The sequence below is a fragment of the Acidovorax sp. 56 genome (assembly GCF_002749705.1).
Classification (GTDB): domain Bacteria; phylum Pseudomonadota; class Gammaproteobacteria; order Burkholderiales; family Burkholderiaceae_C; genus Acidovorax.
This window is the reverse complement of record NZ_PEEV01000001.1, coordinates 114420-172090: the sequence shown is the minus strand read 5'-3', so window position 1 is coordinate 172090 and position 57671 is coordinate 114420. Positions and strand designations below refer to the sequence as shown.

Genomic DNA, 57671 nt, shown 5'->3' with positions numbered 1-57671 from the left:
CCCATCGACTGCAAGGCGCAGCACCAGACACCGCGGCGCCGCAGGACCCCGCCCAGCCTGCCGCCTTTGTGTGGCTGCATTTCAACCTGGCCCACGCGCAAGCCGTGCGCTGGATGCAGCGCCACGCCGACCTGCCTGACGCTTTTTTTGAAGCCCTCAAAGACGGCTCGTACTCCACCCGCATCGAGCGCGATGACGACGCCTTGATGGGCGTGCTCAACGATGCGCACTTTGACTTCGCGTTCGAGCCGTCCGACATTGCCACGCTGTGGATCTGCGTGCTGCCCCACCTGGTCATCACCGCGCGGGCGCACCCGCTGCGATCGGTGGATGCTCTGCGCACGGCGGTGCGCCAGGGGCACACCCCGCGCTCGAGCGTGGCGCTGCTGGAGCAGCTGATGCGCACCCAGGCGGCAGGGCTGGTGGACATCGTGCGCGGCGTGACGCAGCGCATCGACGGCATTGAAGACGAGTTGCTGGCAGGCCGGCTCAACCACAAACGCGCCCGCCTGGGCGTGCTGCGCAGGCTGCTGGTGCGGCTGCAGCGCCTGCTGGCGCCCGAGCCCGCAGCCCTGTTCCGGCTGCTGGCACACCCGCCGCACTGGATGGGGGCTGAAGATGTGCAGGAGCTGCGCGACTCGACCGAAGAGTTCTCGGTCGTGCTGCGCGACATGCAGGGGCTGCAAGAGCGCATCAAGCTGCTGCAGGAGGAGCTGGCCGCCAGCGTGCAAGAGGCCAACAGCCGCAGCCTGTTTGTGCTGACGGTGGTCACAGTGCTGGCGCTGCCCATCAACATCCTCACCGGGCTGCTGGGCATGAACGTGGGGGGCATTCCCCTGGCGGGCAGCGAGCACGGCTTTTGGGTGATCGTGTGCATTCTGGTGGTCTTTACCGCCGTGGCGGGCTGGCTGGCACTCAGGGGCACGCGGGACAACTGAGGCGCTGCCAAGCACGGCAGCAGCGTGCAACTACAATGCCGCCCCTGCCCTGTAGACCCGGCCCCGCGCCCTCACACCATGAACATCGTTGTCAACGAAGAACTCAAAGCCTATATCGACCCCCTGACCCCTGACGAGCACGATGCGCTGGAGCGCAGCATCTTGGCCGAGGGCTGCCGGGACGCCCTGGTGCTGTGGGGCGATGTGCTGGTGGACGGACACAACCGCTACGGCATTTGCCAAAAGCACAGCCTGCCTTTTCAGACGGTGCAAAACACCCACTTCCAGTCGATGGAAGACGTGCACCTGTGGATGATTGACCAGCACCTGGGCCGCCGCAGCGTGTCGGACTTTCAGCGCGGTGTGCTGGCACTGCGCAAGCGCGAAATCGTGGCCGACCGCCGTGCGCGCGCTGCGGCCGCCTTTGTGGCCAGCGCCCCGGCTGAAGAATCCCAAGCCGAGGCGGATCCGTCTACTGATGCAGCCACCGCCACCACCAGCGTAGCCCCTGCCGAAGACCTGAGCAGCCGCGAAGCCATCGCCCGCGCTGCACGCCTGAGCAGCAGCCAGGTGGTGATGATCGAGAAAATCCAGAAGCAGGCAGCGCCCGAGCTGGTGGCCGCCGTCAAGTCCGGCACCATCTCGCTCAATGCCGCTGCCGCTGTGGCCACGCTGCCCGCCGAAGAACAAGTGGCAGCCGCCGTGGCAGGCAAGGACGAACTGAAGCAAGCCGCCAAGCGCGTGCGCGAAGCCAAGCGCAAGACCCGCGAAGAGACGCCTGTAAAGGCCGCCGATGAGGCCGCAGCCCCCAGTGATGCCCCCGCCGCAGATGAACTGCAAACCCTGCGCGCCCGCGTGGCCGAGCTGACCGCAGAGAACGAAGCACTGCGCCAGCAACTGGCCCAACTGCGTGGGTCTGATGCGCCATCCACAGGGGGCGACGGGCAACCGTTTTAAGGCAGCACCCGGTTTTTTGACGCCGGGGTCAGAGGGCTTAGCTCAGCGAGCGCCGCAGCGCGCTGAGCCGGTCTGCCACCATGTCCACATCCAGCCCGTCTTCAGCGTGGGCCAGGTAGGCCTCCAGGTCCACCACGGCTTCTTTGGCGTGGCCCAGCTCGGCGTGGGCCAGGCCCCGGTCGCGCCGCTCACCCCAGGTCTGGGGGGACAGCACGATCAAGCGGTCCAGCACTGCCGTCAGGCGCTGCCAGTCTTGCTGGGCGCGGTGCACTTCCTTCAAGTTGCGCAGCATGCGGGCAATGATGTCGCGCGGTGTGGCGGCCTGCAAATACAGGCCCAGCGGCACGTCGTAGTCGTCCACCAGCCCACTTTGGCGCTTGTAGGGCTCCAGCCGCTCTGACAGGTCTTCGCGGCTGAGCGATTGGCCGTTGGTGGGGTCCATCACCACCTGCCCCTTGGGCAGCAGCACCTTCACCATGAAGTGCCCCGGAAACCCCACCCCGCGCACATGCAGTCCCAACCCTTGTGCCAGCTCCATCCACAGCACCGCCAGGCTGATCGGAATGCCCCGACGCGTGCGCAGCACCGCATTCAGGTAGCTGTTTTCGGGGTCGTAGTAGTTGTTGACGTTGCCCGCAAAGCCCAGGTCCGAAAAAAAGAACTGGTTGAGCATGTGCAGCCGCTGCAGCGCGGGTGCATCGACCGCCAGGCGCCTGCCAATGCGGGCCTGCATCTGGTCCACATCGCCCAGCAGTTGCTGCACGTCCAGCTCGGGGTATTCATCCTGGGCAATGCTGGCGGCCGCTTCGAGCAGGGGGAAGTGCTCATCGCTTTGCACCAGGCACGCGAAATATTCCAATGACGAGGGGACGGTGTAGCTCAGGGACATGGCAGATTTTGAGAACGAGCGGGCCGCAGCGTCAAGGCGCAAAACCCATGGATTCACCCGGCATTTCGGCGGTCCTGGCCTGGCCCTCGCAGCCCCACCGGCCAGGGACCATCAGCGCCGCAGCATTTGCCGCAGCTTGAGGCCTGCAGCCCACAGCGCGCCAAAGTACAAAGCCGCCGCGGCCGCCATTAATCCCGCCAGCAACAGCACCCGCTGGGCACTGTGGGCACGCAAGGCCACCCAGTCGAAATAGTGCGAGCCCCAGGCCAGCAAAATGGCCAGCAAGGCGCTGGCGGCCACCACCTGCAAGGCAAAGCGCGCCCAGCCCGGTTGCGGCTGGTAGCTGCCCTTGCGGATCAAGCCGATCAACAGCCACAAGGCGTTGACCAAGGCGCCCAGGCCAATCGACAGCGCCAGCCCGGCATGGTCGATGAGCGGCACCAGCACGGCGTTCAGAATTTGGGTAATGACCAGCACCGCGATGGCGATCTTGACCGGCGTGCGCACATCCTGGCTGGCGTAGTAGCCCGGCGCCAGCACCTTGATGGCCACCAGCCCCAGCAGGCCCGCGCCATACCCCGCCAGTGCCACGGCAATCTGCCCCACATCGCCATCGGCCAACTTGCCGTAATGGAACAAGGTGGCCACCAGTGGCTTGGAGAATGTGAGCAACGCCACCGCGCAGGGCACAGCCAGCAGCACCACAATGCGCAGCCCCCAGTCCATCATGGCCGAGTATTTGGCAGCATCGCCTGCCGCTTTGGCCGCCGTGAGCTGCGGTGTCAGCACCACCCCCAGCGCCACACCCAGCAGCGCCGTCGGGAACTCCATTAACCGGTCGGCATAAAACAGCCAGGTGACGCTGCCCGGAGTCAGGTACGAGGCGATCTGGGTGTTGATCATCAATGACACCTGCGCCACGCCCACGCCCAGCAAGATGGGCGCCATCAGCGCCAGCACGCGACGCACGCCCGGCTCGGCCCAGGCCGCCCGAATGGCGCCCCACGTCACGCCAATGCGCGGCATGAGCCCCATGCGCAGCAGCACCGGGATCTGCACCCCCAGTTGCAGAATGCCACCCAGCATCACCCCACCGGCCATGGCAAAGATGGGTTCAATGCCACGCGCCTCCAACTGCGGCGCCCCCAACCAGGCGGCGGCAATCATGCAGACGTTGAGCAGCACCGGCGAAGCGGCGGGCACCGCAAAGTGCTTCCAGGTGTTGAGGATACCGGCAGCCAGCGCCACCATGGACATGAAGCCGATGTAGGGGAACATCCAGCGCGTCATCAACACGGCGGCATCAAAGGCCTCAGGGCTTTGGCGCATACCACTGGCCAGCGCCCACACCAGCACGGGCGCGCCCAGCACACCCACCACACAGGTCAGCAGCAGCACCCAGGCCAGCACGGTGGCCACGGCAGCCATCAGCCGGCGGGTAGCTTCTTCGCCCTCTTTGGCCTTGGTGGTGGCCAGCACGGGCACAAAGGCCTGCGCAAACGCGCCCTCGGCAAACAAGCGGCGAAACAGGTTGGGAATGCGGAAGGCGACGTTGAAGGCGTCCGTGAGGGCGCTGGCGCCAAACAGGGACGCCATGAGCAGGTCGCGCGCCAGGCCCGTCACGCGGGAGGCCAGGGTCAGCAGGGATACGGTGGAGGCGGCTTTGAAAAGTGACACCGCCGGGAGTGTATTCGCTGCGCGCAGCCCTGGCCACGCAGCTGGCGCCCTTGTTGCGCTCGCTTACGTCCACCAGGCCAACGCCTATCTGGCGCCCCACCGGATGAGGCAATGGTGAAAGCCCAAGGCGGGGTCTTTGCCCCCCCTGCAGCCAAGCGGCACAACCGGGGCTGGCCCACTGTGGCTCGGGTGGGCTATAATCATCGGCTTTGCTGGCATCATCCTCAGACTCAAGGAACTTAAATCATGGCATCCGCTAAACCAAAGAAAAAGAACCCACGCCTGGCGTCGGGCCGCAAGCGCGTCCGTCAGGACGTCAAGATCAACGCAGCCAACACATCGCTGCGTTCCAAATACCGCACCGCTGTCAAGAACGTCGAAAAGGCTGTTCTGGCTGGCGACAAGGTGAAGGCTGCTGAAGCTTTCGCCAAGGCACAAAGCGTGGTCGATACCGTTGCCGACAAGGGCATCTTCCACAAGAACAAGGCAGCTCGCGATAAGAGCCGCCTGGCAGCCAAGGTGAAAGCCCTGGCACTGGCCGCCTGACCCACTTCAGGCAAACAGCACGGGTAGCCTCCGCTGCCCGCCGTTTGTAACGGGTGCGCTGTCAGCAAACATCAAAACCGCCTTCGGGCGGTTTTTTTGTGCCTGTAATTGAATGCACACCCAGCCAGCGCCACGCCGCAAGCACACGGTCTCACAGCGCCCGGCTTGCGCAGCGTGACCACGCCTGGGCGCAAACCCGCCGCACCCAAGCAACGGGCAAAGCAATTCAAGCCAAGGCGCAAGAAAACGGGGGCGTAAAAAAAGGCCTGTCAGGCCTTCGGGGTGGGGGCATCGGGAAGCAAGCACGCTTCAGCCACCTGCAGGTTGTTGTCCCTGGCAAAGTTGAGCACAAAGTCCCAGGCCATGGGCTCATGGTCGCGCAGGTCGCGGTGCACCACCACGCACTTAACGCCGTTGAGCGTGGTCGGGATGCACCAGGGCGAATAGCTCAGGTGGCTGCCCGGCCGCGAGCCTCCGGGGCGAAACTGGCTCATGACGCCAGCCAACCGCTCGGCCCAGTCGCTGGGCCTGAAGGTTTTCCCGTCATGGGTAATGCCCTGGATGAAGACTTCTTTTGTGGAGGGGGAAACCATCGGGGTCGCTTGGGTAAGTGGCAGCTCACCGCAGTGTTGCTACGGCCCCGCATTCTAACTCTTATATAAGAGCTAACCCGGTATTCCCAGTGGGTCGTCGGGTAACGCATTGCAGTGATGCGCAATTGTCAACAGCCAGCCATGGCTCTCCCCCTAGAATCGTGCTTCGTTTTTCGGGTTGAAGACCCCGTATCTGGTCTCTTACCGACCTATCGCTGGCCACAAGCCCAACCCTTTTTTGCACCGTCTGGAGATCTCTGCATGACCGCTTTCATTGAGGCAGCCTCGCCCCACGTAATGAACACCTATGGCCGCGTACCGATTGCGCTGGCTCGCGGTCAGGGCAGCCGAGTCTGGGACGTGAACGGCAAGGAGTACCTGGACGCGCTGGGCGGCATTGCCGTGAACACGCTGGGCCACAACCACCCCAAGCTGGTGCCTGCGCTGCAAGACCAGATCACCAAGCTCATCCACACCTCCAACTACTACCACTCGCCCCTGCAAGAGGCGCTGGCGGCCAAGCTGGTGGAGCGCTCGGGCATGACCAACGTGTTCTTCTGCAACTCGGGCCTGGAGGCCAACGAGGCCGCCATCAAGATCGCGCGCAAGTACGGCGTGGACAAGGGCATTGCCAAGCCCGAGATCGTGGTCTACGAAAAGGCCTTCCATGGCCGCTCGATCGCCACCATGTCGGCCACCGGCAACCCCAAGATCTACAGCGGCTTTGGCCCGCTGGTCGAAGGTTTTGTGCGCGTGCCGCTCAACGACATCGAAGCCATCAAGAAGACCACCGAAGGCAACCCCAATGTGGTCGCGGTGTTCTTTGAAACCATTCAGGGCGAAGGCGGCGTGAACCCCACCCGCGTGGAATACCTGCAGCAGCTGCGCGCCCTGTGCGACGAGCGCGGCTGGCTCATGATGATTGACGAAGTGCAGTGCGGCATGGGCCGCACCGGCAAGTGGTTTGCCCACCAGTGGGCGGGCATCGTGCCTGACGTGATGCCCCTGGCCAAAGGCCTGGGCTCGGGCGTGCCGATTGGCGCCGTGGTGGCGGGCCCCAAGGCCGCCAACGTGCTGCAGCCCGGCAACCATGGCACCACCTTTGGCGGCAACCAGCTGGCCATGCGTGCGGGCAACGAAACCATCCGCATCATGGAAGAAGACGGCCTGCTGCAAAACGCAGCGACCGTGGGCGCCCACCTGAAGGCAGCGCTGGAGCGCGAACTTGGCAGCCTGAGCGGCGTGAAGGAAATCCGCGGCCAGGGCCTGATGCTGGGCATTGAGCTGAACAAGCCCTGTGGCGCCCTCACCGGCCGCGCGGCCGAAGCGGGCCTGCTGATCAGCGTGACGGCTGACAGCGTCATCCGCCTGGTGCCCTCGCTGATCCTCACCGTGGCCGAGGCCGACGAAATCGTGGCCAAGCTCACCCCTCTGGTCAAAGCCATCCTGGCCGAATAAACCTTGCAGGGCACGCCACGGCGTGCCCTTTTTTGCCCATGAAACACTATCTGCAGTTCACCGACCTCACCGCTGACGAATACGCTTACCTGTTCGAGCGCGCTGCGATCATCAAGAAAAAGTTCAAGTCGTACGAGAAGCACCACCCGCTGGTTGACCGCACGCTGGCCATGATTTTTGAAAAGGCCAGCACCCGCACCCGCGTGAGCTTTGAGGCGGGCATGTACCAGCTGGGCGGCAGCGTGGTGCACCTGACCACTGGCGACAGCCAACTGGGCCGCGCGGAGCCTATTGAAGACAGCGCCAAGGTCATCAGCCGCATGACCGATCTGGTGATGATCCGCACTTACGAGCAGACCAAGCTAGAGCGCTTTGCCGCGCACTCGCGCGTGCCGGTCATCAATGGGCTGACCAACGAATACCACCCCTGCCAGATCCTGGCCGACATCTTCACGTACATCGAACACCGTGGCTCCATCGCGGGCAAGACGGTGGCCTGGGTGGGTGATGGCAACAACATGGCTAACACCTGGCTGCAGGCCGCTGCGCTGCTGGGCTTCAAGGTCAACGTGAGCACCCCTCGCGGCTATGAGATTGATGAAAAATTGGCCTCTGGCGCACACGGAGTAAGCGCGAGCAGCTATCAGTTCTATAGCGACCCACTCGAAGCCTGCAAGGGCGCTGACCTGGTCACCACCGATGTGTGGACCAGCATGGGCTACGAGGCTGAAAACGAGGCCCGCAAAAAGGCCTTTGCCGACTGGTGTGTGGACGCCGAAATGATGGCCGCCGCCCAGCCCGACGCCCTCTTCATGCACTGCCTGCCCGCGCACCGGGGCGAAGAAGTGGAAGCCGACGTGATCGACGGCCCGCAATCGGTGGTGTGGGATGAGGCAGAAAACAGGATGCACGTGCAAAAAGCACTCATGGAGTACCTTTTGCTCGGCCGCGTGGCATGACATGCAACGCGGTGGTGCGACAGCGCCAGCAGACTGTTTCGGTGCAGGCTCATGTCCGCAACGCGGACGTGAAGCAGCCCCAGGCTGCGGGCCGAAGCCAAAACCGGATGCACGTGCAAAAGGCGCTGATGGAGTACCTTTTGCTCGGCCGCATGGCGTAACGCCAAAGCGGGATGTTCCACCGCAGCACCGCTGACACCGACGCGCTGCTGGTGCAATGGGAGGCCCTGGGCACTGCTCTGGGCTGCCCTGCCAACGCGTGGATGAAAGAAGGCCAGCGCCTGCTACGCAGCTGGCAGCGCTGGCCCCGGGCGTACCACAACGCATCGCACCTGCAGGCCTGCCTGGACCACTGGCAGACGGTGCAAAACGAACTGCCCGGCGCGCTAGAGCAGCCCCACGCCGTAGCGCTGGCCCTGTGGTTTCACGACGCGGTGTATTGGCCCTGGAGCGCCCACAACGAGGCACGCAGCGCGCAGTGGGCCTCGCGCTTCCTCAGCGGCCAGCCGTTGCCACCCAGCCTGGTACGCACCGTGCACGAACACATCATGGCCACATGCCACAACCCGGGCGTGCTGCAGGGCGACGCCACTTGGGTGGTGGACATTGACCTGGCCGTGCTGGGTCAAAGCGATGCGGTGTACCGCCAGTTTGAGCGCAACGTGCGCAAGGAATATTTCTTTGTGCGCTGGCCACTCTACGTGGCCGGACGCAGTGCGGTGCTACAGGGCTTTCTGGACCGGCCGCGCAACTACCACAACGAGTGGTTTTTCTACCGCTACGAAGCACAGGCACGCGCCAACATGCGCAACGCTTTGGATGCGTTGCAAGCAGGGCAAATTTACGCGTAGCTGCAACGCTGACGCTGGGAAAGGCCACGCTTTAACGCGGACTCCCAACCGCCGCCACAAGGGCTGCAGATGGCTGCGCCCCATACACAGCGGCCATCAAAACCGCTCGCGGCCCTCGGCAGGGTGTACCGTCACACTGGGCGCGGCAGACGACGAACATCCCCCGCAACTGCTGCAGCCACCTCCGCCGCCACTGCCACACCCAGCGCTTTGCGCCATGGCCGGGTGCACCCGGCCCAGCTTTTTGCGCAGCCCGGCGGGCAGCCAGCGCCACACCATGTAGGCGGCGGCCAGCGCCACGATCAAGCCGGTGATCCATTGTTGCCACATCACGCGCCACCTCCCAGGGCCAAAGCGATTCGGTAGGTCACAAAACTGGCCGCATAGGCCAGGCTGAAGAGGTACACCACCATCAGCAGCGGGTAGCGCCAGCTGTTGGTCTCGCGCCGCACTGCGGCGATGGTGGAGATGCACTGCGGCGCAAACACAAACCACACCAGCAACGACAGCGCCGTGGCCAAAGACCAGCTCTGCGCGATCAGTGGGCCCAGCTGGCTGGCCACCTCTTCACCCGTGACCGACAACGCATACACCGTGCCCAACGCACCCACTGCCACCTCGCGTGCGGCCATGCCGGGCACCAGGGCGATGGCGATCTGCCAGTTGAAACCGATGGGCGCCACCAGCACCTCCAGCAAGCGCCCCAGCTGGCCTGCAAAGCTGTAGGTGATGGCCGCTTCGGTAGCGCCTTCGGGTGGCGCCGGGTAGGTGGACAGGAACCACAGCAGCACCGTGACGGCCAGGATGATGCCGCCCACACGCTTGATGAAAATCATCGCCCGCTCGTACAACCCATGCAGCAGGCTGCGCACGCTGGGCCAGCGGTAGGCAGGCAGCTCCATCAACAGCTGAGGGGGCCGCTGGTCAGACCGCGCCAACTTGGCCACACCGGCCACCGCCATCGCGCTGGCGATACCGCCCACGTAGAGCGCAAACAACACCACGCCCTGCAGGTTGAACAGGCCAGCCACCGTGCGCTCAGGGATGAAGGCACCGATCAGCAGTGCATACACCGGCAACCGGGCCGAGCAGGTCATGAGTGGCGCGATCATGATGGTGACAAGCCGATCGCGCCAGTGGGTGATGGAGCGCGTGGCCATCACGCCCGGCACAGCGCAGGCAAAGCTCGACAACAGCGGGATGAACGAACGGCCCGACAGCCCCACGGTGCCCATCACCCGGTCCAGCAAGAAGGCGGCACGCGGCAGGTAGCCCGAGTCTTCGAGCGCCAGGATGAACAGGAACAGCGTCAGGATTTGCGGCAAGAACACCAGCACGCCCCCGGCCCCGGCCACCACGCCGTCCACCAACAGGCTGCGCAGCGGCCCATCGGCCATGTGCTCCTGGATGAGACCCGAAGTCCACTCGACCCCTGCCTTGATCCAATCGGTAGGCACCGTGGCCCAGGTGAACACGGCCTGGAACATCAAGAACAGCGTGGTCAGCAGCAGCAGCATGCCCCACACAGGGTGCAGCACCACGGCATCAATGCGGTCATCGGCCCGCAGGCTGGTGGCCGGAGCGCGCACCGCCAGCTCCATCAGCCGGTGCACCTGCTGGTGGGTGCGGATGACCTGGGTCTGCGCATCCAGCGCAGAAGCATCCAGCGCCACCGCCTCCTGGGCAGGCACCTGCGGCGCCTTCAGCGCCTGCGCAGCGGGCGAATCGAGCCAGCCCAGCAACTCGCTGGCGCCATCGCCGCGCACGCCCACAGTGGCCAGCACCGGCATGCCCAGCTCGCGCGACAGCACCTCGCGGTCGATCTGAATGCCCTGGCGCTCGGCCATGTCGCTCATGTTCAGCACCAGCACCATGGGCAGGCCCAGGGCCCGCGCCTCCAGCACCAGGCGCAGGTTCAGCCGCAGATGGGTGGCGTCCGTCACGCACACCAGCAGGTCGGGCAAGGCCTCGCCAGGGCGGCGGCCCCGCACGATGTCGCGGGTGATGGCTTCGTCCAGGCTGTGCGCGTGCAGGCTGTAGGCACCGGGCAAATCCAGCACCCGCACCTTGCGGCCACTGGTCGTGTGCAGCACGCCTTCTTTGCGCTCCACCGTCACCCCCGCGTAGTTGGCCACCTTCTGGCGGGCACCGGTCAGCAGGTTGAACAACGCCGTCTTGCCGCAATTGGGATTGCCCAGCAGGGCCACGCGCATCAACTCACCCGCCGGGGTGGCGGCGCCTGCGCCCATGTTCACCGCCGCGCTCATGCCAACACCTGCACTTGCACCATGGCCGCCTCTTGCTGGCGCAGGGCAAACGTGGCCTGCCCCACCCGCACGGCAAGGGGATTGCCCCCCCACGCCCCCCGGGCCAGCACTTGCACGGCCTCACCGGGCACAAAGCCGATCTCCAGCAAGCGCAGCAAGGTGCTGTGCTCACGCCCATCGCGCGCAGGCACCAGCCCCGTCACCAACGCAGGGGTGCGGACTTTGAGCCCGTCCAGGCCCAAAGCAGCAGAAGGGAACGCCGAGGCCGCCGTCGGTGAGGCGGCCTGCGTGCTGGGGTGCAGGGCGGCGGCGGCACCCTCGTGCATTGTTTTCATGGGGGTCAATCTTTACGCAAATGAGTTTGGTTCTCATTTTACAAAATGAGTTCCGCTGGCACTTGATTCAAATCAGAGCGGCCTCGCTGGCCTGACCACCCGGACAAGTCCATCAAAAATGTAGACATCGCTACTTCATTGCAAGGCTTGCGACATAAACCTAAGCTTGCGCCATGCATCGCCCTTCTCACTCATGGTTGGCCTTGGTCGTCAGCCTCCCCTCGGCAAGCGCTACGGTGCGCATGCGGATTTGGCGTGCCGTCAAGGCACTGGGCTGCGCCGCATTGCGCGACGGCGCCTACTTGCTGCCCGCACAGGCAGAGCAAGCTGCACAGCTTCAACCGCTGGCCGACGAGGCTTTGCAAGAAGGGGGACAGGCCTGGCTGCTGCAGGTGCATGCAACCCACATGGCCGAGCAAGCCGCCTACCAAACGTTGTTTGATCGGACGCCCGACTACACCCCCTGGCTGGACGAGTTGACGCAAGCCCGCCAGCTTTTGCCCACGCTGGTGGGCGCCGAGCTTCAGCGCTTGCAGCGCCGACATGCGCGCGCCTATGAGGCGATCCGCAAGATCGACTTCTTTCCGGGCGAAGCCTCCATCCGGGCCGAAGCCCAGTGGCGCGACTTCACCAACGCCGTGGAGGCCTTGCAGTCACCCGGCGAGCCTCAGGCCACAGCGGGCCGTATCGCACGGCGTGACCGCATGCAATACCAGGGGCGGCTCTGGGCGACGCGCCGCCATCTCTGGGTCGATCGCGTGGCCAGCGCCTGGCTCATTCAGCGCTTCATCGACCCCAGCGCGCGCTTTGTGTGGCTGAACGCCATCACAGACTGCCCTGCGGATGCACTGGGCTTTGACTTCGACGGCGCCACGTTTTCGCATGTGGGTGAGCGGGTGACGTTTGAGGTACTGCTGGCGAGCTTTGGCCTGGACGGTGATCGCGGCCTGCTGCGCCTGGGTGCCATGGTGCATGCCCTGGATGTGGGGGGCGCAACCACGCCCGAAGCGGGTGGCTTCGAAGCCGTGCTGGCCGGTGCACGCAAGCGCTGGCCAGACGACGACACCCTGTTGGCCGATGTGGGCGGGGTGCTGGACTCGCTCCATGCGCATTTCTCTACCCACCGCAAACCGTAGCACCTCACCACCTCAGGAATGAACATGAACGATCTCAAGGTAACGGCAGCGCCGGATACCAGCACTGCAAGTGCTCCTGTCTACACGCTGTGGCAACTGGTGCTGTACATGCTGCGCCTGGGCACACTGGGCTTTGGTGGCCCCGTGGCACTGGTCGGCTACATGTACCGCGATCTGGTGGAGCAACGCGGCTGGATTTCGGATGCCGACTACAAGGAAGGCATGGCCCTGGCCCAGCTCATGCCAGGCCCTTTGGCTGCGCAGTTGGCCATCTACCTCGGCTATGTGCATTTCCGCCTGTGGGGCGCCACGCTGGTCGGCCTGGCGTTTGTGCTGCCGTCTTTTGCGATGGTGGTGGCACTGGGGGCCGCCTACAAAGCCTACGGCGGCATCTCCTGGATGCAGGCAGTCTTCTATGGCGTGGGCGCCTCCGTCATCGGCATCATTGCCTTGAGTGCCTACAAGCTCACGACCAAGAGCGTGGGCAAGGACAGGCTGCTCGGGGCCATCTACCTGGTCAGCGCGGGCGTGACCATTGCCACCCAGTCCGAAGTGATCTGGGTCTTTCTCGGCGCGGGGCTGTTGGTGTGGGCCGTGCGCGGCCCATTGAAGCGAGCTGGGGGGCGGCTGCACAGCATGGCATGGGCGGCCCCCATGGCCGGGGCACTCAGCCTGGACCACCTCGACTGGCAAAAGCTCGGGCAGATTGCCGCGTACTTCACTTATGCAGGGGCATTCGTCTTTGGCAGCGGTCTGGCCATCGTGCCGTTCCTCTACGGCGGGGTGGTCAAAGAGTACGCATGGCTGAGCGATCGCCAGTTCGTGGACGCCGTGGCCGTGGCCATGATCACCCCAGGCCCGGTCGTCATCACCACGGGGTTCATTGGCTTTTTGACCAGCGGCTTTTGGGGCGCCGTCGTCGCGGCAGCAGCGACTTTTTTGCCTTGTTATCTGCTCACGGTAATCCCGGCGCCGTACTTCAAAAAACATGGCAAGCACCCTGGTGTGGTGGCGTTTGTGGATGGCGTGACTGCCGCTGCCGTGGGTGCTATTGCGGGGGCGGTGGTGGTACTGGGCCAGCGGTCCATCGTGGACCTGCCCACCGCTGCGCTGTTTCTTGCCACCACGGCTGTGCTGTGGCGGTTCAAGAAGCTGCCCGAGCCTGTCGTGGTGCTGGCCGCCGCGCTGGTGGGCCTGATCGTCTACCCCCTGATTTCCCGAGTCTGACCCTGCCCCCTGAAGGAGCGTTCCGTGAACTACACCACTCGTCCACTCACCCTGGACCTCGACCAACTCACCGGGCTGTCGAATCGACTGATCACCAGCCACTACGAGAACAACTACGCTGGCGCCGTCAAGCGCCTGAACGCCATCCGCAGCGAACTCGCAGTGCTGGACTGGAGCACAGCTGCCACCTTCACCGTCAACGGCCTCAAGCGCGAGGAACTGATCGCGGCCAACTCGGCGTTCCTGCACGAGCTGTACTTCGACAACCTGGGGGGCAATGGTGTGCTGCCGTCCTGCGGCCTCTCCATTGCGCTCACGCGTGACTTTGGCTCCGTGGACGCCTGGCGCAGCCAGTTCACGGGGCTGGCCAAGGCCATGGGCGGTGGATCGGGATGGGCCTTGCTGTCCTGGTCTTCCCGCGAAAGCCGCCTCATCAACCACTGGGCAGCAGACCACACGCACCTTCTGGCGGGTGCCACGCCGGTGCTGGCACTGGACATGTACGAGCACGCCTACCACCTGGACTTTGGCGCCAAGGCAGGCGCCTATGTGGATGCGTTCATGGCCAACATTCAGTGGGACAAGGTCTACAAGCGCTACGGCGCTGCTGTCGAGGCGGATGCGTTGGCGTTTGGCATCGACACGGGCGGTGCATTGGCTGGTGTGCCGGGCACGCTCGACGTGAGGCGCCAAGAGGACTATCTGCAAAGCCCGCAGGTCATTGCCGGGGCATCGTGGCGTGATCCATCGCGCGTGCATGAGTGGAGCCAGGAGCTCGATGCATCGAAGCCGGTTCTGCTGTACTGCCTACGCGGCAAGGACATCGGGCGCTCAACGGTCCTCACTTTGCGTGCACGCGGCCTGGATGCACGCTACCTCGTGGGTGGCATCGAGGCCTGGCAAGCCGCTGGCCTGCCTCTGGAAACACCAGGAAGTGCCACATGAAATGGGTCACCCGCGAACGCCCGAAAATCGACCGCATCGCCTGCCCCTGGCTGATTGCCCGGTTCATCGACAAGGCACCTGAGTTTCTCTACGTGCCTGCGGCCTCCGTGCTTCGGGTGGCCCAAGACACAGGTGCGATCCCCTACGACGTGCCTGGCGTGGAAATGACCCACGACGGCGACCTTTGCAGCTTCGACGCCTTTCTCAAAAAATACAGCCTCACCGAGCCCGCACTGCAGCAACTGGCCGTGATCGTGCGGGGTGCGGACACCTCCCGACTGGACTTGGCGCCACAGTCTGCGGGCCTGTACGCGCTGTCGCTCGGTCTGTCCCAGACCTTCCGCGATGACCACGAAATGCTGGGGCACGGCATGGTGATGTACGACGCGCTGTATGCGTGGTGCCAGTCGTGCCAGGCCGAGACCCACCACTGGCCCCCAAGCATGGCGACATGACCCGCTGTGGCCCGCCCTGACACGGCAGAGAGGGCCAAACTCTGCCACCTAGCCAGCCGCCAAGGAGGGGCCACACGGTAAGTCGCCAGTAAGTCCAGGCAGCGGACGATGGATGCTTTCGTAACCAGGACGCCCTCCGTGCACAAACCCCAGCCCCTCGCATCCACATTCCCTGCCGCCGCGCGCTCCCATCTCGCCATGGCGGCCCTCGCCGCTCTTGCGCTTTCGGGCAATGCCGCGGCGCAATCCGAAGTCGCACCGTCCACACAATCCACATCAACGGCGCCGCAATGGGGTCTGGGCATTGGCGTCGGGGTGTTTCAAAGCCCCTACCTGGGTGACGACAACAAAACGCGGGCGCTGCCTTTGCTGCACTACGAAAACACCTGGCTGCGCGTGGCGGGCACCGCTGCCGATCTCAAGCTGGGCCAATGGCCCGTGGGCGCCAGCAGTTCCATCGCACTGACTGGTCGCCTCAAATACGAAGGCATCGGCTACAAAGCGGACGACGCGCCCATCCTGGCGGGCATGGACGAACGCAAAGGTGGTTTCTGGGCTGGGGGAACAGCCACCTGGACGCACCCCCTCGTGCGCGCCACCGCAGAATGGACGGCAGACGCATCGGGCCACAGCAAGGGGCAAAAGGCGATGCTGCAACTGGACCGGCGTTTCAGCGTTGGCCCACTGGGCATCACCCCAAGGGTGCAAGCCCAGTGGCTGGACAAGAAATACGTGGACTACTACTTTGGCGTGAAGGCGAGCGAAGCCCAGCCCAACCGCCCCCAATACACCGGCAAGGCCGCCACGGCGCTGGAGCTGGGTTTGCGGCTGGACTACCCACTGCAGCCCAAGCAAACCATCTTCCTGGACATCAGCAGCACCCAGTTGCCTGACGAAATCAAACGCAGCCCCATCGTGGGCCGATCGAGCCTGTCGCGGGCCACCATCGGCTACCTGTACCGTTTCTGAGATGCGGCACCTGGGCCCGTTTGTGTGCACGCTGGAAGCGCCCGCGCCCCAGGCTCTCCAAAGGGTGCATGCGCATGCCCTGCAAAGCCATCCGGGCATAGCAAGGCGGCTGCACAGCCCCCAGGCCCATCACCGTGCGCGGCTGGACGCGCTCTTCGAGCGCACCGTGCAGGCCTTTCGCCAAGCCATGGTGGTGGCGCTGGACACCGAGCCACCGGGCGCCGCTCGGCACCTGAGGGCCTACCTGCGCTGCCTCTGCGACAACGCACTGCACCGACCGAAGGGGCAGCTTGCGGCCGCAGCATTGATGGCACATGGGCGCTACCAGACCATCTGGGCCGATTTCATCGGCGAGGCCTGCGCCTATGATGCTTGCGATGCGCTGCTTTCGCTCCATTGCAGAGCGGCGGCACAAACCCTGTGGATGCAGCAGGCCCTGCTGCGCCACGCCAACCCCCAACGCATTGCCCAGATGAAAGACCACCTGCTGGCGCTGACCGAGCGTCCCCAGCATTCGCTTGCACATTGGCCCCATGAACCGCATTGCACTCATTGAAGACCACAGCAGGCTGGCCGATTTGGTACGCCAAGCCTTGGGCAATGCTGGCATTGAAACCGACGTGTTTCATGCCATGGAGCCAGCCTGGCTGGCTTTGCGAGACATTACCTACGGCGTGGTGGTCATCGACAGAGGCTTGCCAGACGGCGATGGCCTGCACCTGGTCAAGCGCCTGCGCGCCGCCGGTCGCCCCACTCCCTGCTTGATGCTGACAGCCCGCGATGCACTGCATGACCGCATCGAAGGCCTGGACTCGGGCGCAGACGACTATCTCACCAAGCCCTTTCCAATGGAAGAGCTGGTGGCCCGGGTGCGTGCACTGCTGCGGCGCCCAGCCCAGGTGCAAGAGTTTGCGCCCGCCCACGGCGACGTCCAGATCAGCCCAGAGCACGGCCACATGGTTTGCGCAGGCACCGCCGTGCCTCTGCCCGCCACCGAGCTGCAAATCATGCTGTGCCTGGCCCGCAAAGCGGGGCGAACCGTCAAACGGTCCACACTGGAGGCAGCCGCCTGGGGCCTGACAGAGGCCGTCACGCCCAACGCGCTGGACGTGGCGCTGCACAGGCTGCGCCGCAAACTGACCACAGCGGGCTCGTGCATGCAGATCGTCAACCTCCGCACCCAAGGCTATGCCCTGCGTGAAGCTTCAGTGGCCTCGTAGCCTGCGCACCCGCCTGCTGGCGGTCTACAGCATTGGCATGCTGACCAGCGCCCTGCTGGTCGGGTTGATGGTCTTTTTCCTGGCAGAGCCCTTTAACCGCTACATGCTGCAATATGGCGCGGAGCACTTTGCACAAGGACTGGCCAAACGGACCCAGTTTGCCGCCGACGGCACCCCCATGGGGTTCGATGAGGAAAAAATCGACAAGTGGCTATTCACCAGCTTCAAAGAAGATGTGTTCGTTCGCATCACCACCGCCGATGGCCGGGTGGTCTTCTCGCCCACCAGCGAAGAAGCCACGGCCCTGGCCCCGGCAGGCGCTGCGTTTGACCCGCAGCTCAAACGGTTTGAGTTGCAGCGGGAGGGCGTGCCAATGCATGCGGCCACCACACCCATCGAACATCGCGGCGCCACCTGGTATGTCCAGTTTGCCGCCAGCGACCGATTGGTACTCAAAATGCGCCACTCGTTTGGCACCCCGGCATTGCAGCAGGGCATTCTGGCCACCTGCCTGACCTTCCTCGCGGTCTTTCTGGTCGCCACGCACCTGACGCTGCAACGCATGCTGCACCCGCTGCGCGCTGCGTCCATAGAAGCCCAGAACATCTCCCCTCAAACGCTGGACGCACGCCTGCAGGCACGCGACCTACCTGACGAACTGACGCCACTGGTCGAAGCCTTCAACCGCGCGCTGGACCGATTGCAAGCGGGCTTTCGCACGCAGCAGGAATTCCTGGCCAATGCGGCCCATGAACTGAAGACCCCACTGGCCCTCATCCGCGCGCAGATCGAAATGGTGCCCTCCACCCAGCGCAACCCCTTCTTGCTTCAGGACGTGGACCGTATGGCCCGCCAGGTGCAGCAACTGCTGCTGCTGGCCGAGGCCAGTGAGCCCCGCAACTACCGCATGGAAGAGGTGTCGGCCCAAGCCGCCCTCGCCGAGGTCTGCGACTACATGGCCCGCGTTGCCGAACGCAGTGGGGTGCACATCACCCACAGTGCGGACACCGGCACGCAAGGGCAACAAGCCCCACTGTGCTGGGAGGCAGACCGCGGAGCGCTGTTCACCTTGCTCAAGAACCTGCTCGAAAATGCCATCCAGCACAGCCCACCGGGGGGCACCGTCACGGTACTGGCGGACCCGGCGGGCTTTCGCGTCACAGACCAAGGCCCAGGGGTGGCCCCCGCAGACTTGGGCAAACTGTTTGAGCGCTTTTGGCGTGGCCCCACGCGGCGCGACGAAGGCGCAGGCCTGGGCCTGTCCATCTGCCAGGAAATAGCCCGTGCCCACCAGTGGCAGATCATGGCGCGCCCCTCCCAGCCGGGCCTGGAGGTCCACGTTCGATTCCAGCCCAGTGACCCGCCCCAGGAAATCCGCAACGATGCTTGATTTGCCTCGTGCGGCGGGCACCTAGGTTGCCGCTCAAGCGGATCAGCGCCGATGCGTCGCCCGTGCCGGCGATGGTGCGGGCTGTGCTGCGAGCGTTGAGAAGTCCCCGTGCCGCTTCACGTTATGATGCCCCCTGGTCCGCAGCCCCCGGCACAGGCGGCTGAAAGAACCGTTGGTGAATCAATGGGCTGCAACATCCATCTCGCCGAACACGGTATCGGCCAGGAACTTCTCGATGTCCAGCAAGATGAGCATGCGCTCGTCCACCGACCCAATCGCCAGCAAGTGCTCGCGGTCGAAGTTCGAGTCGAGTGACGGCACAGGGCGCAGTTGCGATGGCTCCAGTGTCAGCACGTCCGACACGCTGTCCACCACGGCGCCGACCACGCGCTGGCCGATGCTCAGCACGATTACCACGGTCAGGTGGTTGTACTGAACCTCGGCCACACCCAGCTTGATGCGCAGGTCAATGATGGGAACGATCACGCCGCGCAAGTTCACCACGCCCTTGAGGTGCTCGGGGGCATTGGCGATGGTGGTGGGCTTTTCGTACGAGCGGATTTCCTGCACCCGCAGGATGTCCACGCCGTATTCCTCGTTGGCAATCTTGAACGCCAGAAACTCTCGAATTTCGGTCAGTGCGCCTGTGCTGGCAGCAGACGCGGCCAAGGACGACGGTGTAACTGTGGCTGTATTGAGCATTGGGTCCCCCAATCAGAAGTTTGCCCATTCACCGCTGCCAGCGGCTGCTGGGGCTGCGGTAGGCGTATTGCCCGACATTCCAATCTTCTGGCTGCTTGTCTTTGCAGCCAGGGGGCGCGATGCCGCCACGGCTTGGCGCACTGGGGCCGAGGTAGGTGAGGCAAACGAGGCATTGGCGCGGGTCGCGCCGTAGGTGGCATCGCTTGCGAGCTTGAACACCGCCACCGCCTGCTGCAGTTGCTGGGCCTGCGTGCTCAGGCTGCTGGCTGCGGCCGCGCTCTCTTCCACCAACGCTGCATTTTGCTGCGTGACCTGGTCCATCTGCGATACCGCCTCGCCCACTTGCGCCACGCCTTGGCTTTGTTCGTTGCTTGCGGCACTCACTTCCGCAATCAGGTCCGTGACGCGGCGGATGGCCGAGACTACCTCGGTCATGGTCGTGCCCGCCTGGTCGACCAAGGACGTGCCCCGCTCCACCTCGGTCACACTGTTGTCGATCAGTATCTTGATGTCCTTGGCCGCACTGGCACTGCGCTGGGCCAGGTTGCGGACCTCGCTGGCCACCACGGCAAAGCCACGGCCTTGTTCGCCAGCACGGGCAGCTTCCACGGCAGCGTTCAGCGCCAGGATGTTGGTCTGGAAGGCGATGCCGTCAATGACGCTGATGATGTCCGCAATCTTCTTGGAGCTTTCGTTGATGACCTTCATGGTGTTGACCACCTGGCCCACCACGTCACCGCCCTCCACCGCCACGGTGGAGGCGTTCACGGCCAGCTGATTGGCTTGGCGGGCGCTGTCTGCATTTTGCTTGACGGTGCTGGCCAGCTCTTCCATGGAGGCTGCCGTTTCTTCCAGGGCGCTGGCCTGCTGCTCGGTGCGGCTGGACAGGTCTGTGTTGCCCTGTGCAATCTCAGAGCTGGCTGTGGCTACACCGTCTGCGCCACTGCGCACGGTGGCCACCACACCTGTCAGTGCTTTTTGCATGGCACTCATGGCCGCCATCACACTGACCTCGTCACCGCTGCGAGTGTGCAACTCCACGCTCAGGTCACCAGCGGCCACACGCTGGGCAGCATCGGCCAGCTCTGCGGGCTCTGCACCCAGGGCCTTGGACAGGTCACGCACAATGACCCAGCCCACCAGCAGGCTCAGCACCAGCATGGCAGCGCCCAAGGAGGCCATGAGCAATGTAGAGGTGGCTGCTGATTTGGCAGCTTCACTTGCCAGCTTGTCTGCGATGTCTTTTTGCAAGGTGCGCGAATCTTCCACGGCCTTGAAGACCACGTTCTGCAGCGTGCGCACCTCACCGATCAACAGGGCTCCCGCAGCAGCTTTGTCGCCTTGCTCAGCGGTTTCTATCGCACGGTCAATGGCCTTGTTGTAGTTGCCACGGTTTTGCCGAATGACCTCGAGGTACTCCTTGCCTTTGGACAACGTGACGGTCTTGTCCAGCGTCGCCAGGAGGTCGCTGTTGGCCTTGCGCAGCTCTGCAATCTTTTGCTTTTCTTGGCTGCGAAACGCAGGGTCGTCAGAAATCAGGATGTTGCGAGCAAAGCGCCCAATCGCATTGAGGTTGTCTTTGATATCAGTGAACTGCACCACTTTGACCATGCGGTTCTCAGAGACCTCTTGAAGGTCTTGGGCCATGGAGCGCATGTTCAAGGCTCCAATCACTGCAATCACGATGCCGATCAGTGCCAGCAATCCAAAGCCCAGAATCAGGCGGGTAGAGACTTTCAAGTGGTTCATGAGGTCCTCTCTTTACATCCATATGGGAAGAGCCTGCTGGGCCGGGTGACACCCATGGCATAAGCCAGCAGAACTCAACGGTCTGGAAAACTAAGCCTCTTGTTGCCCACCTGCCCCTGCTTGCAGCGGGCATCAGCGCAAAAGGTAAGGAATCATTTCCATCGGTGCAAATTATCAAATAAATATGATAAATATGAAAGTAAATTCTGCATTGCATCATATTTATCTTTTAGAGTAAGCACCGATGTGCACTGGGCTGAAATAGTGTTTAGCAGCAGGATTGAACGGAAATTGACCCATGCCTGGGTGAGGAAGATGAGAGCTTCCGTGCGAAATTCAGGCACGCACTCACAATTACTTAAAACATTGTTATCAATTTAAATTTAATGGATTGACGCCCTGCGGAGTCGCTCTTGTTGCGGCTTGACCTCTGCTGAGCACTCAAGTCGCCGTGGATACCAAGGTCCGTGCTGTTGACGGCCCCAACCCGCAGCGCGTGCCTGCGTCAGGCTCCACACTCGTGGCCTTCATTGCTTCTCCATACCGCTTGCAGCGATGGCCGCTGCCCCAGGCTTGGCAAAGGGCGCACCCGCCAGCAGCACCCCAGCAACCACGCCCACCACCCCCGGTCAACCGAGACGGGCAAACCCCTCGCCAAAAATCAGTAGTTGTTGGAAATAACCGACACCACAAAAAATCCAGGCCATTACCGTCACGTCCCATGCAAAAGCTTTGGGACATTTCCCCCCCCGTTCACACAGGCAGCCCGGTGTTTCCGGGCGATACGCCTTACAGCCAGCAGTGGTGCGCCACCATGGGCCCGGGCTGCCCGGTCAATGTCAGCGCCATCACACTGTCGCCCCATGTGGGCGCGCATGCCGATGCGCCGCTGCACTACGACGAGGACGGCGCCAGCATCGGGACTGTGGCGCTGGATGCGTTTTTGGGCCCGTGCCGTGTGATCCATGCCATGGGTTGCGGTCCGCTGATTGAGTGGCAGCACATTGCCCACGCCATCAACCCAGCCCTCCCCGCGCTGCCCGCCCGCGTGCTGGTGCGCACCTACGCCCAAGCCCCTGCGCAGTGGGACGGCCAGCTAACCGCCTATGCGCCCGCCACCATCGAGCAGCTGGCCGACCTGGGTGTGCAGTTGGTGGGCATCGACACCGCCAGCATCGACCCCGCCGACAGCAAGACGCTCGACAGCCACCAGGTCATCCGCCGACGCGGCCTGCGCGTGCTGGAGAACCTGGTGCTGGACGACGTGCCCGAGGGCGACTACGAGCTGATCGCGCTGCCATTGAAGCTGACCACCGCCGATGCCTCGCCCGTGCGGGCTGTGCTTCGTTCATTGCTATGACCCCCCTGTGCCGCGTCGCGTCATCCCTCCAGGGGACGCCCCTCCTGGCCCGGCAAAGCCGGTTCCACGATGGCACTGGCCTGGGCCACGCGCTGTAAGGCAAGGCATTGCCCTATAAAGATTTCAAACGTTTTTGGCCTCTAGCGCTCATCAATCAAGCGCAAGCAGCTATCAAAAAAGAAGCAAACCCCGAGTTAACGACCATGACCCTCACCCTGCAAGACTGCCGCACCCGCGACGCCCAAGACCCCCTGCGCTCTTTGCGCGACCACTTTGCCCTGCCTCCGGGCGTGATCTACCTGGACGGCAATTCGCTGGGCGTGCTGCCCAAGGCCGCGCCCGCCCGCATTGCCGATGTGGTGCAGCGCGAATGGGGCACCGACCTCATCAAATCCTGGAACACCGCCAGCTGGTTCGACCTGCCCCAGCGCCTGGGCAACCAGCTGGCCCCACTGATTGGCGCGGGCAAAGATGAAGTGGTGTGCACCGACAGCACCTCGATCAACCTGTTCAAGGTGCTGAGCGCGGCGCTGAACATTGCCCGCGAAGACAGCCCTGCGCGCAAGTGCATCGTGAGCGAGCGCAGCAACTTCCCGACCGACCTCTACATTGCCGAAGGCCTGTGCAAGGAGCGCGGGCTGGAGCTGGTGCTGGTGGAGCCTGAAGACATTGCTGCCTCGCTCACCACCGACGTGGCCGTGCTGATGCTGACGCACGTGAACTACCGCACCGGCGCCATGCACGACATGGCCGCCATCACTGCCGCCGCGCACGCCCAGGGCATCTTGTGCGTTTGGGATCTGGCGCACAGCGCGGGCGCCGTGCCGGTGGACTTGAACGGTGCGGGCGCTGATTTTTCGATTGGCTGTGGCTACAAATATTTGAACGGCGGCCCCGGCGCGCCCGCCTTTGTGTGGGTGCACCCGCGCCATGCCAACCGGTTCTGGCAACCCTTGTCGGGCTGGTGGGGCCATGCATCGCCCTTCCAGTTCACGCCCGACTACCAGCCAGCCCCCGGCATCACCCGCTACCTGTGCGGTACGCAGCCCATGATCAGCCTGTCGGCCCTGCAGTGCGGGCTGGATGTGTTCACCGCCGCGCAAAGCCTGGGCGGCATGGCAGCGCTGCGCGCCAAGTCGCTGGCGCTGACGGACCTGTTCATCCAACTGGTGGAAGAGCGCTGCGCAGGCCACGGCCTGGGCCTAGCCACCCCACGCGAGCATGCCCAGCGCGGCTCGCAGGTGTGCCTGACGCGTGACGAAGGCGCAGGCGTGAACGGCCAGGGCAGCGGTGCCTACGCCATCGTGCAGGCACTGATTGCACGCGGCGTGATTGGCGACTTCCGCAAAGGCGACGGCGGTAAAGGCCCGCACAAAGACATCTTGCGCTTTGGTTTGACGCCGCTGTACATCGGCTTTGAAGACGTGTGGAACGCGGTGGAGCACCTGCGGCTGACGCTGGAAAGCGGCGAGTGGCAAAAGCCCGAGTTCAACCAGACCCACGCGGTGACCTGAGCCAGCGCGAACCAGGAGACCACACCATGTGCCCTTTCTCTCAAACCCCTGCACCCGCCAGCGAAGCACCGGGCGCTGCCCTGCCCGAATCCATCGTGCACGAAGAGCGCGCCCAGCTCGACTTCAGCCAAAGCATGAGCTATGGCGACTATCTGCAGCTGGACGCGATCCTCACCGCGCAAAAGCCGCTGTCGCCCGCGCACGACGAGATGCTGTTCATCGTGCAGCACCAGACCAGCGAGCTGTGGATGAAGCTCATGCTGCACGAGCTGCGTGCGGCCATCGGCCACATTGCACGCGATGAGTTGCCGCCCGCCTTCAAGATGCTGGCGCGTGTGAGCAAGATCATGGAGCAGCTGGTGCACGCGTGGGACGTGCTGGCCACGATGACGCCGCCCGAGTACAGCGCCATGCGCCCGTACCTGGGCCAGTCCAGCGGATTCCAGAGCTACCAGTACCGCAGCATTGAATTTTCAATGGGCAACAAGAACCGCGCCATGCTCAAGCCCCACGAGCACCGCGCTGACCTGCTGGCCCAGGTGCAGGCCGCTTACGAAGCACCGTCGCTGTACGACGAGGCCCTGCGGCTGATGGCGCGGCGCGGGATTGCCGTGCCCACCAGCCACACCGAGCGCGACTGGACACAGCCCTACGCCGAAAGCGATGCGGTGGAGCAAGCCTGGCTGACCGTGTACCGCAACCCTGAGCAGCACTGGGACCTGTACCAGTTGGGCGAGGAACTGACCGATCTTGAAGACGCCTTTCGCCTGTGGCGCTTTCGCCATGTGACGACGGTGGAACGGGTGATCGGCTTCAAGCGCGGCACCGGCGGCACGGGCGGCGTGAGCTACCTGCGCAAGATGCTAGACGTGGTGCTGTTCCCTGAGATCTGGCACCTGCGTACCAACCTGTAAGCAGCAGGCCCTCAGAATTTGCCCACCTCTGCCCCGCCCTCTCCCGCAAGGGCAGAGGGAGTGAGAGACATTCGAGACAGATACCGATTCAAGAAAAAAGAGCTGCCAGCGCTTGCGGATCAAGCGCTGGCAGCTCTTTTTTTCATAGCATCGCAATGCCCCTGCGGTCATACCCTCCCGCAGGGACGGGCCCGTCAGGGCAGGCTCAGGTACTCGCCCTCGCGCACGCTCACGCGCTGCTCGCGGCCGCCCATGGTGTAGGTCACCCACAGCACCTTGGGCACATTAGGGGCCGGGTCATAGCCCGCCAGTTCGTTGCCCACTCGGGTGCTCAGGCGGTCGCCCTGGGTCATGGAGCGCAGGCGCTCGGTCAGGTTCACCATCTGGCCGCCAGCGCCATACACGGCATTGAGGATGACCAGTTGGTTGCGCGGCTGGTTGTTGCCATAGCCGCCTTGGTTGCCCCCTTGGTACCCGCCCTGGTTGCCACCGCCCTGCCAGCCGCCGTTCCAGCCTTCATTGCCCCAGTTGCCACCGCCCCAGCCCGTAAAGCGGGCGCCATCGATGGTGCTGCCTTCGGGGTATTCGAACATGCGCTCTTGGCCACCACGGGTGCGCACATAAATGCGCAGGGTCTTGCTGCGGCCCCGGTGGGGGTCTACGCCAAAGGTGTCGTTGGTTAGCGCAATGGCGCGGTCGTCGCGTGCCAGGTCGCGCAGGCGGCGGGTCACGTCCACGTGGTGCTCCGAGGTGCCATACAGGGCCTGCAGGATGCGGAACTCGCCGTCATCGCGGCCATCGTTGCCCTGGCCACCGCCCTGGTTGCCATGCCAGCCGCCGTTGTGCCCTCCCTGGCCCCAGTTGCCACCGGTCCAGCCAGTGAACTGGGTGCCGTCCACAATACTGTCTTCGCGGTATTCAAAGGTGCGGGTGGCGCCGTTGGGGCCACGGGCGTAAATGCGCAGCACCTTGACGCGGCCCCGGTCCGGGTCGGTACCAAACGTGTCGTTGTGGACGCGAATGGGCTGGTCCATCCCAGCCAGTTGCCGCAGCCGCTCGGTCACGTCCACGTTGCGCTCGGCCGTGCCGTAGCGGGCGCTCAGCACCTGATAGGCGCCACTGTCGCCCCCGCGCTGGGCAGCCGCAGGGGCCAGCAACCCAAAGAACAACAATAAAACGGCCCAAAAGCCGTACAAGGGGTTGCGAAGCAACATGAAAACCTCCTGAGGTGTTGGAATCATCGCGGCAGCGATATTGATTTTGTGAGGATGGGGAGCCAAGGCAAACAGCTCCAGGGCGCCTCCCTCTAACGGGCGCCGGGGCTGCCCGTTGACCGCGCAAACCCGGGGGCGATTATCGGTGCGGAAAAATGCCGCTCCAACGCTTTTTGGCGCAAGCAGCGCGGCGTGGGTGGCGCCCCCAAGGACCGCAAATGGGCGCAGAGTGGGCGATGCAAGGCTGCGGGCGGTTGCTACACGCCTGGCCCGCTGGCGCTAAGAACCTGTTCTAAGCCATCGCGGCGGCACCCGAGAGACAGGTGCCGGCCACACCAAGCGTTACGCTTGTTGCCATGGCTACTCCACCCAACCCACCCAGCGCGCCGCCCTTCCCCCGTCCTTTGGCGCTGCCGCTGCAGCCCCGGCAGGCCTGGGCCATGTTGCTGGCACTGGTGAGCGGTTTTGCGCTGAGCCAGGCGTTTCGTACCATCACCGCCATCATGGCCACGGGCTTGCAGGCCGAGTTTGCGCTGTCGGCCCAGGCCCTGGGCGTGTTTGCCGGCGCGTTTGCCTTTGCGTTTGGGGCCATGCAGCTTTTCATGGGCATTGGCATTGATCTGTACGGCGTGCGGCGCACGCTGCTGGTGGCGTTTCCGCTGGCGATTGCGGGCGCGGCGCTGTCGGCACTGGCACCCAGCTATGGGGCGGTGCTGCTGGGGCAGGTGTTGATCGGGGTGGGCTGCGCACCCGCGTTCTTGGTGTGCACGGTGTTCATCGCCCGCTACTTTGCACCGTCGCAGTTTGCAGCCGTATCTGGCGTGGCCATGGGGGTGGGCGGGCTGGGCATGCTGTTCACCGGCACACCGCTGGCCTGGCTGGTGCAGCAATCGTCTTGGCGCATGGGGTTTGGGGTGCTTGCCGCGCTGGCGGCACTTGCCTGGGGGTTGATTTACTGGAAGGTGCGGGAGCCCGCAACGCAGGCGCAACACAGCTTGCCGCGCGAATCGGTGCTGCAGGCGGTGCGCGGCTTTGGCGCACTCTTTCTGCTGCCGCACACGGCGGGCATTTTGCTGCTGGCGCTGATGACCTATGCGGCCATGCTGTCGCTGCGCGGGCTGTGGCTGGGGCCGTTGCTGATCGAGCGGCATGGCTTTAGCCTGGTGGCCAGCGGCCATGTGGCCACGGTGATGTCGCTGGTGTCGCTGTTCAGCCCGGCCTTTTTTGGTCGGCTGGACCCGGGCCCCGGCGCCCGCAGGCGCTGGCTGACGGGCTACACCGTGCTGATGGCTGCGCTGTTTGCCGCCATGGGCGAGTGGCCGCTGGCGTGGCTGGATGTGGCCGGGCCGATTGCGGTGGGGCTGCTGTCGGGCTACATGGTGCTGCAGTACGCCGATGTGCGGTCGGCCTACCCGGCGGCCATGACAGGGCGCGCTATGTCGGTCTTCACCATGGCGTTGTTTTTGGGGGTGGCACTGATGCAATGGGCCACAGGCGCAGCCGCCTCGGCCGCCAAAGCCCAGGGGGCTGACCCCTATGGGGTGGTGATGTTCACCATTGCGGGCATGCTGGCCGTGGGGGCGGCGGCCTTTCGCTGGCTGCCTCGCCCGCCCGGGGCTTAACAAATTCCAATCAAATCAGGCTCTAGCGCTTATTCATAAAGCGCTAGCAGCTATATATTTAATAGCAAAAAGCTGTCAACGACTGGCGTCACCCGTATCGCCCCGGTACAGCCAGGGCACATCCAGCACCCGTTCGCCCAGCAGCTTGAGCGACCAGTCGCGCCCCCAGCGCACCGGGCCGGTGGCGTGAAAGATGCGTCCGTTGCGCGTGGAGCGGGCTTGCACCCTTGCATTGCGCTGCCAGCGGTTGACGGCGTAGCGGCGCAGGCGCAGCGGCACGTCCAGGTCGTGCATGGACAAGGCGCTTTCGAGCTGGGCGGCGTCTTCAATCGCCATGCCTGCACCCTGCGCCAAGTAGGGGCGCATGGGGTGGGCGGCGTCGCCCAGCAGTGCCACCAGGCCCTGGGCCATCTCGTCGGGGTTGCGCACGGGGGGCCGGTCGCAAAGGGGCCACAGGCGCCAGCCGCTGCCTGCGGCCTCTACGCTGTGCACGGCGTGCTGCAGTGCGGTGCTGGTGCCGTGCAGGGCATCTTCCAGGTCGCGGGCGTTGGCGTCGTGGTCCCAGGTTTCCAGGTTGGCGGGTGCGGGGCCTTGCACGATGACCACCAGGTTCTGCAGCTCCCCCCGGCGCACAGGGTACTGCACCATGTGCAGGCGCGGGCCCAGCCAGGCGGTGACCTGGCGCGTGCGCAAAGAGGGTGGCAGCGCGCTTTGAGGCACCAGGGCGCGGTAGGCCAAGTGCCCCGTCACCCGGGGGGTTTGGTAGCCCAGCAGCTGGGTGCGGGTGCGGCTCCACAGGCCGTCGGCGCCAATGAGGGCGTCACCCTCGATCTCTTTGCCCTGGCTGGTGCGCACCGTCACCACGGTCTCGGCACCCGGCACGCTTTGGGCGGTGGTGCTGGCATCCACAAAGGATTCGATGGCCAGGCCCTGGTGCAGTTGGGCGTCGGTGTAGCGCTGCACGCCCTCGTGCAGCAGGGCATGCAGGTCGGCGCGGTGGATGGTGGCGTAGGCTGCTCCGTAGCGCTGCACCGCCGTGCGGCCCAGCGCCAGCGTGCCCAACTCTTGCCCGCTGAGGGCGCTGCGCACCTGCAGTTTGTCGGGGAAGGCCGCGACTTGCTGCAAGGCCTTTTGCAGGCCCCAGGCCTGCAGGCAGCGCACCACGTTGGGCCCCAGTTGCACGCCTGCGCCCACCTCTGAGAACGCCGCCACGCGCTCGTACATGCGCACGTCCCACCCTGCGCGCGACGCGGCCAGCGCCGCAGCCATGCCGCCAATGCCGCCTCCGGCAATCAATACCTGCTTTTTCATCCGCGCATTGTCGGGCCTGCGGGGGTGCCTGGGGCCTGCGCAAGCCCTGCCCCAGATCAAGTTTTACGCTTCGACGCCCGCGGGCACGAGCGCGGCCTCCAACACCGCCACGGGCATGGGGCGGCCAAACAGGTAGCCTTGAAACGCCGGGCAGCCGTGCTGTTTGAGGAATTCAAGCTGGCCCTGCGTCTCCACCCCTTCGGCCACCACGCCCAAATCCAGGCTGTTGGCCAGCGCCAAGATCGTGCGCACGATGGCCGCGTCGTTGGAGTCGGTGAGCACGTCACGCACAAAGCCCTGGTCGATCTTGAGCTGGTCCAGCGGCAGGCGCTTGAGGTAGCTCAGCGACGAGTAACCCGTGCCAAAGTCGTCCAGCGAGAAGCCCACGCCCCGCTCGCGCAGCTGCTGCATGCGGGCGATCACGTCCTCCACATCGGCCAGCAGCAAGCTCTCGGTCAGCTCCAGCTTCAAGCGCTCGGGGTTGGCGCCGGTCTGCTGCAACACCTGCAGCAGTTGCTCCACAAAATCGGCCTGCCGAAACTGCCGCACGCTCACGTTGACCGACAGGAACAGCGCCCGCGTGAGCCTTGTGCGCGACCAGGCCACCAGTTGCTGGCAGGCTGCCTCCAGAACCCACTGGCCCAGCGGCAGGATCAGCCCGGTCTGCTCGGCCATGCCGATGAACTCGGCCGGGGCCACCACACCGCGCTGTGGGTGGTACCAGCGCACCAGGGCCTCGGCTCCCTGCAGTTGGCCGCTGCAGTCCACCACCGGCTGAAAGTACAGCCGCATCTCCTGCTGCTGCAGGCCCCGGCGCAGATCGGCCTCCAGCGCCGAGCGGGCGCGGGCGGCGGCCTGCATCTCGGGGTCGAAAAAGCGCTGGGTGTTGCGGCCAGCGGCCTTGGCCTGGTACATGGCCAGGTCGGCATGTTTGAGCAACTCGTCCACCGAGCAGGGCTGGTGCGGGCCAAACAGCGCAATGCCAATGCTGGGCGTACTGTGGTAGCTGGTGTCGCCCAAAGGCCCCATGGCATAGGGCTTGCCCAGCGTGGTGATGATGTAGCTGGCCACCAGGGCGGCTTCGGCACTGGCCTGAGCGGCCTCCGTGTTCAAGTCTTCCACCAACACCACAAACTCGTCGCCCCCAAAACGCGCCACGGTGTCGGTGGCGCGCACGCAGCCTTGCAGGCGCTGCGCCACCTGCACCAGCAGCTCGTCGCCCTGGTCATGGCCCTGGGTGTCGTTCAGGTCCTTGAAGTTGTCCAGGTCAATGAACAACAAAGCGCCGTGCACAGGCCGCCGCGCCACGGTCTTGAGCGCACGCTGCATCCGGTCTACCAGCAACCTGCGGTTGGGCAGGCCGGTCAGGGCGTCGTAAAACGCCAGACGCTCAATCTGGCTTTCCACGCCCTTGCGCTCGGTGATGTCGCGGCCCACGCCGCGATAGCCCCGCAGAGCGCCCAGCCCGTCCAGCAAGGGCACGCCGCTCACGCTGATCCAGTGCAAGGTGCCGTCAGGGCGCCTGCGCTGCAGTTCTAGGTCGCGAAAGGGCTGTTTGGATACCAGCACGGCACGGTGGGTGGCCCAGTCGGCCTCGTTCATGTTCAGCGCGCCCAGCTCCCAGCGGGTGCGGCCCAGCACATCTGCCTGGGTGATGCCGTTGATGCTCAAGTCGCCCGCCAGTTGCACAAAGCACCCTCGGGCATCGGTCTCCCAATACCAGTCTGACGACAGATCGCTGAGCGAGCGAAAGCGCGCCTCGCTCTCGCGCAGCTCGGCCTCCACGCGCACATAGTCGCTCACATCGGCAAAGGTGCGGACCAGGCCGCCATCGTCCACCGCCGTGGTGCGCACTTCCAGCGTACGGCCATCGCGGGTGGCGCGCCAGTACAGGGCGGGCGATGCCGCGACAGCCCCCTGGGCCACGTACGCCTGCCCGCGCGCATCCACCAGCGAATAGCCTTCGCCAAAATCACCGCGCTGCGCCTGCACCTGCGTCACCTGCGCCAGCGTGGGCTGGGTGGTCATGAGCGATTCGGGAAGGTCCAACAACTCCAGCACGCGCTGGTTGTAGATGTGCACACGGCCGTCGGGCCCGGTCTTGAAGATGCCTTGGCTCATGCGCCCCAGCGTGACCTGCAGCGCCAGCCGCTGCCGCTGCAATTGCCCCAGGGCCTGGGGCTGCTCTGGCCCCTGGGGCAAGGCGGGCTGCTGCAACAACATTGCCAGGCGCCGCAGTAACTCGGGCAGGTGCGCATGGGCCGCCGCGCCATCCGCGTCCAGAGGCACCTGCGCGCGCAGCACATAGTCGCCCAACCCACACCGAAAGCCCCGCGCCGCCAGCGCCTCTTGCGCCGGGGCCACACACAGCAGCACGGGGTGCCCGGCGCACAGCGCCAGCGGCCCGGCCACATCGGTGGCCGTGGGTGGCAGGCACAGCACCACCGCCCGCCACGCCTGCGAGGCCAGCGCCCCCGCCGCATCAGCCGCGCAAGTGCCATGCACGACCCGGCAATCGGGCAGCGTGGTGGCCAGCAGCGCCTGGGCTGCCTGCGCGTGTGCCACATCCTCGTCAATCCAGAGCACCGCTGCGGTCATGCACGGGCCCCGGGTGGTGGGGGTTGCGTGGGCTGTGCGCCCTCAGGGTGACTCAGGTCATGGTCGCGCTCAAACACGTCCACAGGCACAGGCCTGCCAAACAGATACCCCTGGAACCCCTCGCACCCGTGCAGCCTCAAGAACCCCAGCTGCCCCGCCGTCTCCACCCCCTCGGCCACCACCTCCAGGTCCAGGCTCTTGGCCAGCGCCAGGATCGTCCTCACAATCGCCGCGTCGTTCGGGTCGCTCAGCACGTCCCTCACAAAGCTCTGGTCTATCTTCACCTGGTCCAGCGGCAGCCGCTTGAGGTAGCTCAAGCTCGAGTACCCCGTGCCAAAGTCGTCCAGCGCAAAGCCCACCCCTTCTTTCTTGAGTTGCTCCATGCGCTCTATCGTGTCTTCGATGTCTCCCAGCAGCAGGCTTTCCGTGAGTTCGAGTTTGAGTCGGTGCGGGTCGGCCTGGCAGTCTTTCAGGGTACCCAGCACTTGGGCCACGAAGCCTGCTTGTCTGAATTGCCGGGCGCTGACGTTCACGGACAGGGTCAGGTGCGCTGTGGCCGGGTTTTGCGCCCAGGCGGCCAGTTGGCTGCAGGCGGTGTGCAGTACGGTTTGCCCCAGCGGCAGGATGAGGCCGGTTTGCTCTGCCAGGGGGATGAAGTCTGCCGGGCTGATCATGCCGCGCTGGGGGTGGCGCCAGCGTGCCAGGGCTTCTGCCCCCACGAGTTTGCCGTCGTGGTCCACCACGGGTTGGTAGTGCACCATGAGTTCGCCCCGTGCCAGGCCTTGGCGCAGGTCGGCTTCCAGGTTGGAGCGGGCGTTCACCGCCGCTTGCATGTCGGGGTCAAAGAAGCGTTGGGTGTTGCGTCCTGCGGCTTTGGCCTGGTACATGGCCAGGTCTGCGCGTTTGAGCAGTTCGTCGACCGTCAGGCGTTGTTCTCCGTACAGGGTGATGCCGATGCTGGGGGTGCTGTAGTGTTGGCCTCCGTCCAGCGCGAAGGGTTCGTTCAGGCTGGCCAGGAGTTTGTCGGCGACGATTTCTGCCTGGGTGGCGGCTTCGTGCAGGTCGGCGCTGAGGTTTTCCAGCATGACGACGAATTCGTCGCCCCCGAAGCGTGAGACGGTGTCGGCTTCGCGCACGCTGCCCACCAATCGGGCGGCCACTTGCGACAAAAGCTGGTCGCCCATGTCGTGGCCCAGGGTGTCGTTCAAGTCTTTGAAGTTATCCAGGTCGATGAACAGCAGCGCGCCTTGGGCTTTGGTGCGCTGGCCTGCGGCGATGGAGCGTTGCAGCCGGTCCAGCAGCAGGCGCCGGTTGGGCAGGCCTGTCAGGGCGTCGTAGAACGCCAGGCGCTCTATCTCTTGCTCTGCTCTCTTGCGGTCTGTGATGTCTCGGCACACCCCCAGCACACCGGTCACACGGCCTTGCGAATCGCGGATGGGGGTTTTGATGGTTTCAAACTGGCCCTGGTAGCCGTCTTCGGCAAAGGTCAAAGTCTCCTCGTACACCACTGGCTGCCAGGCTGCAATGGCCCGGCGGTCCATGGCCCGGAACCTCTGGGCGTCAGCCTCGGGCACAAAATCCAGGTCGGTCAGGCCCAGGAGGTCCCGCTCGGGGCGGCCCGCAAACCGCTCAAACACGGGGTTGCAGGCCAGGTACACACCCTCCACGTCTTTCAGGAACACCATGTCGGGCATGGCGTTGACCACGCTGGCCAGGTGGGTCTTTTGCTCAGCCAGCTCCAGCTCGATGCGCTTGACATCCGTCAATTCATAGGCAAACAGCACCACCGCAGGGGGCGACTGGCCCTCGGCCGATTCGGCCACGATGGTGGTGCGCCAGTATTGGGTGCCCCTCTCGGAGTCCGACCGGTGCTCAAACACCACGGTCTGCCCGGTGAACGCCTGCTCAATCGGCCCACGCAAACGCGCCATGAGCCAGGGCGAAATCACCTCGGGCAGGCGCTGCCCCTCCAGGGCCTGCACCGGCTGCTGCAGCCAGTCGGCCTGCTGCGCGTTCATGTAGAGCACACGCAGGTCGCGGTCGATGCGCGCCACGCCGCCGGGCACCCGCCGCAGCACGTCGGCCATCTGCGCCTCGTGCGCATGGGCCGCCACCTCGGCCTGGCGCTCGGCGGTGATGTCGCTTTGCACCCCGTCCCAGATCACCCGGCCGCCCTCCAGCGCACGCGGCGAGGCGCTCAGCCGCATCCAGCGCAACTCACCGTCCGGGCGACGCATGCGCACCACCACTTCCATCGATGCCATGGCGTGAAACGATTCACGGCGCGCGGCCACCAGCGCCTGCAGGTCTTCGGGCACGATCTGTTGGTGCAGCACCTCCATGTCGCCGAGCACCTGCGCCGCCGTCACGCCGTTGAGCCGCTCAATCGCATCCCCCATGTGCACAAAACGGGTGGTGCCATCTGCCTCGCGCACGATCTGGTAGAGCACGCTGTGGGGCAGGTTGCGCCCCAGCAGCTGCAGCCTTAACTCACTGTCGCGCAGCCGCTCTTGCGCCTCGCGCACCTGCACATAAGGGCGACGGATGCCTGCAATGAAAACGCCCTGGAACAGCAGCGCATAGGCCAGCACCCGAAAGCCGTGGGCCAGCGGGTTGCCCCAAGTGGAGTGCTGGCCTTGCATGCCGCCCCCCAAGCCCACCACCAGCTCACCACACATGAAAGCGCCCGCAGCCCAGGCCATGAATCGCTCGCGTCCCTGCACCGCTGTGCCCCGGTAAAGCCACACGGCCGTGGCCCCCAGCGCAACCACCAGGACCAGCCCCAGGGGCTTGCGCAGCCCCGTGTGCGCAAACCAGGTGGGCACGCCCACCGAAGCCAGCCACAGCATGCCAAACGCCCACAGGCCTGCGGCCGCCGCCCAGGCACGGGGCTGCCCCGGCAAGGAGTAGCGTGCCGCCACCAAGGTGAGCGCGGCCCACTCTGCCAGGCGCGCCCAGGTGCTCATCCACAGCGATACATCGGCCGAACCCGCTGCCAGATGCCCTTCGGGCGAGTGGGCCACGGCACCGTGCAGAAAATTGCACACCGCGGCCAGACCAAACCCCACCACCAGCACGTTAGAGCGGCCCTGCTCGCGCGGGTCCAGCACGTTCAAGGAGACCGAAACCACCAGCAGCCCCAGCAGCACCGAGGCCAGCTCCATCAAAGGCTCGACCCCGTGCAGGGCATGCCCCTCGCCCCCCAGCAGCACGGACAGGGGCGGCAGCAACAGCACCAGGGCGGCCACCACCAGCACCACCGTCACAGCGGGTGAATCTGAGGCAAAGGCGCCTGCAAGAGAGCGGCGAGAAAGAAAACGCATAGGGCAGGGGCCGATTCGAAAACGTGAGCCACAACAAGCATTTGGAATTTGGAGCCCGCACCGCAAGGCGCCCGTGCAGGCCCGCACACCACACCACCTTGAAAGCCCCAACCGCACACGCAGCAGCTGCGCACATTCCCGACCCCATCGGTGAACCTCCTCCACCACACGGGTCGGGGCGCTACCGCAGCAGCCTGCGCAAAAGAGGCTCTGCACAGCTTTGAGTGTATCTAGGCGTTAACGCCTGTCCATCCACTCTTCCCCGCCGTTGCGGCGCGGGTACGCCGCCAACGCCAAGCCGTTGGCACACCCCCTGCTCCCCCCCGGCGGGCCCACCTCAAGGCTGCAGCAGTTGCCGCAACACAAAAGGCAGGATGCCGCCCGCCTGGTAGTAATCCACCTCAATGGGGGTGTCGATGCGCAAGGTCACCATCACCTCCTGGTGGGTGCCATCGCCACGGTGAATCACCAGCTTGGCATCGCTTTGCGGCGTGAGCGCGGGGTCTGGCACCACATCGATGACTTCGCTGCCCACGAGGCCCAGTGTCTCCCACGACTGCCCGGCCTTGAACTGCAGTGGCAGCACGCCCATGCCCACCAGGTTGGAGCGGTGAATGCGCTCAAAGCTGCGTGCCACCACGGCCTTGATGCCGAGCAGCTGCGTGCCCTTGGCCGCCCAGTCGCGGCTGGAGCCGGTGCCATATTCCTCGCCCGCAAAGATCACGGTGGGCGTCTTTTGCGCCATGTACTGCATGGCCGCGTCGAAGATGAACATCTTCTCGCCTTGCAGCGGCCCCTCGTTCTGGAACACGGTCACGCCGCCCTCTTCGCGCGAGCCATCGGCTGTGGGTGGAATCATCAGGTTCTTGATGCGCACGTTGGCAAAGGTGCCGCGCACCATCACATCGTGGTTGCCCCGGCGCGCGCCGTAGCTGTTGAAGTCCGCCTTTTGCACACCGTGCTGCAGCAGCCACTGGCCTGCGGGCGAGCTTTCCTTGATGGAGCCTGCGGGCGAGATGTGGTCGGTGGTGATGGAGTCGCCAAACAGCGCCATGATGCGGGCGCCCAGCACCGAGGGAAGCTTGGCATCATTTTGACCTCCAGCGCCTGATTCATAAGCGCTAGCAGCTCCTTTTTCAATAGCAAATTGGGCAAAGAACGGTGGCTCGGCAATGTAGGTGCTGGCGGGCCAGGTGTAGGCCGTGCCGCTGACTCCCTTGATCTTCTCCCACAGCTTGCCGGGGTCGGTCGCCACCTTGGCGTAGTTCTCGCGGAAGGCCTTGCCGTTCATGGCGAACTTCAGCAGGGCGTGGACTTCGTCGCTGGTCGGCCAAATGTCGCCCAGGTAAATGTCTTTGCCGCCCTTGCCCTGGCCCACCGGCTCGGTCATCAGGTCCTTGAGCACTGTGCCCGCGATGGCATAGGCCACCACCAGCGGCGGGCTGGCCAGAAAGTTGGCCTTGAGGTTGGGGTGGATGCGCGCCTCGAAATTGCGGTTGCCCGACAGCACGGCCGCGCAGACCAGATCGTTGCTGGTGATGGCCTCGTTCAGCTCGGGCGTGAGGTCGCCCGCATTGCCGATGCAGGTGGTGCAGCCGTAGCCCGCCAGCGCAAAGCCCAGCTTTTCCAGGTAAGGCAGCAGGCCGGTCTGCGTGAGGTATTCGGTGACGATGCGCGAGCCAGGGGCCAGTGAAGTCTTGATGTGCGGCTGCACCTTGAGGCCTGCCTCCACCGCTTTCTTGGCCAAGAGGCCTGCAGCCAGCAGCACGCTGGGGTTGCTGGTGTTGGTGCAACTGGTGATGGCGGCAATCAGCACGTCGCCATTGCCCACTGTGGGGTCAGCCCCCTTGGCGGGCAGCGTGGCTGCGCGGGCCTCGCCGTGCGCAGTGGCCAGTGCCGGTTTGTTGGCCTCCATCTCGACCACCGAGCGCGGTGCGCCGGCCGGCGTGGGCTTACCGTCTGGCGTAGCCTCTTCGGCGGCAGCTTCGCCATGGCGGTGGATGTGATGGCGCGTGTGCAGCAGCTCTGCCGGGCGGTTGAAGCCGTTTTGCGCGTTGGGCTTGCTGAACAGCTCAGCGAACTGGCTGCTGACCTGGCCCAGCTCGATGCGGTCTTGCGGGCGCTTGGGACCGGCCAGGCTGGGGGTGACACTGCCGAGGTCGAGTTTGACGACCTGCGAATAGTCCACCTCACCCGCCAGCGGCACGCCGAACAGGCCTTGGGCCTTGAAGTAGGCCTCAAAGGCTTCGATCTCGGCCTTGGTGCGGCCCGTGCCCTGGAAGTAGTCAATCGTTTTTTCATCGACCGGGAAGAAGCCCATGGTGGCGCCGTATTCGGGTGCCATGTTGCCAATGGTGGCCCGGTCGGGCAGCGCCAGGGTGCGCGTGCCTTCGCCAAAGAACTCCACGAACTTGCCCACCACCTTGTGCTGGCGCAGCAGCTCGGTCACGGTGAGCACCAGGTCGGTGGCCGTCACGCCTTCGCGCAGCTGGCCGGTCATCTCAAAGCCCACCACATCGGGCGTGAGGAAGTACACCGGCTGGCCCAGCATGGCGGCCTCGGCCTCGATGCCGCCCACGCCCCAGCCCACCACGCCAATGCCGTTGATCATGGTGGTGTGGCTGTCGGTGCCAACCAGGGTGTCGGGGTAGTAGACGCCATCCTTGCGCTTGTGCACGCCGCGCGCCAGGTATTCGAGGTTGACCTGGTGCACGATGCCAAAGCCCGGGGGCACCACGCCAAAGGTGTCAAAGGCCTGCATGCCCCACTTCATGAACTCGTAGCGCTCGCGGTTGCGCTGGAATTCGAGCTTCATGTTCAGGTCGAGCGAATTCTTCTTGCCATAGTGGTCGACCATGATCGAGTGGTCCACCACCAAATCCACGGGCACCAGCGGCTCGATCTTCTTGGGGTTCTTGCCCAGGCGCGCGGCCACGCTGCGCATGGCGGCCAGGTCGGCCAGCAGCGGCACGCCGGTAAAGTCTTGCAGCACCACGCGCGAGACCACGAACGGGATCTCGTCCTTGCGCTCGGCCTGGGGCGCCCAATGGGCCAACTCCTTGACATGCTCGGCCGTGACCTTGCGGCCATCGCAGTTGCGCAGCACCGATTCGAGCACGATGCGGATCGACACGGGCAGGCGGCGGATCTGCGGGAACTGCTTGGCCAGCGCGGGCAGGGAATAGAACTGCCCCTCTTTGCCAGACGCTGTCTGAAAGCGCTGGAGGGTGTAGGAAAACGCGTGGTGCGCGGGGGCAGACGGCAAGGCTGTGGCTGGCTTGGGCGATGAGGCCATGGCGAACTCCTGTGAAGACAACGGGGGAGAAACCGGTTCAAAGAGCGTGAGCCCTCCCGCCCGGTCATTTGCCGCAAGCACCAGAGCACTGTGGCAAGACCGGGCGTCAGAACCCGTTAACGGTCTTTTCGAGGGCACGAAAGGTCATCCACAGGTTCTGGGGGCGCTACTTCCATTCTGGCACCCTCGGGCCAGGATGCAATCGTGGGGACATCCGGCGGCAGCCGCTATGGCGAGGGGACGCCGCGAGGTAGACCACCAAGGCCACAGGGCCCGGGGCACGATGATTCACACACGGAATGCTGGGGCCATCGTGCGTGGCACGGAAACTCCATTGGCAGGCATAACCAAGACACGTCTACGGATAACCCCAAGCGGGTTAACGACTTAAACCGCGAATGCACCACCTTGCGGCACAAGAGAAGCCCGCAAAGCACCAACCCTTCTCACGCTGAACGCCCATCCCCCGGCAGGAAAAGCGCGCCGCACCTGTATTGCGCAGTTCTCAGGCAGCAATATGCCAACGCCCCAAACTGGCCCATCGCAATGCCACCCAAAGCCCCAACCGCATCTTTAACTTTGATTAGGAAAGGGGGTGATAGTGATGAAGCACACTGCGGGAGCCCCATTGTTTCCAAAACGTCAAAATGACACCAAAGTGTTTGCATGGAAAACTGCCGGGAACGATGCGAGTGTAAAACGCAGTCCACTGTCCCTCCGATGGACCCAAAACCCTGCTGCAATGGCTGGTGACAAAATCCTGGAAACCTGCATGCCAATGGACCAGCCATAAAAAAAGCCCGCTAACGCGGGCTTTTTTTATATTGACCGTGAATGCCGATCATTAAATGATGAATTGCTCACGGTTTTCGTTTTGAATCCACTTGGGCGCCTTGCCACGGCCTGTCCAGGTTTCACCGGTGGCGGGGTTGCGGTACTTGGGAGCGACCTTGGTACCTGCGCTGGCGCTGCGTGCGCGGCCCGTGGGGAATACGTCTTGCGAAGTCAAACCAAATTCAGCCACCAAAGCACGGACCTGGTTCACAGCGTCGCTCAGTTCGCGTCGGCGGGCTTCGCTGATTTGTTGCTCCAGGGCTTCACGTTGCTTCAGCAGTTCTTTGTAAGTGGTCATGGTGCGTAATCAAAAGTAAGTAGGGCAGTTTCGCGATTATAAGAAAAAATAGCGCCCATTGCCCTTGAGTCCGGAAAATTGATGGAGTTCCGCAAGGAATTCAAATAACGCCTTCAAAAAGGCTGTATTTAGGGTGAGCGATTCAGCCCCAGTGCCCGCAGCCCCGTCCAACCCTCCCGGGGCATAGCCACGCCACCTCTTGCATGGAATGGGCCCATTCAGAATCTGGCCACGGTCTGGTCTGCCAATACCGACATCACCCACATCAGAAAATCTGTGTATCTCACCACACCGCCATTTCACCATTGCGGTGCAGGCTGCGCGGTATTGGCAGGAGAGCGCCCTACGAAGCTGACTTGGCGGAAAATCAGCGCGATACCCCTTTTTGGAACGACATGGCTATTTACTGCATCGGCGACATTCAAGGCTGCGACAGCGCATTGGGCAGGCTTTTGGACAGCATTGGTTTTTCACCCAGCCGCGACACCGTTTACCTGTTGGGCGACCTGGTCAACCGCGGCCCCGAATCGGCGGCCGTGCTGCGCCGCTGCGCCGCCCATGGCGACGCGCTGCGCGCGCTGCTCGGAAACCACGACCTGCACCTGCTGGCGGCCGCCCATGGCGCACGCAAGCCCTCCAAGCGCGACACGCTCCACCACGTGCTGGACGCCCCAGACCGGGATGCACTACTGCAGTGGCTGCGCCACCAACCCCTGGCACGCCAGCACGAACATGCGGGCGAAACGCTGCTGATGGTGCACGCAGGCGTATTGCCGCAGTGGACGGCGCAAGACGCACTGGCTTTGGCCGATGAGGTGCATGCTGTATTGAAGGGCCCCGACCTGCCTGATTTTTTGCACCAGATGTACGGCAACCGGCCTGACCGCTGGAGCAGCGCCCTGGAAGGCACCGAGCGGCTGCGGGTGATCGTCAACGCCTTCACGCGCCTGCGCTTTTGCTCGCCAGAGGGGGTGATGGATTTTGAAAGCACCGAAAGCGCAGCCAGTGCCCCGGCAGGCTTGGTGCCATGGTTCGAAGCACCAGGCCGCCGCACAGCAAACACGGTGATGGCCTTTGGCCATTGGTCCACGCTGGGCTGGTTGAACCGCCCTCACCTGCTGGGGCTGGACACAGGCTGCGTCTGGGGCGGCTGCCTTAGCGCTGTGCGGTTCGGCAGCACGCTGGCACAGCGCGAGTTGATCCAGGTGCATTGCGAACAAGCCCAGGCACCGGGCAATTGAGCAAACCGCCAGCGCTGTAGCCAGATCACTCAGACCACAGCGCTGAAACGCTGCCCACGACCTGTCGCATGTCCGCTGCGAATGGCTGAACCGCGCAAAGTGGCCGTGACTACACCGACACCAGCCTGCGCTGCATTGCCGCAGACTGCCAAATGCTGCCATCGCTTCGCGCCATCAGCACTGCCAGGCCCGGGGTTTGCTCAGCCAGAGCCCGGCCGGCCTCGGGGCCCCGCACCATCATGGCAGTGCCCAGGCCGTTGACTTCGGCCACCGAGCGAGCCACCAGGCTCACGCCGTGCACGCCTTGCGTAGGCCAGCCCGTGTGGGGGTCCAGCACATGGTGTTGGCGCTGCCCCGCATGCATGAAGCAGCGCTCGTAGTCGCCTGACGACGCCACCACGGCGGGGCCTTGCAACGCCACAGCCCCTAGCAACTGCGACGGTGCACGCGGGTCGCGCAGCCCCACGCGCCACGGTCGGCCCTGCAACTGGCCTTGCACCAGCACATCACCACCACCGTTGACCATGGCGTTGGCTATGCCATGCGCCTGCAAAACCTGCATGCCCGCTTCCAGAATCGGCAGCTTGGCAATGCCCCCCAAGTCCAGCGCCATGCCGGGCCGCTGCAAAAACGCTGTGCCAGCACGCGCATCCAGCACCAGCGCCCCGGCGTTGACGTACTGCAACTGGCGAGCCACTTCGCGGGCATCGGGCATGCGCTGCTCCCCCGCCCCAAAATGCCAGGCCTTGAGACCACCCACGGTGGCATCAAAAGCGCCTCCGGTCGCGGCAGACACGCGCTGGGCTTCTTGCAGCACGCCCATCACCACCGGCGGCACCGGCACGGCGCGCACGCCCGCAGCATCGCCGATGCGGCGCACTGCACTGTGGGGTTCAAAGCGGCTGAACAAGGACTGCAGCGCCTGCATGCGGGCAAAGGCCTGGTCCACCGCTTGCCGCAGCTCAGCCGTATCCAGGCCTTGCACCACGATATCCACCGCCGTGCCCAGCAGTGTCTGGCGGTCGCGCAGGACAACGCCTGGCACGGCACCTGGCGCGGCCTCCAGCGCAGCGGCACGGCCTGACCAAGCCAAGCCGCCCAGCAGCGGCACCGCCATGACCAAGCGCCGACGCCCTAGGGCAGGCACCGCAGAGGAGAGGGCTTTGTGCCGCATGCAGCCTCCGTCAGATGGATTGATCGGCCATGAAGTCCACAGCGGCCTTGACTTCATCGTCCGTCAGGCTGGCGCCACCGCCACGGGCCGGCATCATGCCCTTGGCGCCGGTAAAGCCTTCGCGGGCGTGCTTGTACAACACGTCTTTGCCCTGGGCAATGCGGGGGCCCCAGTCGGCCTTGTCCCCGGGCTTGGGGGCGCCGGCCACACCGGCGGCGTGGCACATCGCGCAGGTTTTGCCGTACACCGATTTGCCTACTGTGTTTTCTGGCGCAGCGGGGGCTGCAGGCGCAGCTGCCACCGCAGGGGCCGGTGCCGCTGCCGCTGGGGCTTCCGCAGGCTTCTTGTCACCACATCCGACCAGGGTCAACGCCAAAGCCGCCGCCGCACACACCATGGAAATTTTTTTCATCTCAAACATCCTGTCTTTCGTTAAGTCCAAACCGTCAAACATTCAAGGCCAAAGGCAACACAGGCCATACACAGCGCCTTGCCAGCCATCGGCTCCAACAGTGAAAGCAATGTAATTTGGCAGGGCCCTGATGGACAGGGGGGCGCCCCGCCAAAGGATGACCCAGATCAATATGATTCATATTAGGTGAATCTATTATCACCGCCATGTTACTCACCTGCCAACACCGATCACTGCGACTGTGGGTATTGGCCTGTTTCGTCTTCGCACTGCTGGTGGCGGCTGCATCCCCGGCCCTGCACCCCCGGGCGATGGAGCTGGTGTGCTCTGGCACCGGCGCAGCCAAGTGGGTGGTGCAGACCCCCGACGGCATGGCCCCGGCAGACGCCGCCAGCCTGGACTGCCCCCTGTGCCTGCCTGCCGATGCACCGCCGCCCCAGGTGGCCGCAACAGTGCCGCCACCGCCCGCACCGCTGATCTATGCCACCTGGCACCGCCAGCCGCTGGAGCCTCCCCTTTCGCACCATCGCCCGCCAGCGCGGGCTCCCCCTGTTTTTTCCTGAGCCATCCTAAAGAGGTAAACCATGAGCGATAAAAAAGACCTGCAACCCGCCAACGCCGGCCTGGGCCGACGCAGCTTCATCAACACCGCCGCCCTCGTGGGCCTGACCGCAGGTGTGGCCGCCTGCACCGAAAAGCCCAGTGCTGCCACCCCTGCAGCACCGGCATCGGCAGCCCCCGCCGCCAGCCACGCGGCCGGCGGAGCCAACCCCCACCTCAAGCCCGGCGAACTGGACACCTACTACGGTCTGTGGAGCGGCGGCCATACCGGCGACATGCGCGTACTGGGTCTGCCCTCCGGCCGCGAAATCACACGCATCCCCTGCTTCGTGCCTGACGCCCTGGTGGGCTGGGGCATCACCAACGAGTCCAAGGCGGTGATGGGCACCAAGGCCGATGGTCACCTCGAATACACGGTGGCCGACACCCACCACACGCACGCCTCGTACAAGGACGGCAACTACGACGGCCGCTACGCCTGGATCAACGACAAGATCAACAGCCGCGTGGCCCGCATCCGCCTTGATTACTTCGTGTGCGACAAGATCACCAAGCTGCCCAACGTGCAGGGCTTTCACGGCATCTTCCCGGACAAGGCCGACCCGGTGGACCCCGCCATCAACTACACCACGCGCGTGTTCTGCGGCGGTGAGTTCGCCATTCCCATGCCCAACACGGGCACCGAGGACTCCAGCAAATACCGCTCCATGTTCAGCTGCGTGGATGCAGAAACGATGGAAGTGCGCTGGCAAGTGCTGATCGACGGCAACTGCGACCTGGTGGCCACGTCGTACGACGGCAAGCTGGCCGCCACCAACCAGTACAACACGGAGATGGGCGCGAAGTACGAGGACATGATGTCCGCCGAGCGCGACGCCTGCCTGTTCTTCAACGTGGGCCGCATCGAAGCCGCCGTGAAGGCTGGCAAGTTCAAAACCATCGGCACCAGCAAGGTGCCCGTGGTGGACGGCACGCACGAAGCCAACAAGGACCCCAAGACCGCCCTCACGGCCTATGTGTCGGTGCCCAAGAACCCGCACGGCGTGAACGCCAGCCCCGATGGCAAGTACTTCATCTGCGCCGGCAAGCTCTCGCCCACCGGCACCGTGATCGAGCTGGCCAAGGTGCTGGACTACTTTGACGGCAAGCTTGAAAAGCTGGACTCCGCCATCGTGGCCGAAGTGGAACTGGGCCTGGGCCCGCTGCACACCGCGTTTGACGGCCGTGGCAATGCCTACACCACCTTGTTCCTGGACAGCCAGGTCGTGAAGTGGAACGTGGAGGCTGCCATCAAGTTCCACGCAGGCGACAAGACCGCCAAGTACGTGGTGGACCGCCTCGATGTGCAGTACCAGCCCGGCCACTTGAACGCCTCGCAGTCCGAAACCCGGGCCGCCGATGGCAAGATCCTGGCGGTGGGTTGCAAGTTCTCCAAGGACCGCTTCCTGCCCGTGGGCCCGCTGCACCCCGAGAACGAACAGCTCATCGACATCTCGGGCGAAAAGATGGTGCTGCTGGCCGACCACCCTGTGCGTGGCGAGCCCCATGACTTCATCATCTTCAAGCGCGACCTGGTGCGCCCCAAGCAGGTCTACACGCTCGACGAGTTCCCGCTGGCCGTGAAGGACCCCAAGGAGTCCGGCGTGTTCCGCAATGGCAAGAAGGTCACCGTGAAGATGACCTCGCAAGCCCCGGCGTTCAGCCTGCGCGAGTTCAAGCTCAAGAAGGGTGACGAGGTCACGCTGATCCTGACCAACCTGGACAAGATCGAAGACCTGACCCACGGCTTTGCGATCCCGAACTACAACGTGAACTTCATCGTGAACCCGCTGGAGACCAAGTCGGTGAGCTTCGTGGCCGACAAGCCCGGTGTGTTCTGGTGCTATTGCACGCACTTCTGCCATGCGCTGCATCTGGAGATGCGCACGCGGATGATCGTGGAGGGGTGATTCGGAGCATCCCCCTGAGGCGCTGCGCGCCTTCCCCCTTCTCTCGAATCGCTGCGCGATTCGGGAAGGGGGACGCCACCAGCGCGGCGGGGCGGCCCTTGCGCGGTGGCCCTCGCCTGGAGCGCGCCAGTTGCGCAGGCCGCGCTTCTTGTAGAGCTGGAGTGTTTTGACCTCCCCCAGCCCGTTCAGGCTGAGCTTGTCGAAGCCCTGCATAACTCTCAGCAATGGCACGTCCGCAAAGCGGAGCCGTTAGATATTTGAATGAAATTGGCCGCTAGCTCTTGATAAATAAGCGCTAGCAGCTATCAAAAAGATAGTCCCATGATGTCCCTCCGTCGGCAGTTCGCCACGCTTCTTCTGGTCTTGTTGGCAGCACTTTGGCTGGCGCCGCGCGCGCATGCTGCGGCAGGCGCCTACGAGGCCGAACTGCCTGCGGAACTCTCTACCGCGCGCGACATGTGCGCGCTGGTGCCGTGCAAGGACGTGTTTCCCGGCGCCAGCCATTTCTCTGAACGCAAGGGCCAGCCGCCCTACGTGGAGGCGTACGACAACGACAGCGCGCAAAAGAAGCTGCTGGGCTACGTGATGCTCTCCACCGACATCACGGACACCCCTGCCTACTCGGGCAAGCCCGTGGTCACGCTGATTGGCATGGACACGCAGGGCCGCTTTGTGGGCGTGAAGGTGCTCAAGCATTCCGAGCCCATCCTGCTGCTGGGCATTCCCGAATCCGCGCTGCTCAAGTTCAACGCCCAGTACCTGGGCAAGTCGGTGGCCGACAAGATCGAGGTGGGCCAGTCGCGCCCCGATGAGAACGTGCTGGGCCTCGACGCCATCTCGGGCGCCACCGTCACCGTGATCGCGCAGAACCAGGTCATGATGGCCTCGGGCTCGGCCGTGGCGCGGCAGGTGGGCATCCTCTCGCCCACGGTGCGCGAGCCCGCTCGATATGCCGAAACCGGCAAGCGCATGACCTGGGCCGAGTTGGTGCAGCAGGGCACCGTGCAGCGCCTGCGGGTGCTGCCCGAACAGGTGGGCCTGGACAAGGGCCCCGACCCGTTCATCGAGCTGTGGTTTGGCGACCTGAACCACCCCGACATTGGCAAGAGCGTGCTGGGCGAGAACGGCTGGAACAACCTGCGCCTGCAGCTCAAGGAGGGCGAACACGCATTCTTCATCGTCCGCACCGGCGGCAAGGAATCGTTCAAGGGATCGGGCTTCGTGCGCGGCGGCATCTACGACCGCGTGCAGGTGCGCCAGGGCGCAGATTCGTTCACCTTCCGCGACCTGGACGCGCTCAACCTGTACGGCATCGAGGCCGCAGGCGCACCCAGCTACAACGAGTCGGTCATCTTCATCATCCGCTCTGCCGCGTTCTCGGCCGCCTATCCATGGAAGCTGAGCTTTCTGGGCAACCGCGTGGACCGGGCCACGGGCACACGCAGCTTCACCAGCTTCGACACGCCCTACTGGCTGCCCGCCGCCACGCTGCAAGGCGGGCGCCCCACCATCGAGGAGCCCGACGCCCCCTGGGTGCGCGTGTGGAAGTCGCGTGCGCTGGAGATTGCACTGTTTGCCGTGCTGCTGGTCGCCGTGAGCGTGGTGTACGCCCTGCGCGAAAAGCTCACCCGCCTGTCCACCCACAAGAACAAGTGGCCCGTCAACGCCTTCAAGTACAGCTTCTGGGCCCTCAGCATTGGCTGGATCGGCTTTGGCGCCATGGCGCAGCCCTCCATCACGCAGGTGCTGACCTGGTTCCATTCGCTGCTGTTCCAGTGGACCTGGTCGCTGTTCCTGTCCGACCCGTTCATCTTCCTGTTCTGGATCTTCATCATCGTCACCGTCTTCCTGTTCGGGCGCGGGTTGTTCTGCGGCTGGATGTGCCCGTTTGGATCGCTGCAGGAGGGCATCTACAAGATCGCGCGCGCGGTGGGCCTCAAGCGCTTTCAGACCCAGCTGCCGCAAAAGTGGCACGACCGGCTCAAGTGGATCAAGTACGCGGTGTTCTTCGGGTTGCTGGTGGTGTCGATGTTCTCGATGGGACTGGCTGAGAAGCTAGCCGAGGTGGAGCCGTTCAAGACCACCTTCCTCGTCGGTGTGTTGAACCGCGCCTGGCCCTACAGCCTGTTTGTGGCGGCCATCCTGGGCGTGTCGATCTTCATCGAGCGGCCCTATTGCAAATACATCTGCCCACTGGGCGCGTCGCTGGCCATGCCCAGCACGTTCCGCTGGTTTGGCCTCAAGCGCAAGCAGGACTGCAACAGCTGCAAGGCATGCGCCGTGGGCTGCGGTGCACAGGCGATTGACGCCGATGGCCGCATCGACCACCGCGAATGCCTGCATTGCCTCGATTGCATGGTGCTCTACACCGACACCAAGGGCTGCCCGCCCCTGGCCAAGGAACGCAAGCGCCGCGAAAAGGATGGCCTGGAGATCACGCCCATCGGCAAGAACGGCTACTTCATCCCGATCCACCCCGCCACGGTGCAGGACCAGATTTCGGCCAAGGCCGCCCAGGGGCCGGACCCACGCATGCCCACCACGCCAGCACTGCCCACCCACAAGGCCGACGCCAAAGGCCTGCGCTGGGTCGTACTGGAACTGGTAGACCACCTGTGGCCCTGGAGCCGCGAAGGCTGGGCCTCAGGCCGTGGCCTGCAGATCGCGGGCTTTTCACTGGCCATCGCCGCCAGCGTGGCCTGGGTGATGACCGCCATGGGCACGTTGTCGTCGGGCGCCATCATCGGCTGGTGGTTTGGCTGGAGCGTGTACGAGGTGCTGATCCGACTGTCGGGCAAGCGCTATGTGAAGGACGGCCCGTGGTGGCAGGGCCAGTACCGCCGGGCGGGCGTGATGGACATGCTGAGCTACGTGGGCTTCAAGAACCTGCTGATCGGCGCAGCACTCTTCCTGGCCATCAAGGCCGTGGTGGGACTGGCGTGATGAAGCCCCCCCTTGCTGCCACCGCATTCACCGCATTCGTGGCGCTGGCTGCGTGCCTGCTGGCCCTGCCCGCCCACGCTGCCACCGTGCAGGTGCGCCCCGGGCAGGACCTGCAGGCCGCCATCCAGGCCGCCAAACCGGGCGACACGGTGGAGGTGCTGCGTGGCGCCTACCGTGTGAACCTGCGCATCGACAAAGCCCTGACGCTGCGCGGCATCGACCGCCCCACCCTCAGCGGCGGGCAGCAGGGCGACACCATCCGCGTCACCGCGCCCGACGTGGTGATCGAGGGCCTGATCGTGCGCGACTCGGGAACCAGCCTCAAAGACCAGAACGCGGGCATCTACATCTACCCTGGCGCGCACCGCGCCGTGGTCCGCCACAACGACCTCACCTACAACCTGTTCGGCCTGTGGATCGAGAAGGCCAACGACGTGCAGGTGCTGCACAACACCATCACCGGCCTGCGCGATGTGGGCTCGTCCCAGCGCGGCAACGGGGTGCAGCTGTACAACACCACGGGCGCACGCATCGAGGGCAACCAGATCAGCTTTGTGCGCGACGCGCTGTATGTGGACGTTTCGCACCACGCGGTCTTTCGCGGTAACAAGCTGCACCACAGCCGCTACGGCACACACTACATGAACTCCTACTACAACCTGTGGGAGGACAACGACACCTACTACAACCGGGGCGGCCTGGCGCTGATGGAAGTGCGCGACCAGGTGGTGCGCAACAACCGCGCCTGGGGCAACACCGACCACGGCATCATGCTGCGCACCATGCAGGACTCGGTGATCGAGAACAACGTGGTGGCCGAGAACAACCGGGGCTTTTTCATCTACGACGTGGAGTACGTCACCCTGCGCGGCAACCTGGTGGCGCGCAACACGGTGGGCGTGCACCTGTCGGCCGGCTCCACCCGCAACAAGGTGGACAACAACGACTTCGTCGGCAACCGCGAACAGGTGCGCTATGTGGGCGCCCGCGACGAGCGCTGGGGCACCGGCGGCGGCAACCACTGGAGCAACTACCTGGGCTGGGACCGCGACGGCAACGGCGTGGGCGATGTGCCCTACGAAGCCAACGACATGGTGGACCGCCTGACCTGGCGCCACCCCACCATCAAGCTGCTGCTGGCCAGCCCCGCCGTGCAGGCACTGCGCCTGGTGGGCCAGCAATTTCCGGTGCTGCGCGTGCCCACGGTGGTCGACCCCGCGCCCCGCATGCAACCGAACCAACCCCAACGGAATTTTCAACGTGACACGCAACCCTCCCCCCATTGACCTGAGCGAGCCCCCCGCCATCGAGGTGCGGGGCGCGCACAAGCACTACGGCGCACTGCACGCCGTGGACGGCATCGACCTGCGCATCGCGCGCGGCGAGATCTTTGGCCTCATCGGCCACAACGGCGCGGGCAAGAGCACGCTGTTCAAGATGATTCTGGGCCTGGTGCCCGCCACCTCGGGCGAGATCCGGGTGGGCGGCGCCACTGTGCAGGGCCGCGACTTTCGTGCCGCCCGCCGCCACCTGGGCTACCTGCCCGAGAACGTGGTGCTCTACGACAACCTGAACGGGCTGGAGACACTGCGTTTCTTCGCCCGCCTCAAGGGTGCGCCCCTCACGCAATGCCCCGCGCTGCTGGAACGCGTGGGCCTGGCCCACACGGGCAACCGCGCAGTGCGCGAATACTCCAAGGGCATGCGCCAGCGCCTGGGGTTTGCACAGGCCCTGCTGGGCGAGCCCCAGGTTCTGCTGCTCGACGAGCCCACCAACGGCCTGGACCCGCAGGCCATCCGCGACTTCTACGCCACGCTGCGCGAGCTGCAGGCGGGTGGCGTGACCATCGTCATCACTTCGCACATCCTGGCCGAACTGCAGGAGCGCGTGGACCGCCTGGCCATCCTGGCCTCCGGCAAGCTGCAGGCCCTGGGCAGCGTGCAGGCACTGCGCGAGCAGGCGCACATGCCGTTGACCATCCGCCTCACGCTGGCCGCAGCCGACCGGCCTGCCGCGCTGGGGCTGCTCTCTGCCATGCCCGGCGTCACCGGGACGGAAACGCCGGAAGGCCTGCATGTGGACTGCCCGCGCGGCAGCAAGATGGCCGTGCTGGGTGCGCTGGCACCGCTGGGCACGGCGCTGCAGGACCTGCAGATCCAGGAACCCTCGCTTGAGGATGTGTACTTCGACCTGCGCAAGGGCTAGCCATGGAATTCCAACAAATCTTCACCATCGCGGGCAAGGAGTTCCGCGACCGCATGCGCAACCGCTGGGTGCTGGCCGTGGCGCTGGTGTTTACCGTGTTCTCGCTGGCCATCGCCTACTTTGGCGGCGCGCAGCAGGGCACAGTGGGTTTTCGCTCCATCGAGTTCACCATCGCCAGCCTGGTCAGCCTGGTCATCTACCTGATCCCGCTGATCGCGCTGCTGCTGGGCTTTGACGCCATCGTGGGCGAGCGCGAGCGCGGCTCGCTCGATCTGCTGCTGTCACTACCCATCACGCGGCTGGAGCTGCTGCTGGGCAAGTACCTGGGGCTGGCGGCCGCGCTCACGCTTTCGACCCTGGCGGGGTTTGGCCTGGTGGCGGTGCTGCTGTATCGGCAGTTCAGCTGGGCAGGGCTATTCCACTATGGCGGCTTCATGGCCAGCTCGGTGCTGCTGGGGCTGGCCTTTTTGAGCCTGGCCGTGCTGCTGTCGGTGCTCACGCACGAGCGCACACGCGCCTCGGGGCTGGCGATTGCCGCCTGGTTCTTTTTTGTGCTGGTGTTTGACCTGCTGCTGCTGGGAGCCCTGGTGGCCACGGGCGGCAGCGTGGGCGGCGAGGCCATGGCATACCTGCTGCTGCTCAACCCGGCCGACGTGTTCCGCATCCTCAACGTGTTCTCGCTGGACGACGTGCGCACCCTGTACGGCCTGACCAGCATCGTGCCCCCAGCCCTGGCCAAGCCATGGCTGATGGGTGCGGTGATGGCGGGCTGGATTGTGGTGCCGCTGGGCCTGGCGGGCTGGAGATTCAAGCCATGACGAAAAAATCCCACAACCAATACCAATGCGCGTGCGCCACACGGCGCCAACTGCTGGGCTGGGCGGCCCTCACATCGCTGGGCACGCTCACCGGCCTTGCAGTCCTGACCGGCTGCAGCCAGGCAGACAACAGCGCCCAGTCCCTGAAACCCGTGGAGATCGACCGCACCACCAGTTGTGAACTCGACGGCATGCTGCTGGCCGACTACCCCGGCCCCAAGGCGCAGGTGCGCTTTGCGGGGCAGGACAAGCCCTCGTTCTTCTGCGACACCGTAGAGCTGTTCAGCACCTTGCTGGCCGGCGAACAAGTGCGTGCCGTGCAGGCCGTGTACGTGCAGGACATGGGCAAAGCCGACTGGAATGCACCACAGGGCCACTGGATCGACGGCAAGACCGCCCTCTACGTGGTGGGTGGCAAACGCCACGGCTCCATGGGCCCCACCATCGGCAGCTTTGCGCAAGAGGCCGACGCGCAGAAATTCGCCGCCGAATACGGTGGCAAGGTGCTGCGTTTTGCCGAGATCAAGCCCGCCATGGTGGACCTGAGCGGCGGGGCGCAACAAGACACACGGATGTGAGGCCGCCATGCGCCTGCTGCCCCATCCTCCACTTGCCCACCCCACCCGCCCCGTCCATGGCGGCGCACGCAAGCCCACCCGGCGCGCCGCGCTGGCCGCCTTGCTGCTGGGCACGGCCGGTGTAGCGGTATGGCAATGGCAGGCGCGGGCAACACAAGGCAGCATCCCTTCGGCCAACCTGTCCGGTGTGGGGGACGACGTGTGCATCGTGGCCCCGCCCACGCCGTACAACCCGGCATCCGGCCAGGCTCTGGCCGCTGCACGCGAGGTGCCCGCCGACGCCCGCTGCCCCGTGTGCGGCATGTACCCGGCGCGCGCGCGTGCCTGGGCGGCGCAGGTCATTTTTGCGGACGGGGATGCCTACTTTTTCGACTCGCCACTGAGCCTGATGCAGTACCTGGGCAATGTGGCCCACTACACGCGGGGCCGCACCCTTGAGGCCATCGTGGCCCGCTACGTGACCGATACGGGCACAGGGGCCTGGGTGGACGCACCACAGGCGGTGTATGTGGCGGGCTCGTCGGCCCTGGGGCCCATGCGGGCGGGCAACCTGCCAGCGTTTGCCGACACAGCGGCGGCGCAGCGGTTTGCGCAGCAGCGCGGGGGGCGGGTGCTCGGTTTTGCGGCGGTGGACGCTGCACTGCTTCAGTCGCTGGCACCCCAGCGCGGCAGTGCAGAAACCCACGCGCACTGAAACGGCCTTTGGCGCCTTTGAGATGGCCGCTGAAACAGCTATTATTTTTATAGCTGCCAGCGCTTATCAATCAGGCGCCAGAAGCCTAAAAGATCTAAAAACCTACAGACCTGGGTAGATCCTGTCCACTCAGGATTGGCTGGAAGGCTCAGGGACAGGGGCCGAAGCCTTGAACAATGCCGCCACCTTGCGCTTGGGCTTGATGTTGGCCGAGACGCCACTGCGCACAGGCGCCTTGGCTGCTGCCTCCCAGGCGGGGGCGGCATCGGTGGTGCTGGGCTCGTACGGCTTGGCAAAGAACGGATCGCGCGACACAGCCGCTGGGCGAAAGCCACGGTGTTCGCGGTGTTCACGCCCTTCGCGGGGCTCGCGAGATTCTCGGGGTTCGCGGCGGTGGGCAGCACCGGCATCGCGCGGATCGCTGGAGTCAGCACCATCGCGCCAGGCACGGCGGCCGTCATTGATGCGTTCCTTGGGCCGGTCTTCGTCGTACTCCAGCGCTTCCAGGTCGATCTTCTTCTTGATCAGCTTCTCGATGTCGCCCACCAGGCGCGCATCGCTGCCCGACACCAGCGTGACCGCCAGCCCCGAGGCCCCCGCGCGGCCTGTGCGGCCAATGCGGTGCACGTAGTCTTCTGCGTTGAAGGGCACGTCGAAGTTGAACACGGCGGGCACATCCTTGATGTCCAGCCCGCGTGCGGCCACGTCGGTACACACCAACAAATCCACTTCGCCCTTCTTGAAGGCCTCCAGCGCCTTCAGGCGCTCGTCCTGGCTCTTGTCACCGTGCAGTGCAGCGGTCTTCAAGCCTTCGCGCTCCAGGCTGCGGGCCAAGCGGCCGCAACCGAGCTTGCTGTTCACAAAAATGAAGGCTTGCTTGATGCCCCGGGTCTTGAGCACTTGGTGGATGGCACGGCGCTTGTCATCGTCGCCCGCACTGTAAAAGCGCTGCTCTACGGTGGAGGCCGTTTCGTTCGGGCGGGCCACCTCGATGGTGATGGGGTTTTGCAGGTAGCTGCTGGCCAGGCGCTTGATCTCGGGCGAGAACGTAGCGCTGAACAAGAGCGTGGTGCGCTGCTTGGGCAGGTACGACAGGATGCGCTGCAGGTCGGGCAGAAAGCCGATGTCCAGCATGCGGTCTGCCTCGTCCAGCACCACGTACTCGACTTGGTTGAGCACCGCGTTTTTGGCTTCGATGTGGTCCAGCAGACGGCCCGGCGTGGCCACCAGCACTTCCACGCCTTTTTTCAGCTCGATGGTCTGGGGCTTCATGTCCATGCCGCCAAACACCACCGTGCTGCGCAGCTTGGTGTGTTTGGCGTACAGCGCAATCTGCTGGGCCACCTGGTCGGCCAGCTCACGCGTGGGCAGCAGCACCAAGGCGCGCACGGGGTGGCGGGCAGGGGATGTCGAGCTGTTTTCGTGCTGGAGCAGGCGCTGCAGCAACGGCAGCGAGAAGGCTGCGGTCTTGCCAGTGCCAGTCTGGGCGGCCCCCATCACGTCTTGCCCGGTCAGCACGACCGGAATGGCCTGCGCCTGGATGGGCGTCATGGACTCGTAGCCCATTTCGGCCACGGCGCGCGCCAGCGGCTCGGCCAGCGATAAATTGGAAAAAGAACTTGTCATTTAGCCCGCTATTGTCGCACCGTGGGCTGACAAAGGCATTTTTTTCGCAATTCGAACCGCCACGCCACCCCCTGCCCCCCGAGAAAACCCGAGCTCGCTATCAAATCAATAGCTACCAGCGCTTATTTCAATGGGCCTGCCCAGCATTTCCATCAAAAACACGAAACCACTGCTTTCCACACGCCACAGCCCCGACCCCACCCTGCCCGTGGGCTTGCTCACAGGCTGCGGGCAGAAAACGTGTCGCACGACTGCACGCTGCCTTGCTTGAGCCCCGTGTGAAACCAGCGCTGGCGCTGGGCGCTGGTGCCGTGGGTGAAGCTGTCGGGCACCACCGCCCCGCCGCCAGCACGCTGCAGGGCATCGTCGCCAATGCGGGCGGCAGCGTTCATGGCCTCCTCCACATCACCCTGCTCCAGAATCTGCCGCGCATTCTGCGCATGGTGCGCCCACACCCCGGCAAAGCAATCGGCCTGCAGCTCCAGCCGCACCGACAGGGCGTTGTATTCCTTCTGGCTCACACGGCCGCGCATCTGATCGACCTTGGCACTGATGCCCAGCAAGTTCTGGACGTGGTGGCCCACCTCGTGGGCCACCACATAGGCCTGCGCAAAGTCGCCCGGCGCACCCAGGCGGTTCTTCAGGGTTTCGTAAAAACCCAGGTCGATGTAGACCTTGCGGTCGGCCGGGCAGTAAAACGGACCCATGGCCGCCTGACCGGTGCCGCAGGCCGTGGGCGTGCTCCCACGGAACAAGACCAGGCGCGGCTCCTGGTAGCGCCCCCCTCCCTGGCTAAAAACCGTCTTCCACACGTCCTCGGTATCGGCCAGCACGGTGGATACAAACCGCGCCATCTTGTCGTCGGCCGGAGGCCGGTGGGCAGGGGCCTGCTGCACATGGGCCGGGGGCGCACCGCCGCTGAGCAGCCCCAGGATGGTGAGCGGATTGACGCCCAAAATCCAGCCGCCCAGCAGCGCGATCACGATGGTGCCGATGCCAATGCTGCGCCCCCCAAAGATCGGGCTGCTACCGCCCCCGCCCTCCTCCCGGCGGTCTTCCACATTGTCGGATTCCCGGTTGCCTTCCCATTTCACGATATCGCTCCTGCATCCCGCCACACAGCGGGGTTTGTGGCCTATCTTAGAGCGGTTAGCACAACCCAGCGAAGCGGCCCTGGCCAGGCGTTCCGTCGCAGGCAATACGAGCGGTACGACAAGACGGGACAACGACGCCAGGGGGGTTGTGTTAGCCGCTCTCAGCACCTGTTTGCGGGGCACCGCCTCAGCGCAAGGCATCAAGCGGGCCGAGGCATGCACTTCGGCCTGCGAAGGGATGGGTCTATTTTGGACCCTGACCCCAACCCTGTGTAAAGTGCCACCATGCAGCCAACCCGGCCCTGAAGCCGGGCTCTGATTTGAGCACTGCGCCGCTTTTGCGGGCGCACCCACCTTCTACGAATCCACCAACCGACCATGACCGAGTCTTCCACCCCAGGGCACAGCCTGCGCACCCAGATCGCTTTGGTGTTTGGCACCCTGGTCGTGGCCTTGTCGGTGCTGCTGTCGGTGGGGTTTGGCGAAGTGCTGAAGCAACGCATCCAGCGCGATGCAGGGGCATCGCTGCAAGGCGTGGCCGACAACACTGCCGCATTGCTGGCCAATGGGTTGTTTGACCGTGTGCGCGAGGTGCAGGTGCTTGCGTCGTCTGAAGTGCTCTGGCGCAACGGGCTGGAGGCCCCCGAGGTCATCCACATGCTGGCACGCCAGCAGGCCATCCACCCCCAAAGCCTGTGGCTGGGCGTGGCAGACGCCCAGGGCATTGTGCGGGCCGCATCGGGCAACATGCTGGTGGGCCAGAACGTGAGTGAGCGGCCCTGGTTCCAGGCGGGGATTCAAAACGCCCATGTGGGCGATGTGCACCCCGCCAAGCTGCTGGAAAGCCTGCTGCCCCCCAGCCGCAATGGCGATCCCTACCGCTTCGTGGACTTCTCGGCCCCCGTCCGCATCGGCCCCACCACGGTGGGTGTGCTGGGCGTGCACGGGTATTGGGAGTGGATCAACGAAATGATCCAGACGCTGATGCCTGCGGCCGCCCATGCGCAGCAGCTGGAGGTGTTCATTTTTGACAAGGCTGGCCAGCTCATTCACGCCCCGGCAGAGCAGCAAGCCTTGCTGCAAAAGCTGGGCCAGACCTTGCCCGACCCCTCCTTTGCCAGAGTGCCTGCAGATGCCCAGAACCCCGGCACGCCCCCGGTGCTGCGGTGGGTGGACGACAAAAAATACCTCACCGCCCACACCCGCATGCATGCCCGCAATGCCGAAAGCGACCTGGGCTGGCACATCGTGGCGCGCATGCCGGTCGACATCGCTTTTGCGGAGGCGGAGCAAGCGGTGCAGCGCGCGCTGCTGGGGGGCTTGGTTGCCGCCCTGATCGCCGCCTTTTTGGCCTGGCTGGCCGCACGCCGCCTGAGCGAAGACCTGGACGCACTGGCCCGCGCCGCGCGGGACCTGGAAGCGGGCAAGCCGGGGGCAGAAATCCCGGCCACACAAAGCAGCCGCGAGGTGCGGCGCCTGTCGTGGGCCCTGCGCCGCATGACTCACCGGCTGCTGGCCGCCAACGAGGCCATGGAAGCCCAGGTGCAACTGCGCACCCAGCAACTGGAAGACGCCAACCGCGAGCTGGGCCTGCAAGCCCGCAGCGACCCACTGACGGGCCTGCTCAACCGCCGGGGCTTTGATGCGCAGATGAACTACGCCTTGGCGCTGGCGCGCCGCAGTGGCCGCCCCTTGTCGTTCATCACGGTGGATGTGGACCATTTCAAGCGCATCAACGACACGCACGGCCACGACGTGGGCGATGAGGTACTGCAGCGCCTGGCCCACACGCTGGCCCAGCGCCTGCGGGATTCGGACGTGGTCGCCCGGCTGGGAGGGGAAGAATTTGCAGCGCTGCTGCCCGACACCGATCTGGACGGCGCCCGGGCCATTGCCCAGACGCTGGTGGATGCGCAGGCAGCCCTCACCGACCCGGTGGTAGGCCGCATCACCGTGAGTGCGGGCGTATCGACCCTGTGCGGGGCCGATGACACGGCGCAGCGCCTGATGCGCCGGGGCGACGAAGCCCTGTACGAAGCCAAAGGCCAGGGCCGCAACCGCGTGGTGGTTCAGGGGTAGCCCGAGCCGCCTGCCCCGCTGGAGGCCGGGCTTGGCAGAGACTCAGAACCGGCCTCAGGCCTTGGGCAGTGTCACGCCCACCTGGCCTTGGTACTTGCCGCCACGGTCCTTGTAGCTGACCTCGCAGACGTCGTCCTTGTCACTCTCAAAGAACAGCACCTGGGCGCACCCCTCGCCCGCATAAATGCGCGCTGGCAGGGGTGTGGTGTTGGAGAACTCCAGCGTCACGTAGCCTTCCCACTCCGGCTCAAACGGTGTGACGTTGACGATGATGCCGCAGCGCGCATAGGTGCTCTTGCCCAGGCAGATGGTGAGCACGTTGCGCGGGATGCGGAAGTACTCGACCGTGCGGGCCAGCGCGAAGCTGTTGGGCGGGATGATGCAGCTGTCGCCGTGGAAGTCGACAAAGCTCTTTTCGTCGAAGTTCTTGGGGTCCACCACCGTGCTGTGGATGTTGGTGAAGACCTTGAATTCTGGCGCGCAGCGGATGTCGTACCCATAGCTGCTGGTGCCGTAGCTGATGATTTTGTTGCCATCGCGTTCACGGATCTGGCCGGGCTCGAAGGGCTCGATCATGCCGTGCTGTTCGGCCATGCGGCGGATCCACTTGTCGCTCTTGATACTCATCGGTTGACTCCTGCGCTGCAGCACCCGCCCGGCTGCAGATGGGCGCAACGGGCGAAATGCTATTAAATATGTAGCTGGTAGCGCTTTTACATCAAGCGCTAGGGGCGTATTTTGCTTGAGAAAT

General features: G+C 64.8%; 48 protein-coding genes (2 of these 48 cut by a window edge). 28 read left to right on the top strand and 20 right to left on the bottom strand.

Annotation, left to right across the window (positions count from 1 at the left end; all coding sequences use genetic code 11):
• Positions 1 to 938: the 3' portion of a transporter gene (locus CLU88_RS00700; protein WP_233205331.1), read on the top strand. It extends 142 nt beyond the left edge of the window; the window shows 938 of its 1080 coding nt (coding positions 143–1080); its start codon lies beyond the left edge, outside the window; the stop codon is at positions 936 to 938.
• Between the two features lie 78 nt (positions 939 to 1016).
• Complete coding sequence (locus tag CLU88_RS00695) at positions 1017 to 1895, top strand: plasmid replication/partition related protein (protein WP_099654947.1); 879 nt, start codon at positions 1017 to 1019, stop codon at positions 1893 to 1895.
• Positions 1896 to 1932: 37 nt separating this feature from the next.
• On the opposite strand, the gene CLU88_RS00690 is transcribed toward CLU88_RS00695, so the two are convergent.
• Positions 1933 to 2784, bottom strand: a complete 852-nt coding sequence (locus CLU88_RS00690; RefSeq protein WP_099654946.1) for a SirB1 family protein — start codon at positions 2782 to 2784, stop codon at positions 1933 to 1935.
• Between the two features lie 111 nt (positions 2785 to 2895).
• Positions 2896 to 4461, bottom strand: a complete 1566-nt coding sequence (gene murJ / locus CLU88_RS00685; RefSeq protein WP_099654945.1) for a murein biosynthesis integral membrane protein MurJ — start codon at positions 4459 to 4461, stop codon at positions 2896 to 2898.
• A gap of 246 nt (positions 4462 to 4707) precedes the next feature.
• On the opposite strand from murJ, the gene rpsT reads away from it, so the two are divergent.
• On the top strand, positions 4708 to 5007 hold the full coding sequence (gene rpsT / locus CLU88_RS00680) for a 30S ribosomal protein S20 (protein ID WP_044398144.1): 300 nt from the start codon (positions 4708 to 4710) through the stop codon (positions 5005 to 5007).
• A gap of 269 nt (positions 5008 to 5276) precedes the next feature.
• Here rpsT and CLU88_RS00675 read toward each other — a convergent pair whose 3' ends face one another.
• Complete coding sequence (locus tag CLU88_RS00675; protein ID WP_099654944.1) at positions 5277 to 5600, bottom strand: DUF3579 domain-containing protein; 324 nt, start codon at positions 5598 to 5600, stop codon at positions 5277 to 5279.
• 261 nt (positions 5601 to 5861) lie between these two features.
• On the opposite strand from CLU88_RS00675, the gene CLU88_RS00670 reads away from it, so the two are divergent.
• The 3 genes from CLU88_RS00670 to CLU88_RS00660 all read left to right on the top strand — a co-directional run bounded on the left by CLU88_RS00670 (position 5862) and on the right by CLU88_RS00660 (position 8868).
• Positions 5862 to 7058, top strand: a complete 1197-nt coding sequence (locus CLU88_RS00670; RefSeq protein ID WP_099654943.1) for an aspartate aminotransferase family protein — start codon at positions 5862 to 5864, stop codon at positions 7056 to 7058.
• A gap of 38 nt (positions 7059 to 7096) precedes the next feature.
• Positions 7097 to 8017 carry an ornithine carbamoyltransferase gene (gene argF / locus CLU88_RS00665; RefSeq protein ID WP_099654942.1) on the top strand — a complete coding sequence of 307 codons (921 nt, stop codon included), beginning with the start codon at positions 7097 to 7099 and terminating at the stop codon, positions 8015 to 8017.
• Between the two features lie 173 nt (positions 8018 to 8190).
• Positions 8191 to 8868 carry a hypothetical protein gene (locus CLU88_RS00660; RefSeq protein WP_099654941.1) on the top strand — a complete coding sequence of 226 codons (678 nt, stop codon included), beginning with the start codon at positions 8191 to 8193 and terminating at the stop codon, positions 8866 to 8868.
• Between the two features lie 96 nt (positions 8869 to 8964).
• Here CLU88_RS00660 and CLU88_RS00655 read toward each other — a convergent pair whose 3' ends face one another.
• From CLU88_RS00655 to CLU88_RS00645, 3 genes are read right to left on the bottom strand one after another with little or no spacing between them, the layout of a single operon-like run.
• Positions 8965 to 9198 (bottom strand): hypothetical protein, encoded by a 234-nt coding sequence (locus CLU88_RS00655; RefSeq protein ID WP_099654940.1) that lies wholly within the window; start codon positions 9196 to 9198, stop codon positions 8965 to 8967.
• On the bottom strand, positions 9198 to 11135 hold the full coding sequence (locus CLU88_RS00650; RefSeq protein WP_369827571.1) for a ferrous iron transporter B: 1938 nt from the start codon (positions 11133 to 11135) through the stop codon (positions 9198 to 9200). The genes CLU88_RS00655 and CLU88_RS00650 overlap by 1 nt, the downstream gene beginning before the upstream one ends.
• Positions 11132 to 11470, bottom strand: coding sequence for a FeoA family protein (locus CLU88_RS00645; protein ID WP_099654939.1), 339 nt, complete (start codon positions 11468 to 11470; stop codon positions 11132 to 11134). The genes CLU88_RS00650 and CLU88_RS00645 overlap by 4 nt, the downstream gene beginning before the upstream one ends.
• Positions 11471 to 11643: 173 nt before the next feature.
• Here CLU88_RS00645 and CLU88_RS00640 point away from each other — a divergent pair, with 173 nt between their 5' ends.
• The 8 genes from CLU88_RS00640 to CLU88_RS00605 all read left to right on the top strand — a co-directional run bounded on the left by CLU88_RS00640 (position 11644) and on the right by CLU88_RS00605 (position 18812).
• The gene (locus CLU88_RS00640) at positions 11644 to 12606 is read left to right on the top strand and encodes a chromate resistance protein ChrB domain-containing protein (RefSeq protein WP_099654938.1); all 963 of its coding nucleotides are present in this window, start codon (positions 11644 to 11646) and stop codon (positions 12604 to 12606) included.
• A gap of 24 nt (positions 12607 to 12630) precedes the next feature.
• Positions 12631 to 13833: a chromate transporter gene (locus CLU88_RS00635; RefSeq protein WP_099654937.1), complete on the top strand. Its 1203-nt coding sequence runs from the start codon at positions 12631 to 12633 to the stop codon at positions 13831 to 13833.
• A gap of 24 nt (positions 13834 to 13857) precedes the next feature.
• The gene (locus CLU88_RS00630) at positions 13858 to 14778 is read left to right on the top strand and encodes a Fe-Mn family superoxide dismutase (protein WP_099654936.1); all 921 of its coding nucleotides are present in this window, start codon (positions 13858 to 13860) and stop codon (positions 14776 to 14778) included.
• Complete coding sequence (locus CLU88_RS00625; protein ID WP_099654935.1) at positions 14775 to 15233, top strand: chromate resistance protein ChrB domain-containing protein; 459 nt, start codon at positions 14775 to 14777, stop codon at positions 15231 to 15233. The genes CLU88_RS00630 and CLU88_RS00625 overlap by 4 nt, the downstream gene beginning before the upstream one ends.
• A gap of 198 nt (positions 15234 to 15431) precedes the next feature.
• Positions 15432 to 16202 (top strand): MipA/OmpV family protein, encoded by a 771-nt coding sequence (locus CLU88_RS00620; RefSeq protein WP_158235563.1) that lies wholly within the window; start codon positions 15432 to 15434, stop codon positions 16200 to 16202.
• 1 nt (position 16203) lies between these two features.
• Positions 16204 to 16758: a hypothetical protein gene (locus CLU88_RS00615; protein ID WP_099654933.1), complete on the top strand. Its 555-nt coding sequence runs from the start codon at positions 16204 to 16206 to the stop codon at positions 16756 to 16758.
• Complete coding sequence (locus CLU88_RS00610) at positions 16736 to 17422, top strand: response regulator transcription factor (RefSeq protein WP_099654932.1); 687 nt, start codon at positions 16736 to 16738, stop codon at positions 17420 to 17422. The genes CLU88_RS00615 and CLU88_RS00610 overlap by 23 nt, the downstream gene beginning before the upstream one ends.
• Positions 17391 to 18812, top strand: coding sequence for an ATP-binding protein (locus tag CLU88_RS00605; protein ID WP_099654931.1), 1422 nt, complete (start codon positions 17391 to 17393; stop codon positions 18810 to 18812). The genes CLU88_RS00610 and CLU88_RS00605 overlap by 32 nt, the downstream gene beginning before the upstream one ends.
• A 180-nt stretch (positions 18813 to 18992) precedes the next feature.
• On the opposite strand, the gene CLU88_RS00600 is transcribed toward CLU88_RS00605, so the two are convergent.
• Together CLU88_RS00600 and CLU88_RS23425 are read right to left on the bottom strand one after the other, a co-directional pair.
• Positions 18993 to 19514 (bottom strand): chemotaxis protein CheW, encoded by a 522-nt coding sequence (locus CLU88_RS00600; protein WP_099654930.1) that lies wholly within the window; start codon positions 19512 to 19514, stop codon positions 18993 to 18995.
• 12 nt (positions 19515 to 19526) lie between these two features.
• Positions 19527 to 21263, bottom strand: a complete 1737-nt coding sequence (locus CLU88_RS23425; protein ID WP_099654929.1) for a methyl-accepting chemotaxis protein — start codon at positions 21261 to 21263, stop codon at positions 19527 to 19529.
• 721 nt (positions 21264 to 21984) lie between these two features.
• Between CLU88_RS23425 and kynB the strand changes: the two genes are divergently transcribed.
• The 3 genes from kynB (at position 21985) to kynA (ending at position 25051) form a co-directional block, all read left to right on the top strand.
• A complete protein-coding gene (gene kynB / locus CLU88_RS00590; RefSeq protein WP_099654928.1) occupies positions 21985 to 22623 on the top strand; it encodes an arylformamidase in 639 nt (212 codons plus the stop codon).
• 203 nt (positions 22624 to 22826) lie between these two features.
• Positions 22827 to 24137 carry a kynureninase gene (gene kynU, locus CLU88_RS00585; RefSeq protein WP_099654927.1) on the top strand — a complete coding sequence of 437 codons (1311 nt, stop codon included), beginning with the start codon at positions 22827 to 22829 and terminating at the stop codon, positions 24135 to 24137.
• A 26-nt stretch (positions 24138 to 24163) separates the two neighbouring features.
• A complete protein-coding gene (kynA, locus tag CLU88_RS00580) occupies positions 24164 to 25051 on the top strand; it encodes a tryptophan 2,3-dioxygenase (protein ID WP_099654926.1) in 888 nt (295 codons plus the stop codon).
• Positions 25052 to 25245: 194 nt separating this feature from the next.
• Here the strand turns inward: kynA and CLU88_RS00575 are convergent, their stop codons facing one another.
• Positions 25246 to 26265: a hypothetical protein gene (locus CLU88_RS00575; RefSeq protein ID WP_099654925.1), complete on the bottom strand. Its 1020-nt coding sequence runs from the start codon at positions 26263 to 26265 to the stop codon at positions 25246 to 25248.
• A 356-nt stretch (positions 26266 to 26621) separates the two neighbouring features.
• On the opposite strand from CLU88_RS00575, the gene CLU88_RS00570 reads away from it, so the two are divergent.
• Complete coding sequence (locus tag CLU88_RS00570) at positions 26622 to 27887, top strand: MFS transporter (RefSeq protein WP_099654924.1); 1266 nt, start codon at positions 26622 to 26624, stop codon at positions 27885 to 27887.
• Positions 27888 to 27962: 75 nt separating this feature from the next.
• On the opposite strand, the gene CLU88_RS00565 is transcribed toward CLU88_RS00570, so the two are convergent.
• From CLU88_RS00565 to CLU88_RS00545, 5 genes are all read right to left on the bottom strand, one after another.
• Positions 27963 to 29198, bottom strand: a complete 1236-nt coding sequence (locus CLU88_RS00565; protein WP_099654923.1) for an FAD-dependent monooxygenase — start codon at positions 29196 to 29198, stop codon at positions 27963 to 27965.
• 63 nt (positions 29199 to 29261) lie between these two features.
• Entirely contained in the window at positions 29262 to 31796 is a 2535-nt protein-coding gene (locus CLU88_RS00560) for a bifunctional diguanylate cyclase/phosphodiesterase (RefSeq protein WP_099654922.1), read from the bottom strand.
• Positions 31793 to 35119 carry an EAL domain-containing protein gene (locus tag CLU88_RS00555; protein WP_099654921.1) on the bottom strand — a complete coding sequence of 1109 codons (3327 nt, stop codon included), beginning with the start codon at positions 35117 to 35119 and terminating at the stop codon, positions 31793 to 31795. The genes CLU88_RS00560 and CLU88_RS00555 overlap by 4 nt, the downstream gene beginning before the upstream one ends.
• 337 nt (positions 35120 to 35456) lie before the next feature.
• Complete coding sequence (locus tag CLU88_RS00550) at positions 35457 to 38414, bottom strand: aconitate hydratase (protein ID WP_099658536.1); 2958 nt, start codon at positions 38412 to 38414, stop codon at positions 35457 to 35459.
• An 844-nt stretch (positions 38415 to 39258) separates the two neighbouring features.
• Positions 39259 to 39546: an H-NS family nucleoid-associated regulatory protein gene (locus CLU88_RS00545; RefSeq protein WP_099654920.1), complete on the bottom strand. Its 288-nt coding sequence runs from the start codon at positions 39544 to 39546 to the stop codon at positions 39259 to 39261.
• Positions 39547 to 39941: 395 nt separating this feature from the next.
• Between CLU88_RS00545 and CLU88_RS00540 the strand changes: the two genes are divergently transcribed.
• Positions 39942 to 40787 carry a symmetrical bis(5'-nucleosyl)-tetraphosphatase gene (locus CLU88_RS00540; RefSeq protein ID WP_099654919.1) on the top strand — a complete coding sequence of 282 codons (846 nt, stop codon included), beginning with the start codon at positions 39942 to 39944 and terminating at the stop codon, positions 40785 to 40787.
• Positions 40788 to 40896: 109 nt separating this feature from the next.
• On the opposite strand, the gene CLU88_RS00535 is transcribed toward CLU88_RS00540, so the two are convergent.
• Together CLU88_RS00535 and CLU88_RS00530 are read right to left on the bottom strand one after the other, a co-directional pair.
• The gene (locus tag CLU88_RS00535) at positions 40897 to 41961 is read right to left on the bottom strand and encodes an FAD:protein FMN transferase (protein ID WP_099654918.1); all 1065 of its coding nucleotides are present in this window, start codon (positions 41959 to 41961) and stop codon (positions 40897 to 40899) included.
• Positions 41962 to 41971: 10 nt separating this feature from the next.
• Positions 41972 to 42373, bottom strand: a complete 402-nt coding sequence (locus CLU88_RS00530; protein WP_099658535.1) for a cytochrome c5 family protein — start codon at positions 42371 to 42373, stop codon at positions 41972 to 41974.
• Positions 42374 to 42579: 206 nt separating this feature from the next.
• Between CLU88_RS00530 and CLU88_RS00525 the strand changes: the two genes are divergently transcribed.
• The 8 genes from CLU88_RS00525 (at position 42580) to CLU88_RS00490 (ending at position 52121) form a co-directional block, all read left to right on the top strand.
• Positions 42580 to 42936: a hypothetical protein gene (locus tag CLU88_RS00525; RefSeq protein WP_143225918.1), complete on the top strand. Its 357-nt coding sequence runs from the start codon at positions 42580 to 42582 to the stop codon at positions 42934 to 42936.
• A 21-nt stretch (positions 42937 to 42957) separates the two neighbouring features.
• Positions 42958 to 44883, top strand: a complete 1926-nt coding sequence (gene nosZ / locus CLU88_RS00520; RefSeq protein ID WP_099654916.1) for a TAT-dependent nitrous-oxide reductase — start codon at positions 42958 to 42960, stop codon at positions 44881 to 44883.
• A 321-nt stretch (positions 44884 to 45204) separates the two neighbouring features.
• The gene (locus CLU88_RS00515; protein WP_099654915.1) at positions 45205 to 47826 is read left to right on the top strand and encodes a NosR/NirI family protein; all 2622 of its coding nucleotides are present in this window, start codon (positions 45205 to 45207) and stop codon (positions 47824 to 47826) included.
• On the top strand, positions 47826 to 49112 hold the full coding sequence (locus tag CLU88_RS00510) for a nitrous oxide reductase family maturation protein NosD (RefSeq protein ID WP_199173394.1): 1287 nt from the start codon (positions 47826 to 47828) through the stop codon (positions 49110 to 49112). Before CLU88_RS00515 ends, CLU88_RS00510 begins: the two co-directional genes overlap by 1 nt.
• Positions 49087 to 50031: an ABC transporter ATP-binding protein gene (locus CLU88_RS00505; RefSeq protein ID WP_199173393.1), complete on the top strand. Its 945-nt coding sequence runs from the start codon at positions 49087 to 49089 to the stop codon at positions 50029 to 50031. Before CLU88_RS00510 ends, CLU88_RS00505 begins: the two co-directional genes overlap by 26 nt.
• A 2-nt stretch (positions 50032 to 50033) precedes the next feature.
• Positions 50034 to 50849: an ABC transporter permease gene (locus CLU88_RS00500; RefSeq protein WP_099654914.1), complete on the top strand. Its 816-nt coding sequence runs from the start codon at positions 50034 to 50036 to the stop codon at positions 50847 to 50849.
• Complete coding sequence (locus CLU88_RS00495; RefSeq protein WP_099654913.1) at positions 50846 to 51427, top strand: nitrous oxide reductase accessory protein NosL; 582 nt, start codon at positions 50846 to 50848, stop codon at positions 51425 to 51427. The genes CLU88_RS00500 and CLU88_RS00495 overlap by 4 nt, the downstream gene beginning before the upstream one ends.
• Before the next feature lie 7 nt (positions 51428 to 51434).
• Positions 51435 to 52121: a nitrous oxide reductase accessory protein NosL gene (locus CLU88_RS00490; protein WP_099654912.1), complete on the top strand. Its 687-nt coding sequence runs from the start codon at positions 51435 to 51437 to the stop codon at positions 52119 to 52121.
• Between the two features lie 129 nt (positions 52122 to 52250).
• Here the strand turns inward: CLU88_RS00490 and CLU88_RS00485 are convergent, their stop codons facing one another.
• Positions 52251 to 53747 carry a DEAD/DEAH box helicase gene (locus CLU88_RS00485; RefSeq protein ID WP_099654911.1) on the bottom strand — a complete coding sequence of 499 codons (1497 nt, stop codon included), beginning with the start codon at positions 53745 to 53747 and terminating at the stop codon, positions 52251 to 52253.
• Positions 53748 to 53965: 218 nt separating this feature from the next.
• Positions 53966 to 54841, bottom strand: coding sequence for a neutral zinc metallopeptidase (locus CLU88_RS00480; RefSeq protein ID WP_099654910.1), 876 nt, complete (start codon positions 54839 to 54841; stop codon positions 53966 to 53968).
• A 378-nt stretch (positions 54842 to 55219) separates the two neighbouring features.
• Here CLU88_RS00480 and CLU88_RS00475 point away from each other — a divergent pair, with 378 nt between their 5' ends.
• The gene (locus tag CLU88_RS00475; protein ID WP_099654909.1) at positions 55220 to 56920 is read left to right on the top strand and encodes a diguanylate cyclase; all 1701 of its coding nucleotides are present in this window, start codon (positions 55220 to 55222) and stop codon (positions 56918 to 56920) included.
• A gap of 54 nt (positions 56921 to 56974) precedes the next feature.
• On the opposite strand, the gene dcd is transcribed toward CLU88_RS00475, so the two are convergent.
• Together dcd and guaD are read right to left on the bottom strand one after the other, a co-directional pair.
• Positions 56975 to 57547 carry a dCTP deaminase gene (dcd, locus tag CLU88_RS00470; protein WP_099654908.1) on the bottom strand — a complete coding sequence of 191 codons (573 nt, stop codon included), beginning with the start codon at positions 57545 to 57547 and terminating at the stop codon, positions 56975 to 56977.
• Positions 57548 to 57638: 91 nt separating this feature from the next.
• Positions 57639 to 57671 carry the 3' end of a guanine deaminase gene (gene guaD / locus CLU88_RS00465; RefSeq protein WP_099654907.1) on the bottom strand. The gene runs 1269 nt beyond the window's last position, so the window shows 33 of its 1302 coding nt (coding positions 1270–1302); its start codon lies off the right edge, out of view — the gene reads right to left on this strand; its stop codon occupies positions 57639 to 57641.

Coding starts and splice junctions, on each gene's coding strand:
- CLU88_RS00695 (WP_099654947.1), top strand. CDS start 1,017: ATGAACATCGTTGTCAACGAAGAACTCAAAGCCTATATCGACCCCCTG.
- CLU88_RS00690 (WP_099654946.1), bottom strand. CDS start 2,784: ATGTCCCTGAGCTACACCGTCCCCTCGTCATTGGAATATTTCGCGTGC.
- rpsT (WP_044398144.1), top strand. CDS start 4,708: ATGGCATCCGCTAAACCAAAGAAAAAGAACCCACGCCTGGCGTCGGGC.
- CLU88_RS00675 (WP_099654944.1), bottom strand. CDS start 5,600: ATGGTTTCCCCCTCCACAAAAGAAGTCTTCATCCAGGGCATTACCCAT.
- CLU88_RS00670 (WP_099654943.1), top strand. CDS start 5,862: ATGACCGCTTTCATTGAGGCAGCCTCGCCCCACGTAATGAACACCTAT.
- argF (WP_099654942.1), top strand. CDS start 7,097: ATGAAACACTATCTGCAGTTCACCGACCTCACCGCTGACGAATACGCT.
- CLU88_RS00660 (WP_099654941.1), top strand. CDS start 8,191: ATGTTCCACCGCAGCACCGCTGACACCGACGCGCTGCTGGTGCAATGG.
- CLU88_RS00655 (WP_099654940.1), bottom strand. CDS start 9,198: ATGTGGCAACAATGGATCACCGGCTTGATCGTGGCGCTGGCCGCCGCC.
- CLU88_RS00650 (WP_369827571.1), bottom strand. CDS start 11,135: ATGAGCGCGGCGGTGAACATGGGCGCAGGCGCCGCCACCCCGGCGGGT.
- CLU88_RS00645 (WP_099654939.1), bottom strand. CDS start 11,470: ATGAAAACAATGCACGAGGGTGCCGCCGCCGCCCTGCACCCCAGCACG.
- CLU88_RS00640 (WP_099654938.1), top strand. CDS start 11,644: ATGCATCGCCCTTCTCACTCATGGTTGGCCTTGGTCGTCAGCCTCCCC.
- CLU88_RS00635 (WP_099654937.1), top strand. CDS start 12,631: ATGAACGATCTCAAGGTAACGGCAGCGCCGGATACCAGCACTGCAAGT.
- CLU88_RS00625 (WP_099654935.1), top strand. CDS start 14,775: ATGAAATGGGTCACCCGCGAACGCCCGAAAATCGACCGCATCGCCTGC.
- CLU88_RS00620 (WP_158235563.1), top strand. CDS start 15,432: ATGGCGGCCCTCGCCGCTCTTGCGCTTTCGGGCAATGCCGCGGCGCAA.
- CLU88_RS00615 (WP_099654933.1), top strand. CDS start 16,204: ATGCGGCACCTGGGCCCGTTTGTGTGCACGCTGGAAGCGCCCGCGCCC.
- CLU88_RS00610 (WP_099654932.1), top strand. CDS start 16,736: ATGAACCGCATTGCACTCATTGAAGACCACAGCAGGCTGGCCGATTTG.
- CLU88_RS00605 (WP_099654931.1), top strand. CDS start 17,391: ATGCCCTGCGTGAAGCTTCAGTGGCCTCGTAGCCTGCGCACCCGCCTG.
- CLU88_RS00600 (WP_099654930.1), bottom strand. CDS start 19,514: ATGCTCAATACAGCCACAGTTACACCGTCGTCCTTGGCCGCGTCTGCT.
- CLU88_RS23425 (WP_099654929.1), bottom strand. CDS start 21,263: ATGAACCACTTGAAAGTCTCTACCCGCCTGATTCTGGGCTTTGGATTG.
- kynB (WP_099654928.1), top strand. CDS start 21,985: ATGCAAAAGCTTTGGGACATTTCCCCCCCCGTTCACACAGGCAGCCCG.
- kynU (WP_099654927.1), top strand. CDS start 22,827: ATGACCCTCACCCTGCAAGACTGCCGCACCCGCGACGCCCAAGACCCC.
- kynA (WP_099654926.1), top strand. CDS start 24,164: ATGTGCCCTTTCTCTCAAACCCCTGCACCCGCCAGCGAAGCACCGGGC.
- CLU88_RS00575 (WP_099654925.1), bottom strand. CDS start 26,265: ATGTTGCTTCGCAACCCCTTGTACGGCTTTTGGGCCGTTTTATTGTTG.
- CLU88_RS00570 (WP_099654924.1), top strand. CDS start 26,622: ATGGCTACTCCACCCAACCCACCCAGCGCGCCGCCCTTCCCCCGTCCT.
- CLU88_RS00565 (WP_099654923.1), bottom strand. CDS start 29,198: ATGAAAAAGCAGGTATTGATTGCCGGAGGCGGCATTGGCGGCATGGCT.
- CLU88_RS00560 (WP_099654922.1), bottom strand. CDS start 31,796: ATGACCGCAGCGGTGCTCTGGATTGACGAGGATGTGGCACACGCGCAG.
- CLU88_RS00555 (WP_099654921.1), bottom strand. CDS start 35,119: ATGCGTTTTCTTTCTCGCCGCTCTCTTGCAGGCGCCTTTGCCTCAGAT.
- CLU88_RS00550 (WP_099658536.1), bottom strand. CDS start 38,414: ATGGCCTCATCGCCCAAGCCAGCCACAGCCTTGCCGTCTGCCCCCGCG.
- CLU88_RS00545 (WP_099654920.1), bottom strand. CDS start 39,546: ATGACCACTTACAAAGAACTGCTGAAGCAACGTGAAGCCCTGGAGCAA.
- CLU88_RS00540 (WP_099654919.1), top strand. CDS start 39,942: ATGGCTATTTACTGCATCGGCGACATTCAAGGCTGCGACAGCGCATTG.
- CLU88_RS00535 (WP_099654918.1), bottom strand. CDS start 41,961: ATGCGGCACAAAGCCCTCTCCTCTGCGGTGCCTGCCCTAGGGCGTCGG.
- CLU88_RS00530 (WP_099658535.1), bottom strand. CDS start 42,373: ATGAAAAAAATTTCCATGGTGTGTGCGGCGGCGGCTTTGGCGTTGACC.
- CLU88_RS00525 (WP_143225918.1), top strand. CDS start 42,580: ATGTTACTCACCTGCCAACACCGATCACTGCGACTGTGGGTATTGGCC.
- nosZ (WP_099654916.1), top strand. CDS start 42,958: ATGAGCGATAAAAAAGACCTGCAACCCGCCAACGCCGGCCTGGGCCGA.
- CLU88_RS00515 (WP_099654915.1), top strand. CDS start 45,205: ATGATGTCCCTCCGTCGGCAGTTCGCCACGCTTCTTCTGGTCTTGTTG.
- CLU88_RS00510 (WP_199173394.1), top strand. CDS start 47,826: ATGAAGCCCCCCCTTGCTGCCACCGCATTCACCGCATTCGTGGCGCTG.
- CLU88_RS00500 (WP_099654914.1), top strand. CDS start 50,034: ATGGAATTCCAACAAATCTTCACCATCGCGGGCAAGGAGTTCCGCGAC.
- CLU88_RS00495 (WP_099654913.1), top strand. CDS start 50,846: ATGACGAAAAAATCCCACAACCAATACCAATGCGCGTGCGCCACACGG.
- CLU88_RS00490 (WP_099654912.1), top strand. CDS start 51,435: ATGCGCCTGCTGCCCCATCCTCCACTTGCCCACCCCACCCGCCCCGTC.
- CLU88_RS00485 (WP_099654911.1), bottom strand. CDS start 53,747: ATGACAAGTTCTTTTTCCAATTTATCGCTGGCCGAGCCGCTGGCGCGC.
- CLU88_RS00475 (WP_099654909.1), top strand. CDS start 55,220: ATGACCGAGTCTTCCACCCCAGGGCACAGCCTGCGCACCCAGATCGCT.
- dcd (WP_099654908.1), bottom strand. CDS start 57,547: ATGAGTATCAAGAGCGACAAGTGGATCCGCCGCATGGCCGAACAGCAC.